56 protein-coding genes (2 of these 56 running past the window's edge) are annotated in these 54,978 nt (G+C 69.7%); 20 read left to right on the top strand and 36 right to left on the bottom strand.

Features of this window, described 5'->3' with window-relative positions; all coding sequences use genetic code 11:
- The 4 genes in view from thiL to WG922_RS16615 are tightly spaced (each overlapping or abutting the next) and all read left to right on the top strand, a layout consistent with a single transcriptional unit that may run on beyond the window.
- Positions 1–662, top strand: the 3' portion of a protein-coding gene (gene thiL / locus WG922_RS16630) for a thiamine-phosphate kinase (protein ID WP_340283885.1). Its footprint begins 292 nt before the window's first position; the window shows 662 of its 954 coding nt (coding positions 293–954); the start codon falls outside the window, past its left edge; its stop codon occupies positions 660–662.
- Positions 637–1,203, top strand: coding sequence for a thermonuclease family protein (locus WG922_RS16625; RefSeq protein WP_340283884.1), 567 nt, complete (start codon positions 637–639; stop codon positions 1,201–1,203). Before thiL ends, WG922_RS16625 begins: the two co-directional genes overlap by 26 nt.
- Complete coding sequence (locus WG922_RS16620) at positions 1,200–1,784, top strand: phosphatidylglycerophosphatase A family protein (RefSeq protein ID WP_340283883.1); 585 nt, start codon at positions 1,200–1,202, stop codon at positions 1,782–1,784. Before WG922_RS16625 ends, WG922_RS16620 begins: the two co-directional genes overlap by 4 nt.
- Positions 1,781–2,281 (top strand): CinA family protein, encoded by a 501-nt coding sequence (locus WG922_RS16615; protein ID WP_340283882.1) that lies wholly within the window; start codon positions 1,781–1,783, stop codon positions 2,279–2,281. Before WG922_RS16620 ends, WG922_RS16615 begins: the two co-directional genes overlap by 4 nt.
- Before the next feature lie 34 nt (positions 2,282–2,315).
- On the opposite strand, the gene WG922_RS16610 is transcribed toward WG922_RS16615, so the two are convergent.
- From WG922_RS16610 to WG922_RS16565, 10 genes are all read right to left on the bottom strand, one after another.
- Positions 2,316–3,089, bottom strand: a complete 774-nt coding sequence (locus WG922_RS16610; RefSeq protein WP_340283881.1) for a UPF0149 family protein — start codon at positions 3,087–3,089, stop codon at positions 2,316–2,318.
- A 57-nt stretch (positions 3,090–3,146) separates the two neighbouring features.
- Positions 3,147–3,719 (bottom strand): putative toxin-antitoxin system toxin component, PIN family, encoded by a 573-nt coding sequence (locus WG922_RS16605; protein WP_340283880.1) that lies wholly within the window; start codon positions 3,717–3,719, stop codon positions 3,147–3,149.
- Positions 3,716–4,930 carry a THUMP domain-containing class I SAM-dependent RNA methyltransferase gene (locus WG922_RS16600; RefSeq protein WP_340283879.1) on the bottom strand — a complete coding sequence of 405 codons (1,215 nt, stop codon included), beginning with the start codon at positions 4,928–4,930 and terminating at the stop codon, positions 3,716–3,718. Before WG922_RS16600 ends, WG922_RS16605 begins: the two co-directional genes overlap by 4 nt.
- Before the next feature lie 29 nt (positions 4,931–4,959).
- A complete protein-coding gene (rpoN, locus tag WG922_RS16595) occupies positions 4,960–6,480 on the bottom strand; it encodes an RNA polymerase factor sigma-54 (protein WP_340283877.1) in 1,521 nt (506 codons plus the stop codon).
- A gap of 3 nt (positions 6,481–6,483) precedes the next feature.
- Entirely contained in the window at positions 6,484–7,266 is a 783-nt protein-coding gene (gene lptB / locus WG922_RS16590) for an LPS export ABC transporter ATP-binding protein (protein ID WP_340283907.1), read from the bottom strand.
- Between the two features lie 26 nt (positions 7,267–7,292).
- Positions 7,293–7,928 (bottom strand): lipopolysaccharide transport periplasmic protein LptA, encoded by a 636-nt coding sequence (lptA, locus tag WG922_RS16585; RefSeq protein ID WP_340283876.1) that lies wholly within the window; start codon positions 7,926–7,928, stop codon positions 7,293–7,295.
- A gap of 106 nt (positions 7,929–8,034) precedes the next feature.
- Positions 8,035–8,676 carry a thiol:disulfide interchange protein DsbA/DsbL gene (locus WG922_RS16580; protein WP_340283875.1) on the bottom strand — a complete coding sequence of 214 codons (642 nt, stop codon included), beginning with the start codon at positions 8,674–8,676 and terminating at the stop codon, positions 8,035–8,037.
- Positions 8,677–8,714: 38 nt separating this feature from the next.
- On the bottom strand, positions 8,715–9,326 hold the full coding sequence (locus WG922_RS16575; protein ID WP_340283874.1) for an SPOR domain-containing protein: 612 nt from the start codon (positions 9,324–9,326) through the stop codon (positions 8,715–8,717).
- A gap of 17 nt (positions 9,327–9,343) precedes the next feature.
- Positions 9,344–11,017, bottom strand: coding sequence for an arginine--tRNA ligase (gene argS / locus WG922_RS16570; RefSeq protein WP_340283873.1), 1,674 nt, complete (start codon positions 11,015–11,017; stop codon positions 9,344–9,346).
- Between the two features lie 125 nt (positions 11,018–11,142).
- Entirely contained in the window at positions 11,143–12,126 is a 984-nt protein-coding gene (locus WG922_RS16565; RefSeq protein ID WP_340283872.1) for a LysR family transcriptional regulator, read from the bottom strand.
- Positions 12,127–12,217: 91 nt separating this feature from the next.
- Here WG922_RS16565 and WG922_RS16560 point away from each other — a divergent pair, with 91 nt between their 5' ends.
- The 5 genes from WG922_RS16560 to WG922_RS16540 all read left to right on the top strand — a co-directional run bounded on the left by WG922_RS16560 (position 12,218) and on the right by WG922_RS16540 (position 17,256).
- Positions 12,218–12,898 carry a haloacid dehalogenase type II gene (locus WG922_RS16560; protein ID WP_340283871.1) on the top strand — a complete coding sequence of 227 codons (681 nt, stop codon included), beginning with the start codon at positions 12,218–12,220 and terminating at the stop codon, positions 12,896–12,898.
- 22 nt (positions 12,899–12,920) lie between these two features.
- Complete coding sequence (locus WG922_RS16555; RefSeq protein WP_340283870.1) at positions 12,921–15,116, top strand: malate synthase G; 2,196 nt, start codon at positions 12,921–12,923, stop codon at positions 15,114–15,116.
- A gap of 91 nt (positions 15,117–15,207) precedes the next feature.
- Positions 15,208–16,020, top strand: coding sequence for a DUF1631 family protein (locus tag WG922_RS16550; protein WP_340283869.1), 813 nt, complete (start codon positions 15,208–15,210; stop codon positions 16,018–16,020).
- A gap of 178 nt (positions 16,021–16,198) precedes the next feature.
- Positions 16,199–16,462 carry a cysteine-rich CWC family protein gene (locus tag WG922_RS16545; RefSeq protein ID WP_340283868.1) on the top strand — a complete coding sequence of 88 codons (264 nt, stop codon included), beginning with the start codon at positions 16,199–16,201 and terminating at the stop codon, positions 16,460–16,462.
- 29 nt (positions 16,463–16,491) lie between these two features.
- Complete coding sequence (locus WG922_RS16540) at positions 16,492–17,256, top strand: class II glutamine amidotransferase (RefSeq protein WP_340283867.1); 765 nt, start codon at positions 16,492–16,494, stop codon at positions 17,254–17,256.
- 39 nt (positions 17,257–17,295) lie between these two features.
- Here the strand turns inward: WG922_RS16540 and gshB are convergent, their stop codons facing one another.
- The 12 genes from gshB to WG922_RS16480 all read right to left on the bottom strand — a co-directional run bounded on the left by gshB (position 17,296) and on the right by WG922_RS16480 (position 30,701).
- Positions 17,296–18,246: a glutathione synthase gene (gshB, locus tag WG922_RS16535; protein ID WP_340283865.1), complete on the bottom strand. Its 951-nt coding sequence runs from the start codon at positions 18,244–18,246 to the stop codon at positions 17,296–17,298.
- Positions 18,247–18,251: 5 nt separating this feature from the next.
- The gene (locus tag WG922_RS16530) at positions 18,252–20,120 is read right to left on the bottom strand and encodes a potassium transporter Kup (RefSeq protein WP_340283864.1); all 1,869 of its coding nucleotides are present in this window, start codon (positions 20,118–20,120) and stop codon (positions 18,252–18,254) included.
- A gap of 132 nt (positions 20,121–20,252) precedes the next feature.
- Positions 20,253–21,557 (bottom strand): glutamate--cysteine ligase, encoded by a 1,305-nt coding sequence (gene gshA / locus WG922_RS16525; RefSeq protein ID WP_340283863.1) that lies wholly within the window; start codon positions 21,555–21,557, stop codon positions 20,253–20,255.
- A gap of 54 nt (positions 21,558–21,611) precedes the next feature.
- Positions 21,612–22,625 carry a DUF6352 family protein gene (locus tag WG922_RS16520; protein WP_340283862.1) on the bottom strand — a complete coding sequence of 338 codons (1,014 nt, stop codon included), beginning with the start codon at positions 22,623–22,625 and terminating at the stop codon, positions 21,612–21,614.
- Positions 22,625–23,905, bottom strand: a complete 1,281-nt coding sequence (locus tag WG922_RS16515; protein ID WP_340283861.1) for a glutamate-5-semialdehyde dehydrogenase — start codon at positions 23,903–23,905, stop codon at positions 22,625–22,627. The genes WG922_RS16520 and WG922_RS16515 overlap by 1 nt, the downstream gene beginning before the upstream one ends.
- Positions 23,902–24,987 (bottom strand): DNA polymerase III subunit delta, encoded by a 1,086-nt coding sequence (gene holA, locus WG922_RS16510; RefSeq protein WP_340283860.1) that lies wholly within the window; start codon positions 24,985–24,987, stop codon positions 23,902–23,904. Before holA ends, WG922_RS16515 begins: the two co-directional genes overlap by 4 nt.
- Positions 24,987–25,496 (bottom strand): LPS-assembly lipoprotein LptE, encoded by a 510-nt coding sequence (locus WG922_RS16505; RefSeq protein WP_340283859.1) that lies wholly within the window; start codon positions 25,494–25,496, stop codon positions 24,987–24,989. The genes holA and WG922_RS16505 overlap by 1 nt, the downstream gene beginning before the upstream one ends.
- Positions 25,496–28,120, bottom strand: coding sequence for a leucine--tRNA ligase (gene leuS / locus WG922_RS16500; protein ID WP_340283858.1), 2,625 nt, complete (start codon positions 28,118–28,120; stop codon positions 25,496–25,498). The genes WG922_RS16505 and leuS overlap by 1 nt, the downstream gene beginning before the upstream one ends.
- Before the next feature lie 56 nt (positions 28,121–28,176).
- Complete coding sequence (locus WG922_RS16495) at positions 28,177–28,596, bottom strand: ExbD/TolR family protein (protein ID WP_340283857.1); 420 nt, start codon at positions 28,594–28,596, stop codon at positions 28,177–28,179.
- Complete coding sequence (locus WG922_RS16490; protein ID WP_340283856.1) at positions 28,593–29,309, bottom strand: MotA/TolQ/ExbB proton channel family protein; 717 nt, start codon at positions 29,307–29,309, stop codon at positions 28,593–28,595. Before WG922_RS16490 ends, WG922_RS16495 begins: the two co-directional genes overlap by 4 nt.
- Positions 29,309–30,139 (bottom strand): 4-hydroxy-tetrahydrodipicolinate reductase, encoded by an 831-nt coding sequence (gene dapB, locus WG922_RS16485; RefSeq protein ID WP_340283855.1) that lies wholly within the window; start codon positions 30,137–30,139, stop codon positions 29,309–29,311. The genes WG922_RS16490 and dapB overlap by 1 nt, the downstream gene beginning before the upstream one ends.
- Before the next feature lie 4 nt (positions 30,140–30,143).
- The gene (locus WG922_RS16480) at positions 30,144–30,701 is read right to left on the bottom strand and encodes an outer membrane protein assembly factor BamE (RefSeq protein WP_340283854.1); all 558 of its coding nucleotides are present in this window, start codon (positions 30,699–30,701) and stop codon (positions 30,144–30,146) included.
- 70 nt (positions 30,702–30,771) lie between these two features.
- Between WG922_RS16480 and fur the strand changes: the two genes are divergently transcribed.
- A complete protein-coding gene (gene fur, locus WG922_RS16475; protein ID WP_340283853.1) occupies positions 30,772–31,206 on the top strand; it encodes a ferric iron uptake transcriptional regulator in 435 nt (144 codons plus the stop codon).
- A gap of 37 nt (positions 31,207–31,243) precedes the next feature.
- On the opposite strand, the gene hprK is transcribed toward fur, so the two are convergent.
- The 5 genes from hprK to WG922_RS16450 form a co-directional block, all read right to left on the bottom strand.
- On the bottom strand, positions 31,244–32,194 hold the full coding sequence (hprK, locus tag WG922_RS16470; RefSeq protein ID WP_340283852.1) for an HPr(Ser) kinase/phosphatase: 951 nt from the start codon (positions 32,192–32,194) through the stop codon (positions 31,244–31,246).
- Positions 32,195–32,204: 10 nt separating this feature from the next.
- Complete coding sequence (locus WG922_RS16465) at positions 32,205–32,672, bottom strand: PTS sugar transporter subunit IIA (RefSeq protein WP_340283851.1); 468 nt, start codon at positions 32,670–32,672, stop codon at positions 32,205–32,207.
- A 102-nt stretch (positions 32,673–32,774) separates the two neighbouring features.
- A complete protein-coding gene (hpf, locus tag WG922_RS16460; protein WP_340283850.1) occupies positions 32,775–33,110 on the bottom strand; it encodes a ribosome hibernation-promoting factor, HPF/YfiA family in 336 nt (111 codons plus the stop codon).
- A gap of 272 nt (positions 33,111–33,382) precedes the next feature.
- Positions 33,383–33,583, bottom strand: a complete 201-nt coding sequence (locus tag WG922_RS16455) for a hypothetical protein (RefSeq protein WP_340283849.1) — start codon at positions 33,581–33,583, stop codon at positions 33,383–33,385.
- Between the two features lie 28 nt (positions 33,584–33,611).
- Positions 33,612–33,803 (bottom strand): hypothetical protein, encoded by a 192-nt coding sequence (locus tag WG922_RS16450; protein WP_340283848.1) that lies wholly within the window; start codon positions 33,801–33,803, stop codon positions 33,612–33,614.
- 153 nt (positions 33,804–33,956) lie between these two features.
- Here WG922_RS16450 and WG922_RS16445 point away from each other — a divergent pair, with 153 nt between their 5' ends.
- From WG922_RS16445 to WG922_RS16430, 4 genes are all read left to right on the top strand, one after another.
- The gene (locus WG922_RS16445) at positions 33,957–34,565 is read left to right on the top strand and encodes a cysteine hydrolase family protein (RefSeq protein ID WP_340283847.1); all 609 of its coding nucleotides are present in this window, start codon (positions 33,957–33,959) and stop codon (positions 34,563–34,565) included.
- 46 nt (positions 34,566–34,611) lie between these two features.
- Positions 34,612–35,796, top strand: coding sequence for a patatin-like phospholipase family protein (locus WG922_RS16440; protein WP_340283846.1), 1,185 nt, complete (start codon positions 34,612–34,614; stop codon positions 35,794–35,796).
- Between the two features lie 71 nt (positions 35,797–35,867).
- Positions 35,868–36,854, top strand: a complete 987-nt coding sequence (gene corA / locus WG922_RS16435) for a magnesium/cobalt transporter CorA (protein ID WP_340283845.1) — start codon at positions 35,868–35,870, stop codon at positions 36,852–36,854.
- Positions 36,855–36,889: 35 nt separating this feature from the next.
- Positions 36,890–37,594, top strand: a complete 705-nt coding sequence (locus WG922_RS16430; RefSeq protein WP_340283844.1) for a hypothetical protein — start codon at positions 36,890–36,892, stop codon at positions 37,592–37,594.
- 237 nt (positions 37,595–37,831) lie between these two features.
- Here the strand turns inward: WG922_RS16430 and WG922_RS16425 are convergent, their stop codons facing one another.
- The 5 genes from WG922_RS16425 to WG922_RS16405 form a co-directional block, all read right to left on the bottom strand.
- On the bottom strand, positions 37,832–38,503 hold the full coding sequence (locus WG922_RS16425; protein WP_445322846.1) for a 5'-methylthioadenosine/adenosylhomocysteine nucleosidase: 672 nt from the start codon (positions 38,501–38,503) through the stop codon (positions 37,832–37,834).
- A gap of 75 nt (positions 38,504–38,578) precedes the next feature.
- Positions 38,579–40,255 carry a long-chain-fatty-acid--CoA ligase gene (locus WG922_RS16420; protein WP_340283842.1) on the bottom strand — a complete coding sequence of 559 codons (1,677 nt, stop codon included), beginning with the start codon at positions 40,253–40,255 and terminating at the stop codon, positions 38,579–38,581.
- Between the two features lie 107 nt (positions 40,256–40,362).
- A complete protein-coding gene (locus WG922_RS16415; protein ID WP_340283841.1) occupies positions 40,363–41,787 on the bottom strand; it encodes an NAD(P)(+) transhydrogenase (Re/Si-specific) subunit beta in 1,425 nt (474 codons plus the stop codon).
- On the bottom strand, positions 41,784–42,107 hold the full coding sequence (locus tag WG922_RS16410) for an NAD(P) transhydrogenase subunit alpha (protein WP_340283840.1): 324 nt from the start codon (positions 42,105–42,107) through the stop codon (positions 41,784–41,786). Before WG922_RS16410 ends, WG922_RS16415 begins: the two co-directional genes overlap by 4 nt.
- A 3-nt stretch (positions 42,108–42,110) precedes the next feature.
- On the bottom strand, positions 42,111–43,223 hold the full coding sequence (locus tag WG922_RS16405; RefSeq protein ID WP_340283839.1) for a Re/Si-specific NAD(P)(+) transhydrogenase subunit alpha: 1,113 nt from the start codon (positions 43,221–43,223) through the stop codon (positions 42,111–42,113).
- A gap of 199 nt (positions 43,224–43,422) precedes the next feature.
- Between WG922_RS16405 and WG922_RS16400 the strand changes: the two genes are divergently transcribed.
- The 3 genes from WG922_RS16400 to mnmA all read left to right on the top strand — a co-directional run bounded on the left by WG922_RS16400 (position 43,423) and on the right by mnmA (position 45,899).
- Positions 43,423–44,145, top strand: coding sequence for a hypothetical protein (locus WG922_RS16400; RefSeq protein WP_340283838.1), 723 nt, complete (start codon positions 43,423–43,425; stop codon positions 44,143–44,145).
- Positions 44,146–44,215: 70 nt separating this feature from the next.
- Entirely contained in the window at positions 44,216–44,713 is a 498-nt protein-coding gene (locus WG922_RS16395) for an NUDIX hydrolase (protein ID WP_340283836.1), read from the top strand.
- 7 nt (positions 44,714–44,720) lie between these two features.
- Positions 44,721–45,899: a tRNA 2-thiouridine(34) synthase MnmA gene (gene mnmA, locus WG922_RS16390; RefSeq protein WP_340283835.1), complete on the top strand. Its 1,179-nt coding sequence runs from the start codon at positions 44,721–44,723 to the stop codon at positions 45,897–45,899.
- Positions 45,900–46,131: 232 nt separating this feature from the next.
- Here mnmA and ssb read toward each other — a convergent pair whose 3' ends face one another.
- Positions 46,132–46,653, bottom strand: coding sequence for a single-stranded DNA-binding protein (gene ssb / locus WG922_RS16385; protein WP_340283834.1), 522 nt, complete (start codon positions 46,651–46,653; stop codon positions 46,132–46,134).
- 31 nt (positions 46,654–46,684) lie between these two features.
- Positions 46,685–47,893, bottom strand: coding sequence for an MFS transporter (locus tag WG922_RS16380; RefSeq protein ID WP_340283833.1), 1,209 nt, complete (start codon positions 47,891–47,893; stop codon positions 46,685–46,687).
- 226 nt (positions 47,894–48,119) lie between these two features.
- Here WG922_RS16380 and uvrA point away from each other — a divergent pair, with 226 nt between their 5' ends.
- Complete coding sequence (gene uvrA, locus WG922_RS16375) at positions 48,120–51,026, top strand: excinuclease ABC subunit UvrA (RefSeq protein WP_340283832.1); 2,907 nt, start codon at positions 48,120–48,122, stop codon at positions 51,024–51,026.
- An 11-nt stretch (positions 51,027–51,037) separates the two neighbouring features.
- A complete protein-coding gene (locus WG922_RS16370; RefSeq protein ID WP_340283831.1) occupies positions 51,038–52,063 on the top strand; it encodes a metal-dependent hydrolase in 1,026 nt (341 codons plus the stop codon).
- Between the two features lie 59 nt (positions 52,064–52,122).
- On the opposite strand, the gene pyrF is transcribed toward WG922_RS16370, so the two are convergent.
- Positions 52,123–52,950: an orotidine-5'-phosphate decarboxylase gene (pyrF, locus tag WG922_RS16365; RefSeq protein ID WP_340283830.1), complete on the bottom strand. Its 828-nt coding sequence runs from the start codon at positions 52,948–52,950 to the stop codon at positions 52,123–52,125.
- Between the two features lie 44 nt (positions 52,951–52,994).
- Here pyrF and WG922_RS16360 point away from each other — a divergent pair, with 44 nt between their 5' ends.
- Positions 52,995–53,873: a DMT family transporter gene (locus WG922_RS16360; RefSeq protein ID WP_340283829.1), complete on the top strand. Its 879-nt coding sequence runs from the start codon at positions 52,995–52,997 to the stop codon at positions 53,871–53,873.
- A 207-nt stretch (positions 53,874–54,080) separates the two neighbouring features.
- Here the strand turns inward: WG922_RS16360 and WG922_RS16355 are convergent, their stop codons facing one another.
- A protein-coding gene (locus tag WG922_RS16355) for a hybrid sensor histidine kinase/response regulator (protein WP_340283828.1) crosses the window boundary here: on the bottom strand, positions 54,081–54,978 show its end. 1,667 nt of this gene lie beyond the right edge of the window; only the last 898 of its 2,565 coding nucleotides appear in the window; its start codon lies off the right edge, out of view; the stop codon is at positions 54,081–54,083.

Genomic DNA, 54,978 nt, shown 5'->3' with positions numbered 1-54,978 from the left:
TTTCCCGCGGGCTGCTGGGCCTGGCAGACGCCCACGGCTGCGAACTCGTCGGCGGGGACACGACCCGCGGCCCGCTGTCGATCTGCATCACCGTGTTCGGCGAGGTGCCGGCCGGGCAGGCACTGCTGCGCTCCGGCGCCCGCCCCGGCGACGACGTCTGGGTCAGTGGAAGCCTGGGCGACGCGCGGCTGGCGCTGGAGGTGTTCCGCGGCCGCGTGGGCCTGCCGTCCGCTGCCTTCGAGGCGGCGCGCAACCGGCTGGAGCAGCCCACGCCGCGCGTGGCCCTCGGGCTCGCGCTGCGCGGGCTGGCCAGCGCCGCCGCCGACGTGAGCGACGGTCTCGCGGGCGACCTCGGGCACATCCTTCGCCGCTCGGGCGTGGGCGCGTGCATCGAGGCCGAAGCCGTCCGGGCGCTGCTGGCGGTCCGCGACGGCGTGGGCGAGGCCGAGGCGCTCGCGCTGGCGCTGTCCGGCGGCGACGACTACGAACTGGTGTTCACCGCGGCGCCGCAGCACCGCGGTGCCGTGCAGGACGCCGCTGCACAGTGCGCAACCTCCGTGCGGCGCATCGGCCGCATCGAGGCCGATCCCGGCTTGCGCGTGCTGGATGCGCAGGGCCGGCCACTTTCCCTGAACCATGCCTCCTTCGACCATTTCGCCTGACTCCGGCCCGCGCCGCCGCGTCCTGCTGCGCCTGCACACGGCTGCCGGACTGCTGCCGCTGCTCCTGCTGCTGCTCGCGCTCAGCTTCGGCGCCGCCGGCGATGCCGCCGCCGCACAGCGCGTGCTGCGGGGTACGGTCAGCCACGTCACCGACGGCGACTCGATCTGGGTGCGGCCGGCCCGCGGCGGGGCCGCACGCCCGGTTCGGCTGCTGGGCATCGACGCACCCGAGCTGTGCCAGCGCGGCGGTGCGGCCGCACGCGAGGCGCTGGCACGCGGGGTGCTGGGCCGGCCGGTGCTGCTGCACACGCGCGGCCGCGACGCCTACCAGCGGGTGCTGGCGCAGGTAGGCACCGAAGGGCAGCCCGACGTCGGCGCATGGCTGGTGGCGCATGGCCATGCCTGGGCGGCTGCGCGGGGACCGGCAAGCCGCTACGCCGCGCAGGAGCGGCAGGCGCGCGCCGCGCGCCGTGGCGTGTGGGCCCGCCCCGGCGCGATCGAGCCACGCGCCTTCCGCGCCCGCTACGGGAGCTGCCGATGACGCTGACTCCGCTCGCACCGGCGGCCGAGGTGATCGACAGCGGCTTTGCATCGCCGTCACCAGCGGCTGCCGCACCAGCCACGCAGCGCCATGCCACGCTCGCATTCACGTTTGCGCATCCGGCGCACGCCATCGCGCTCGGCTTCGGCGCCGGGCTCGCGCCGGTCGCACCGGGTACCGCCGGCACCCTGTGGGGCTGGCTCAGCTTCGTGGCGCTGCAGGCCTGGCTGCCCGCCGCGGCCCTCGGATGGATCATCCTGGGCGCGCTCGGCATCGGCTGGTGGGCTTGCGCGGTGACGGCCCGCAACCTGGGCAGCTGCGACCCCGGAAACGTCGTGTGGGACGAAATCGTCGCCTTCTGGATCGTGCTCTGGCTGGTGATGCCCGCGGGCTTTGCGGCCCAGTGCGCCGCCTTCGCGCTGTTCCGCTTCTACGACGCCGTCAAGCCCGGGCCGGTCGCATGGGCCGACGGACTGTTCCACGGCTGGGGCTGGCGCGGCGGGCTCGGCGTGCTGTTCGACGACCTGGTCGCGGCCTTCTGCACCCTGCTGACCATCGCCGCCTGGCGGGCCCTCGCATGAACGCACCGTCGCTGCGGCCGCCCCCCATCGAACGCCTGGCCGAGCTCCTGACCGCGCGGGGCTGGATGCTGGCTACGGCCGAAAGCTGCACCGGCGGCCTGATCGCTGCGGCATGCACCGACCGCGCCGGATCGAGCGCCTGGTACGAGCGCGGCTTCGTCACGTACTCGAACGAGTCCAAGACGGAGTTGCTGGGCGTCGATGCCCGGTGGATCGACCAGCACGGCGCAGTCAGCGAGGTCGTGGCGCGCGCGATGGCGCACGGCGCGGTGCGGCACGCACGGGCGCAGGTGGGCGTTGCCGTGACCGGCATCGCCGGGCCCGGCGGTGGCAGTGCCGACAAGCCGGTGGGCACGGTCTGGTTCGGCTTCGTGGTCGATGGACGCCTGAGCAGCGAACGCTGCATCTTTGAAGGCGACCGCGCCGGCATCCGGGCCGCGACCGTGGCACACGCGCTCGCGCGGCTGGTGGAGTTGCTGGAGCGCAGCGCCGCCTAGACCTTTTCGGCAGCAACGAACGGGCCACCCTGCCTCAGGCGCCGTGGCACTTCTTGAACTTCTTGCCGCTGCCGCAGGGGCAGGGATCGTTGCGCCCCGGACCGGCCTCGCGGCGCAGCGCTTCGGTACGGGGTCCGAGGCTGCGCCACAGCATGCGCAGGTCGTAGGCGGACCACACCGCTTCGCCGAACTCGTCGAGACGGCGCTCGCTGACGCTGGGCGGGCCGTCTTCGGTGTGCATCGACACGGCCGGCGCGCCGGTGTCGGGTTCGGCCAGGCGGGCGATCGCCTCCAGGGCCTCCTGCAGCATCTGCGCCGCCTCCCGGTCGCGCGGCGCGGCCCACTCCTCGGGCCAGGATTGCACCGCGTGCAGAAAGCCCTGGGCCCAGTGCTCGGCGAAGGAGGGCAAGTCCTCGAGCCGGGCGTCGCCCCGCTCCTGCGGCGGCAGCGCCAGCACCGCGCCGCGCACGTCCAGCACTTCGGGCTGCAGGGTGCGCTCGTCTTCCAGCAGCTCCACCTCGGCGTCCAGCGCAGCCTCCACCTCCTGCCAGCGGCGCTTCCAGCGCCAGACGAACTCCATGTGCTCCATCGGCCGAAAGCTCTCACCGAGCAGCACCGGCCAGTACTCCTCGGGGGCGATCGGGCGGCGGCAACACACCAGCGCCGTGAGGAAGCCTTCGCAGAACTCCCAGTCGGGGGTGAACTCGTCGTGCTCGCGCAGCGCATCCAGCACCGCGTCCTGCGCATCGAAATCGTCGGGGCCGAGGACGGCAGGGGTGCTGGCCGTGGGGTCTGGCTGGGTAGTCATGATGGCGTGGCGACAAGCTGCGGGAGTGGTGCGGACGGTGGGGGCGGGTGCGGGCGGTTAGACCTGGGGGCCGTGTGCGGAGTGCGCAGGCTGCACGAATTTCGCGCGCTCCGCCCGGCCGTCGTGCTGGGTCGGCGCTGCGTGCTGCGTTGCTCCCGGGTAGTGCGCCGGCCCGGTGGAGGCTGCCGGCTCTGCGGCGCATGCGGGCAGCGCCGCGACGACGGTGACGCTCCACGGCGCCAGGCGGCGCCGCAGGGCCAGCACCGCGCGGTCCTTGCTCAGGAGGGTGGCGCCGAAGGCGACGGCCAGATCGACGAACTTCTGATCGTCGGGGTCGGCGCAGGTGGGCGCGGCTTTGGCGGGCGGGGGCACCAGTGTGGCCGCGGCATCGAAGCGGCGCAGCACCTCGGCTGCATCGCTTGCGCCGGCGTCGAGCCGCGCAGCGATGCACGCGTAGTCCAGCACGCGGACGAGTTCGCTGCGCATGGCCTCGGTCGCGAGCCAGCGCAGGCGCTGCTGGCGCAACCCCTCCAGCAGCGGCTGGGCCTGCGCGTCGCCGAACACGAAGGCATCGAGCACGACGTTGGTGTCGATCACCACGTTCGCGCGGGGCTCCACGCCTGTACTCACGGTTGTGCCTCGCGCGAGCGAGCGGAGCCGGCGACCATGTCGAAGCGGAACAGTCGGCATTCGATCGGGCCATTCCACAGGGGCACGCGGCGCGATTCCTTCAGCCGCATGCGCGAGGGCAGCTTGAGATCGGGCGTGAGCACCCAGGCGGTCCAGCCCGCGTAGTGCCTTTTCCAGTGCGCCGCCAGCTGCGCGAAGAAATCGCCGCCCTCGTCGGTCTGGGCCCGCTCGCGCCCGCCCTGCGTGCGGCCGGCGATGCCCGCCGTCTCGATGCGCTCGCCATAGGGCGGGTTGACCAGCATGACGCCCGGCTGCGCACTTGGCGGCATGCGCTGGAGCGCGTCGCCGCCACGGAACTGCACGGCGTCGGCGACGCCCGCGCGTTCCGCGTTGCGCTGCGCGAAATCGACCATGCGGAACGACACGTCGCTGCCGTGCACCGTCACGGTGGCGGGCCGACGCATCTGCATTGCCTCTTCCTTGAGTGCGGCCCAGGCCGCAGCGTCGTGCGGGAGCAGCCGTTCGAAGCCGAAGCGGCGCAGCAGGCCCGGCGCGATGTTGCAGGCGCGCTGCGCGGCTTCGATGGCGATCGTGCCGCTGCCGCAGCAGGGGTCGTAGAGCGGCACGCAGGCATCCCAGCCACTGGCCGCGATCATGGCGGCGGCCAGTGTCTCCTTCAGCGGCGCCTCGCCCTTGTCCTCGCGCCAGCCGCGCTTGAACAGCGGCTCGCCGGAGGTGTCCATGTAGAGGGTGCAGTCACTCGAGGTCAGGTGCACGTACAGCCGCACATCGGGGCGCTGCGTATCCACGTCCGGGCGCACGCCGGCGCGGTCGCGGAAGCGATCGGCCACGGCGTCCTTGATGCGCAGTGCGGCGAAGTTCAGGCTCTTGAGCGGGCTGTGCTGTGCGGTGATCTCGACCTTGAACCGCTGGCGCGCGGTGAACCACGCCTCCCAGGCGACCGCCGTCGCGGCCTCGTACAGGTCGTCCTCGGACCGGTACGGCGTCTGCGAGAGCTGCACCAGCACACGCTGCGCCAGCCGGCTGTGCAGGTTCAGCCGCATGGCGTCGCGCCACGCGGCACGCAGCACCACGCCGCCGCGCCCCACGAGCAGGTCGTCGCCGGACAGGCCGCACAGCGCGTGCACCTCGTCGGCCAGGGTGTCCTCGACGCCGGCGGCGCAGGGCAGGAAAAGCTGAAGGTCGTTCATGGAAATGGGGCGCGCAAGCGCTCGGTTTGCTAAAGCGCCTTGCGCAGGTTGGCCGGCGCGAGGCGCAGCGCCTCCCGGTATTTCGCCACCGTACGGCGCGCGCATTCGATGCCCTGCTCCTTGAGCATCTCGGACAGCTGGCTGTCGGACAGCGGCTTGCGCGTGTCCTCGCCGGCGATGAACTGCCGGATCAGCGCGCGCACCGCGGTGCTCGAGGCGTTGCCTCCGGTCTCCGTTCCCAGGGCCGAGCCGAAGAAGTACTTGAGCTCGAAGGTGCCGTAAGGCGTGGACATGTACTTCGCGGTGGTAACACGCGAGATCGTGGATTCGTGCAGCCCCAGCTCGTCGGCGATCTCGCGCAGCACCAGCGGCCGCATGGCCAACTCGCCGTGCACGAAGAAGTTCTTCTGGCGCTCGACGATGGCGTTGGACACACGCAGGATGGTGTCGAAGCGCTGCTGGATGTTCTTGATGAACCAGCGAGCCTCCTGCAGCCGCTGCTGCAGCCCCTGGTGGCGCTCGCCGCGCTGGGCCTTGAGCGCACCGGCATACAGCTCGTGCACGCGCAGCCGCGGCATCACGTCGGCATTGAGCTGCACGCGAAACCGGTGCTGCCCCGGACGACCCAGGCGCGTGACGATCACATCGGGCACCACGACGTTGCGCTCGACATCGACGAAGCGCCGGCCCGGCTTGGGCTCGAGGCGGGCGATCAGCGTCAGCGCAGAGCGCAGCCGCGCCTCGCTCTCGCCGGTGAGCTGGGCCAGGCGCTTGAAATCGCGCCGCGCCAGCAGCTCCATCGGGTGGCCGCAGGCGGCCAGGGCCGCCGCCACGGCACCGGGCTCGGCCGCATCGGGACCCAGGGCCGCCAGCTGAAGGCGCAGGCACTCGGCCAGGTCGCGCGCGCCGACGCCCACCGGCTCCAGGTGCTGCAGCAGCCGCAGGGCCACCGTGAAGTGATGGACCAGCTCCTCCTGCTGCGCCAGGTCGTCCGGCGCGAGCGATGCGGCAAGCGATTCCAGCGGTTCGTCGAGCAAGCCGTCGTCGTTGAGCGACTCGATCAGGAAGCGCAGGGCGGCGGCATCCTCGTCGCACAGGCGCAGCGACAGCGCCTGCCGGTGCAGGAACTGCTGCAAGGTCTCGCCGCCGCGCGCGAGCTCGGTGGCATCCGGCGTGTCGCCGTCGTTGTCGTGGCGCCGCGCGGGAGCCTCCATGCCCCACTCGCCATCGTCGGGGACCATCTCGGTGCTGCCATCGCCGTCCCAGTCGGTCGGGAGGGCCTCGGCGGCGGCATCGCCATCGCCCTCGCCCGCACCCGTGGGAACGTCGCCGTCCGCGTCGTCCTGCGCGGGCGCGTCGGCCCGCGCGATGCCGAACTCCTCGCGCGGGACCTCGTCCTGCGCCAGCTCGAGGAAGGGGTTGTCGTCGAGCATCTGCTCGACTTCCTGCGAGAGCTCCAGCGTGGACAGCTGCAGCAGGCGAATCGACTGCTGCAGCTGCGGCGTCAGCGCCAGGTGCTGCGACACCCGGAGGGAAAGGCCCTGCTTCATGGGCTACATCCGGAAGTGCTCGCCGAGGTAGACGCGCCGCACGTCGGCGTTGTTCACGATCTCGTCGGGCGTGCCCTGGGCGAGCACGCGCCCGTCGCTGATGATGTAGGCGTGATCGCAGATGCCGAGCGTCTCGCGCACGTTGTGGTCGGTGATCAGCACGCCAATGCCGCGCGACTTGAGGAAGCCGATGATCCGCTGGATCTCGATCACCGCAATGGGGTCGATGCCGGCGAAGGGCTCGTCCAGCAGGATGAAGCGCGGCTGCGTCGCCAGCGCGCGGGCGATCTCGACGCGGCGCCGCTCGCCACCGGACAGCGCCACGGACGGCGAGGCGCGCAGGTGCTCCACCCGCAGGTCCTGCAGCAGGTCAGTCAGGCGCAGCTCGATCTCGGCGCGCGTGAGCGAACGGCCATCGGCATCGCGCTGCAGTTCCAGCACCGCGCGCACGTTGTCCTCGACGTTCAGGCGCCGGAATATCGAGGCTTCCTGCGGCAGGTAGGACAAGCCCAGCCGCGAGCGCCGATGGATCGGCATGCCCTCGACCGCCCGGCCGTCGATGGTGATCTCTCCGCCATCGGCCCGGACCAGCCCCACGATCATGTAGAACGAGGTGGTCTTGCCCGCACCGTTGGGGCCGAGCAGGCCGACGACCTCGCCCTTGGCCACGGACAGGGTCACATCCTTGACCACCTTGCGGCTGCCGTAGCTTTTCTGCAGGTGGCGGGCCTCCAGGCGGCTGCCGCCGTCACCGGGCGCCGCGGCCCCGTACGACGCACCGGCCACCGGCGCGAAGGCGCTGGCCTCGTCGCTCACCGGCGCTCCTGGCGCAGCGTGCCACTCGGACGCAGCGGTGCAGCGGGTGTCGCCGGCGCGCCGGCCGGCGGCTTCGTCGATGCCTCCGACGAGCGAGGCGCCAGAACGGCGCGCACGCGCCCGCCCGGATTCGCGGGCGTGGCACCGGCGGCGGTCTTGCCCCCGTCCACGGTGAAGACGTCGGTGGTGTTGTCGTAGGTGATCAGGTTGCCGGAGGTCTCGTCTGCGAGCGTGGCACCCTGATAGCGCCGCATGACGGCACGCCCGATGAACTTGACGCGATCGGCGCGGCCGTCGTATTCGATGGATTCGCCCTCGCCTTCGATGAACTCGTCCACGCCCTCGCGCTTCTGGCGCCAGAAGGCGCGCTGGCCGGGCTCGGCCGTCACGAGCGCGTACTGATTGCCCTCCGGGTCCTGGCGCACCTCGATGCGATTGCCCCGGACCACGATGGTGCCCTTGGTGGCAACCACCCGACCGGTGAACACGCTGGTCTGGCGCAGGTCGTCATAGCGCAGCGCGTCGGCCTCGATGTTCATGGGCATGTCGCGGTCGGCGCGCTCGGCGACAGCCGATGACGCGCCGGTCGCCGCGGCCAGGGCCAGCACCAGGGTCAGGAAGTGTTGTTTCATAGGGCACGAATCTTGCGTGCGCATTGTAGCCACGGGTCTCGTGGCGCCCGAGGGCGCCCCGGCATACCCCGGGGCCCCACGGGGCTGGCTGGCGGCGGAGCAGTCTTCAGGCGGGCTTGCGTGCTTCGCCGATCAGGAAGTCGGCCACGTTCAGCGAACGGGTCAGCGTGCCAGCCATGCTGCCGTCGGTATAGAAGCGCCCGGCCACACCCAGAGCCGGAACACCCTCGACGCCATAGGCGTCCTGCAGCTGGACCGCCTGCTGGGCCTGGGCTGCGACGGCATCGGACTGGAAGATGTCCTGGAATCGTTTGGTATCGAGCCCCTGCTTCTCGGCCCAGGCGAGGATGGTCTCCGGCCGGTTGGTGGGCTGGCGCTCCATGTGGATCGCGTGGAACACCTTGCCGTGCATTTCCTCGAGCTTGCCCATCGCCTGCAGCGTGTAGAACAGCTTCTGCTGAGGAACGAAGTCGGCCCGGAACGCGACGGGCACGCGGCGCAACACCACGTCGGGCGGCAAGGCGGCGGCCCAGGTGACGAGCTGGGGCTCGAAGGCGTTGCAATGCGGACAGCTGTACCAGAAAAACTCGACCACCTCGATCTTGCCGGCCGGCGCTGCCGTCGGCACGCGCCGGCCGAGCCGGCGGTAATCCGCCCCCTCGCGGGGCACGCGCTGTGCCAAGGCGCCTAGAGGCAGGGTGGCCGCGCCGAACGCCAAGGCTGCAGCGGAGAAGTCACGTCGGTTCATGGGCAAATCCTGGGTGCGTGGAACAGGTGGTGTGCGCCTCAGCGCTGCACGCGCACGAGCGCGGATTCGAAGCCGCTGGCTTCCAGGCGCGCCTTGCTGCGGTCGGCGTCCTCCCTGCGCTCGAAGGGCCCCACGCGCACCCGGAACACCTGCCGGCCAGACTGCTCGCGCTCGGTCACACGGGCCTCCAACCCCATCAGCGAGAGTCGTGCCCGCTGTGTTTCGGCGTCCTCGGCGGTGCGGAACGCGCCGGCCTGCACGAAGTAGATGAACGGATCGACCGCCGCCGTGGCCGCCCGCGCGCTGGCGAGCTCGCCCAGCGGATCGCCCTGCGCCGGAACCCGCGCGGCGGCAGCAGCCGACGGCGCCGGCGCAACGGTGGCGGGCTGGACCGCGGAAGATGCCGGCGTCGCAGCCTGGGTCTGGGGGCGAGCGGGGTTCTTGCCGTACAAAGGCGCGTTCGGATCCCAGTTCTCGTTCTTGCGCGACTCGGCGGCGTCCTGCTCGGGCGTGCGGATCTGGCTCTTGTTCATGAAGGGCACCGGCACCTTGGTGACGTACACCGCCACGGCGAGCGCCGCGCCCAGTCCGAGCACCACGCCGATGATGATGCCGACAAAGGTGTTGCCGCGTTGCTGCTGCTTGTTCACTTGAAACGTCCTGCCGATCACATCTTCTGCGGGGCACTGACGCCCAGCATTGCCAGACCATTGTGCAATACCTGCGCGCACGCAGCCACCAGCGCGAGGCGTGCCCGCTTGACCGCTTCGTCATCGACCAGGATGCGCTCGCTGTCGTAGTAGCTGTGGTAGGCGGCGGCCAGTTCGCGCAGGTAGAAGGTCACGTCGTGCGGCGCGAAGTCGGCGGCGGCGGACGAGAGCATGGCCGGGTAGCGCGCGAGCACCAGCATCAGCGCCTGCGCGGGGGCGCTGTCCAGCGGTGCCAGGTCGGCCTCGCGCAGGCTCGCGGCCTCGCCGCCCCAAGCCGCCAGTACCGAGCAGATGCGGGCGTGCGCGTATTGCACGTAATAGACGGGGTTGTCGTTGTTCTGCGCCAGCGCCAGATCGACGTCGAACACGTACTCGGTGTCGGGCTTGCGCGAGAGCAGGAAGAAACGCACCGCGTCCTTGCTGGTCCAGTCGATCAGGTCGCGCAGCGTGACGTAGCTGCCGGCGCGCTTGGAGATCTTCACCTCCTCGCCGCCGCGCATCACGCGCACCATGGTGTGGAGCACGTAATCGGGGTAGCCGGGCGGGATGCCGACTCCGGCCGCCTGCAGGCCGGCGCGCACGCGCGCGATGGTGCCGTGGTGGTCGGTGCCCTGGATGTTCACCACCTTCTCGAAGCCACGCTCCCACTTGGTGATGTGGTAGGCGACGTCGGGCACGAAGTAGGTGTAGCCGCCGTCGGACTTGCGCATGACGCGGTCCTTGTCGTCGCCGTAGTCGGTCGAGCGCAGCCACAGCGCGCCGTCCTGCTCGTAGGTCTTGCCCGCCTCCTGGAGGCGGCGCACGGCGTCGGCCACCTTGCCGCTGGTGTAGAGGCTGGACTCGAGGTAGTAGTGGTCGAAGCGCACCGAGAAGGCCTGCAGGTCCAGGTCCTGCTCGTGGCGCAGGTAGGCCACGGCGAACTGGCGGATGCCCTCGAGGTCTTCGACGTCGCCGGACGCGGTGAACACCCGGTCGTCGGCGCGCACGGTCTTGCGCGCGAGGAAATCGGCCGCGATGTCGGCGATGTAGTCGCCGTTGTAGGCCGCCTCGGGCCAGCCGGCATCGCCCGGCTTCAGCCCCTTGGCGCGCAGCTGGGTCGAACGCGCCAGCGTCTCGATCTGCACGCCCGCGTCGTTGTAATAGAACTCGCGGTGCACCTGCCAACCCTGGCTCGCGTAGAGGTTGCAGATGGCATCACCGAGCGCCGCCTGGCGGCCGTGGCCGACGTGCAGCGGCCCCGTCGGGTTGGCCGAGACGAACTCGACCATCATGCGCCGCCCGCTGGCCGGCTGGCGCCCGTAGTCGGCACCGGCGGCGAGCACTTCGCGCACCACCTGCTGCTTGGCGGCCGGCGTGAGGCGGATGTTGATGAAACCCGGCCCCGCGATCTCGATGGCTTCCACCCAGCGGGCGAACGCCGGCCGCAGGCGCAGGTCTTCGCGCAGGGATTCGGCGAGCTGGCGGGGGTTCTGCTTGAGGCCTTTGGCCAGCTGCATCGCGGCGGTGCAGGCGAGGTCCCCGTGGGCCGCCGCCTTGGGCGATTCGAACGCTGCCCTGGTGCCCGCGCCGGGCTGCAGCCGTTCCAGCCCGGCGCTGAGATCGCCGAGCAGTTCTTGTGTGACGAGGAGCATCGCCGGATTTTACGGGCCGCTCATCGGGGCCGCCGCGAGCGCCGGACGTGCCTGCTGCGCGTTCTGGCGCGAAGCCGGAGCCGCCGGCCCGGGCCCTCGGCGGGTCGCGGCGCACCCCGGAACCCTTAGCGCGACGCGCCGCCACCGCCACCGCCACCGCTACCGCCACCGCTACCAGCGCCGGCCTCCGCCTCCGCCTCCGCCTCCGCACGCCAGAATGCCGGCTGGCTGTAGTGGTGCTTGAGAAAGTCGATCCACAGCCGCACCCGCAACGGAAGATGGCGGCGCTGCGGAAACACCGCATAGATGCCGTTGGGCGCGGCGGCATAGGGCGCCAGCACCTCCACCAGCCGGCCACTGGCGATGTCGCCCTGCACCTCCCAGGTGCTGCGCCAGGCGATGCCTTGCCCCTGCAGGCACCAGGCATGCAGGACCTGGCCGTCCGAGCAATCCAGCGGTCCGCCCGGGCGCAGGTGCAGCACCCGGCCGTCCTCCTGGAAGGCCCAGCCGCGGCTCTGGGATGCATCGCTGGACAGGCCGAGGCACCGGTGCCGGCCCAGGTCGGCCGGCGTGCGCGGCGTGCCGTGCACCCGCAGGTACTCGGGCGCGGCGACGCACAGCCGACGGTTCTCGGCCAGGCGCACGCTCACGAGCGAGGAGTCGGGGAAGTCGCCGACACGCACCGCGCAGTCGTAGCCCTCGGTTGCGAGGTCCACCACCCGGTCGCTGAGGTTCAGGGACACGCTGACCTCGGCGTGCAGTTGCCGGAACGCCGGCACCAGCGGCGCGACATGCCGACGCCCGAAACCCGCAGGCGCGGTGATGCGCAGGTGCCCGCTGGCCTTGACGCCGCCGGCGCTGACGCTCGCCTCCGCATTGGCCAGGTCGGCCAGCACCCGCTGGCAGTCCTCCAGGAATGCGCTGCCCTCGTGCGTCAGGGCCAGGCGCCGGGTGGTGCGCACCAGCAGCTTCACGCCCAGCCGCTCCTCCAGGGCGTCGATGCGGCGCCCGATCAGGGCCGGGGCAACGCCCTCGGCCCTGGCAGCCGCCGACAGGCTGCCGCGGGCGGCCACCGAGACGAAGGTCTGCAACTGCTTGAGCTGGTCCATGGGCGAATGCGATTAGCTATGTTTCTGTCACAGATACTTTGCCGGATTGACGGCTTCATTATCTCCAGGGGTTGCAATAGAGTCGCTCGCGATGATCCCTCCCCGCGCAGTCCTCTTCGACGCCTATGGCACGCTGTTCGACGTGTACAGCGTTGCCTCGCTCGCCGAGCAGCTGTTTCCTGGGCAGGGGCAGGCGCTGGCGGTGACGTGGCGCGACAAGCAGATCGAATACACCCACCTGGTCACCAGCAGCGACGACGGCGCGCACTACCGCCCGTTCTGGGAGCTCACGCAGGCCGCCCTGCGCCACGCATGCAAGCGGCTGCATCTGGAGCTCGCCCCGGCGACCGAGCAGCAGCTGATGAACCAGTACCGGCACCTGTCGGCCTTTCCCGAAAACCGCGCCGTCCTCCAGGCGCTGAAGGCGCGCGGCGTTCCGACCGGCATCCTGTCCAACGGCGACCCGCAGATGCTGGGCGTGGCGGTGCGCAGCGCGGGACTGGAAGACCTGCTCGACCACGTGCTGAGCGTCGATGCGGTGCGCCGCTACAAGACCCACCCGTCGGCGTACGCGCTCGGCACCCGCGCGACCGGGCTGGCGGCGCCGCAGGTGCTGTTCGTGAGCAGCAACGCCTGGGATGCGCTGGCCGCCACCTGGTTCGGCTACCGCACGCTGTGGGTGAACCGTAACGGGTTGCCCTTCGAGGAGCTCGGCACCGCGCCCACCCACGTCGGCAGCAGCCTGCGGGACGTGCTTACCCATTTCCACTGATTTTCAGATCGAGGACACCACCATGAACCAACGCATCACCCGCCACGGCCTGCAGATCGACGCCGCGCTGGCGCGCTTCATCGACGAGCAGGTGCTTCCCGGCACCGGCGTCGAGGCGGCCGCTTTCTGGAAGGGCTTCGACGCCCTGGTGCACGAGCTCGCACCGCAGAACGCGGCCCTGCTGGCCGAGCGCGAGCACCTGCAGCAGGCGCTGGACACCTGGCACCAGGCGCATCCCGGACCGGTGCGCGACCTGCCGGCCTACCGCGCATTCCTCGAAGGCATCGGCTATCTGGTGCCGCAGCCGGCCGGCACGCGCGCGACCACCGACAACGTGGACGCCGAACTCGCGCTGCAGGCCGGCCCGCAACTCGTGGTGCCGATCCTCAACGCCCGCTACGCGCTCAATGCCGCCAATGCCCGCTGGGGCTCGCTCTACGACGCGCTGTACGGCACCGATGCGATTCCCGAGTCGGACGGCGCCGACCGCGGGCCGGGCTACAACGAGCAGCGCGGCGCACGCGTGATCGCCTACGCTCGCCGTGTGCTCGACCGCGCGGCCCCGCTGGCGCAGGGCTCGCACGCCGACGCGACCGGCTATGCCATCGAGGGCGGCCAGCTGGCGGTGTCGCTGAAGGGGGGCACGCGCACCGGACTGCAGCACCCGGAGCGCTTTGTCGGCTTCCAGGGCGCGGCCGACGCGCCGAGCGCCGTCCTGCTGCGCCACCACGGCCTGCACCTGGAGCTGCGCATCGACCCTCAGCAGCCGATCGGCGCCGCCGACCCCGCCGGCGTGAGCGACCTGATCGTGGAGTCGGCGCTGTCCACCATCCTCGACCTGGAAGATTCCGTTGCGGCGGTCGATGCACAGGACAAGCTGCTGGCCTACCGCAACTGGCTGGGCATCCTGCTGGGAACGCTCACCGAGGAGGTCAGCAAAGGCGGTCGCAGCTTCACCCGCGGCCTCAATCCCGACCGCATCTACACCGCTCCCGACGGCGGGGGCGAGGTGCGGCTGCACGGGCGCTCGCTGCTGTTCCTGCGCAACGTCGGCCACCTGATGACCAATCCGGCCATCCTGTGGGGCGAGGGACGCGAGATCCCCGAGGGCATCATGGACGCGGTCATCACCACCGCCATCGCGCTGCACGACCTGCAGGGGCACGGCGCCCACGGCATCCGCAACTCGCGCACCGGCTCGGTCTACATCGTCAAGCCGAAGATGCACGGGCCGCGCGAAGTGGCTTTCGCCAACACCTTGTTCGCCCGCGTCGAGCAGCTGCTGGGGCTCGCACCCAACACGGTGAAGCTGGGCATCATGGACGAGGAACGCCGCACCAGCGTCAACCTGCAGGCGTGCATCGCCGAAGCCGCCGCACGCGTGGCTTTCATCAACACCGGCTTTCTCGACCGCACCGGCGACGAAATGCATACGGCCATGCTCGCCGGCCCCATGCTGCGCAAGGGCGACATGAAGTCGAGCGCCTGGATCGAGGCCTACGAGCGCAACAACGTGCTGGTCGGCCTCTCGTGCGGCCTGCGCGGTCGGGCGCAGATCGGCAAAGGCATGTGGGCCATGCCGGACAAGATGGCGGCGATGCTCGAGCAGAAGATCGCCCATCCCCGCGCCGGCGCCAACACGGCCTGGGTGCCTTCGCCGACGGCGGCGACGCTGCATGCCCTGCACTACCTCGAAGTCGATGTCTTCGCCGTGCAGCGCGAGATGGAGAAGACCTCCGCCGAAGCCGAGCGCGACACGCTGCTGGCGGGGCTGCTGCAGGTGCCGGTGGTGGCCGAGCCCCGATGGTCGCCCGAGGAGCGCCAGCAGGAGCTGGACAACAACGTGCAGGGCATCCTGGGCTACGTGGTGCGCTGGATCGACCAGGGCGTGGGCTGCTCCAAGGTGCCGGACATCCACAACGTCGGCCTGATGGAGGACCGTGCGACGCTGCGCATCTCCAGCCAGCACATCGCCAACTGGCTGCACCATGGGGTGGTCACGCCCGAGCAGGTGCACGAGAGCTTCCGCCGGATGGCGGCCGTGGTCGATCGGCAGAACGCAGGCGATCCGCTCTACAAACCCATGGCGGAACACTGGGAGACGTCGTACGCCTTCCGCGCCGCGCTCGACCTGGTGTTCAAGGGGCGCGAGCAGCCCTCGGGCTATACCGAGCCGCTGCTGCATGCCTGGCGGCTGCGCTACAAGGCCGGCACCTGAAGCAGACAATCGCGGACATTCCGCTGACGGCTTGTCAGATCTCCCAGGGTAGGCCGGGTGGCGCAACCGCCCGCGTTTCTACACTCGGCCGATGGCTGCGGTGCATCTCCTCTCCTTCGTTCGGTTTCCGGCGCGTGCCTGGCGCACGGCAGCCGCGGCGCCGGCAAGCGCGCCCGCAGCTCGCACCGCCGCGAACCGCGAGCGCTTTGCCAGCAGCCGCTCGGCCAACGACTCCCTGATTTCCGATGCGGCCGACTTCCTGCGGCAGCGGCAGGCACTCGCCGAACAGATCGCCATCGATCTGGTCCAGCGACCCGACCTGCGTTCGGCGCCCGAAGCCGTCCAGGATTTCCTGCTGCAGGTCTGGGCCATGGTGCTGGCCCACGCGCAGCTCTCGTCGTCGTCGGAGAAAACCTGCGCGACGCTCGATGCCACGGTGGACACGCTGCTGTGGAGCATCCGCCGCGACGCCACCCTGCGCCGGCCGGCGCGCCTCGTAGCCGCCATCCCGCAGCTGTTGCAGCAGCTGCGGCAGGGGTTGGCCCTCCTGGGCCGCGCACCCGAACAAGACACCGCCTTCTTCGCGCTGCTGGAGGACCTGCATCGCCCCGCGCTCGAGCTTTGCGCCACCCGGCGGCACGTCGGCGCCGGGCTCGAGGTGGTCGATGCCGGCACCGCCCTCGAGGGCCTGCGCGCCGGCACCTGGGTCGAGCTGTACTGCGATCACCAGTGGTTGCGTGCACGCCTGGACTGGGTGGACAGCAACCACCGCCAGTTCATGTTCTGCAGCGCCCATGGACATCCCCATGCGATGACGCGGCGCACCCTCGAACACATGGTGCGCACGGGCCTGCTGCGCGTCGATACGCCAGCCCCGCCAACGCACGCTGCGCAGTCCTCTTGAGGCGCTTGCACGAGGGCGTGCAGCCATGCACCCCGGCCTTGCATCGAGACGCCTTGCACCGGCGTCCGCTCCGGCCCCCCTCCACCCCTTCGCGATCGACCCGGAGCTCTGGCGTGGTGCCGCGGCGCCCTCGACCGGCAAATCGCAAGACCTGTGCGGTATCTGCTAGCGTGGCGTCATGCCACCCGTAGAACCCGCCCCCTCAGCTCCCGCACCGATTTCGCCGGAGCGCTGCCCGCTCTGCGGCGCGGACAATCTCTGCGCCATGGAGCGGGAGCGCCTCACCGGCGAGGCGCAGCCGCCCTGCTGGTGCACCGGGGTGACGTTCGGCGCCGCGCTGCTGGAGCGCGTGCCGGAGCCGGCCCGCCTGCGGGCCTGCATCTGCCCCACCTGTGCGCGTGGGGCCGACCGCAGCACCGAGGGCAGCACACCGAACGCCTGAACGCGCCCGGGGCGGCCACAATCGTGGCCATGTGCCAGCTGCTCGGAATGAACTGCAACACGCCCACGGACGTGACCTTCAGCTTCTCGGGCTTCGCCCAGCGTGGCGGACGCACCGATCACCACGCCGACGGCTGGGGCATCGCCTTTTTCGAGGGCAAGGGCGTCAGGCACTTCGTCGATCACCAGCCCGCATCGAACTCGCCGGTGGCCACGCTCATCCGCGAGTACCCGATCAAGAGCCGCACGGTGATCGCCCACATCCGCAACGCAACGCAGGGCGTGGTCGCGCTGGAGAACTGCCATCCTTTCGTGCGTGAGCTGTGGGGCAGGTACTGGGTCTTCGCGCACAACGGGGACCTGAAGGATTTCCATCCGCGGCTGCACGGCAACTTCCAGGCGGTGGGCGACACCGACAGCGAGCGCGCCTTCTGCTGGCTGATGCAGGAAATATGGAAGTCCCATGCCGGTGTGCCGAGCGTCGAGGAACTCACCCTGACGCTGCGCGAGCTGACGCCGCGCGTGGCACGCCACGGCACCTTCAACTTCCTGCTGTCCAACGGCAAGGCGCTGTGGGCGCACTGCTCCAGCAACCTCTTCTATCTCGAACGCCGGCACCCCTTCGCCCACGCCCAGCTCGCCGACGAGGACCTCGCGGTCGATTTCGCCCGCCACACGACGCCGCAGGACCGGGTGGCGGTGGTGGTGACGGCGCCGCTCACCACGAACGAGCCCTGGACGCAGTTCCAGCCGGGCGAGCTGCGGGTGTTCGCCGACGGCGTACGCGTCGGCTGAGGGCACCAACCCGCCGGCAGCGCGGCGCTCGCGAGCGGCTCAGCGCGTCGCGAGCGCCGCCTCCAGCGCATCCACGAACATGGCCGGCACGTCGAAGCCTGTCTGTTCGGTGATCTCCTGGAAGCAGGTCGGACTGGTGACGTTGATCTCGGTCAGCCAGTCGCCGATCACGTCGAGACCCACGAGCAGCAGGCCGCGCGCCGCCAGCACCGGCCCGAGCGCCTCGGCGATCTCGCCGTCCCGCGCGGACAGCGGCCGCGCCACGCCCTTGCCGCCCGCAGCGAGGTTGCCGCGCACCTCGCTGCCCTGCGGGATGCGCGCCAGACTGTGCGGAACCGGCTTGCCGCCGATCACCAGCACGCGCTTGTCGCCGTCGCTGATCTCGGGCACGAAGCGCTGCACCATCAGCGTGGTGGTGCCGTTGCCGTTGAGCGTCTCGGTGATCGAGCCGAGGTTGAGACCGTCGGCGCGCACCCGGAAGATGCCCGTGCCGCCCATGCCGTCCAGCGGCTTGAGGATGATGTCGCCGTGCTCGGCGTGGAAACGCCGCACCTCGGCCGGATCGCGCGTGACCAGGGTGGGGCTGACGAAGCGCGGGAACTCCATCACTGCCAGCTTCTCGGGGTGGTCGCGCAGCGCGGCCGGCCGGTTGAACACCCGCGCCCCTTCACGCTCGGCCTGCTCGAGAAGGTGCGTGGCGTAGAAGAACTCGCTGTCGAAAGGCGGGTCCTTGCGCATCAGCACGGCGTCGAAGGTACGTAGCGCGCGCCGCGGCCTGCCCGACTCCGTGAACCAGACCGGCGCGTCGCCGGTGAGCGTGATCTCCCGCACCTGCGCATCGACCTCGCCGCCGGAGCGCCAGTTCAGGTGGCGCGGCTCGCACACTGCGATGCGGTGTCCGCGCCGCTGCGCCTCGCGCATCATGGAGAAGGTGGTGTCCTTCGCAATCTTGAAGGACTCGAGCGGATCGGCGACAAAGAGGATGTTCATCGGCTTCAGAGGGAGATCTTGGAACCCAGCTCCACCACGGAGTTGTTCGGCAGCTTCAGGAAGTCGGCTGCGGCGCTGGCGTTGCGGTGCATCTGGGCGAACAGTTTCTCGCGCCACGGCGCCATGCCGCTGCCGATGGCGGGCACGACCACGTCACGCGACAGGAAATAGCTGGTGGTCATCGGATCGAGCCCGCAACCGCGCTTGCCCATGAGCTCGAGCGCACGGGGCACGTCGGGATCGTTCTTGAAGCCATAGTGCACGATCACCTGCCAGCAGTCGTGTCCCAGCGCCTCCACCTCGAGCCGGCGGCTCATGCCGATCCAGGGCACCTCGTGGCTGCGCACCGTGACGAACAGGTTCTGCTCGTGCAGCACCTTGTTGTGCTTGAGGTTGTGCAGCAGCGCGTTCGGCACCGCACCCTCTTCGGCAGTAAGGAACACGGCCGTGCCCTGCACCCGCGTGGGCGGGCTCACGAAGACCGAGTCGAGAAAGCCGCGCAGGTCGATGGCGTCTGCCTGCAGCGACTTGTTGAGCAGCGCGCGCCCGTTCTTCCAGGTCATCATCAGCACGAAGATGCCGCCGCCGATGGCGAGGGGGAACCAGCCGCCGTCCAGCAGCTTGAGCATGTTGGAGGCGAAAAAGGCGGCATCGATGGCGAAGAACAGGCCGGTGGAGGCGAGGCACAGCCACAAGGGCAGGTTCCAGCCGTAGCGGATCACGAAGAAGGTGAGCGTAGTCGTGATCAGCATGTCCAGCGTGACGGCAATGCCATAGGCCGCCGCCAGGTTGCTCGACGAGCGGAACAGCACCACCGCCAGCACGATGGCCACGAAGAGGCCCCAGTTCACGAAGGGAAGGTAGATCTGGCCGGCCTCGCGCACGCTGGTGTGCTGCACGTTCAGGCGCGGCAGATAGCCCAGCTGGATGACCTGCTTGGTGACGCTGAAAGCGCCGGTGATCAGGGCCTGCGAGGCGATCACCGTCGCGGCGGTGGCCAGCCCCACCAGCGGCAGCAGCGCCCATTCGGGCGCCATGAGGTAGAACGGGTTCTTCACCGCCTCCGGTCGCTCCAGCAGCAGGGCGCCCTGGCCGAAGTAGTTGAGCGTCAGCGCCGGCATGACCACCGAAAACCAGGCGAGCCGGATCGGTTTCTTGCCGAAATGGCCGAGGTCTGCATAGAGCGCCTCGGCGCCGGTGACGACCAGCACCACGGCGCCCAGGATGATGAAGGTGGTGCCCGGGTTCGCGAGCACGAAACCCAGCGCATGGTGCGGGCCGAGTGCCTGCAGGATTTCGGGGTGTCGCAGGATGTTGGCGACGCCGAGCACGGCCAGCACGCCGAACCACAGCAGGGTGATCGGGCCGAAAAAGCGCCCGATGCCGGCAGTTCCGCGCTTCTGGACTGCGAACAGGCACAGCAGGATCAGCAGCGTCAGCGGGATCACGAAGCCCGAAAAGCGCGGAGACACCACCTCCAGGCCCTCCACCGCCGAAAGCACCGAGATCGCCGGCGTGATGACGCCGTCCCCATAGAAGAGACAGGTGCCGAAGATGCCGATCGCCAGCAGCACGCCGCGCAGCTGCGGCCGGTCTTTCACGGCCTGCGAGGCCAGCGCCAGCATCGCGACCAGGCCGCCCTCGCCGTGGTTGTCGGCGCGCAGCACCAGCACCACGTACTTGAGCGAGACGATGAGGGTGAGCGTCCAGAACAGGATCGACAGGATCCCGTATACGTTGCCGGTCGTGAAGGGAACGTGTCCGGAGTTGAACACTTCCTTGAGGGCATACAGCACACTGGTGCCGATGTCGCCATATACGACGCCGATGGCGCCGAGAGTCAGGGCCGCGAGCGAGGACTTGTTGCGTTGCACGAAGGAAGCCCATGCGCCGATCGGGCGGGTGGGGCGGAATACGGAGGCGCTATTGTGCGCCTGCAACAAAAGCCGAGACGCCAGGAATGTTGCAACGCAGCAACCGCAGCGCGCTCCGACGGGATCGTCGCCTCAGTCGTAGATTTCCGCCTCCGGGTCGGTCGCTTCCAGCTCGTAGCTGGCCGCCAGCATGGCCAGGCGGCCGATCACCCCGTACATGTAGAAGCGGTTAGGTGCGCTGGCGCCCGGCTTCTGGCCCGGCTGCGGCAGGCGCGTGCTCTCGGCGAACGCGAGCGGCACATAGCTCGCGCCCGGCGCGTTCAGGTTCTCATCGACACCGCGCTCGGCGTGTACCCGATAGAAGCCGCCCACAACGTACCGATCCATCATGTAGACCACCGGCTCGGCAACGGCTTCGTGCATGCGCTCGTTGGTGAGCACGCCTTCCTGGATGATCACCTCGCGCATCCCGGTCGCGGCCGCCGGCGCCGACGCGTCCTTGCCGCGGCCCCTGCGCGCAGGCACCGGCTGGTCGAGGTCCTTGACGTCCCGCACGGTCATGATGCCCGCGCCTTCGGCGGCGTTGTCTGCCTTGACGATGACGAAGGGCTTCTCGTTGATGCCGTATTCCTTGTACTTCTTGCGGATCCGCCCGAGCAGCGCATCGACGTTGGTGCGCAGGCACTCCAGCCCCTCGTCGCTGGTGTGGTCCAGCTCGCCGCAGCGGTTGAACATCGGATTGATGAGCCAGGGATCGATCCCCAGCATCTTGCCGAAACGCTTGGCGACTTCGTCGTAGCTCTGGAAGTGCCGGCTTTTGCGACGTACCGTCCAGCCGGCATGCAAGGGCGGCAGCAGGTACTGCTCGTGCAGGTCTTCGAGGATGCCGGGCGCCCCCGCGGACAGATCGTTGTTGAGCAGGATCGTGCAGGGATCGAAGTCCTTCAGCCCCAAGCGGTACTTGCTGCGCACGACCGGCTCCAGGCACAGCGTCTCGCCGCCCGGAATGTCGATGCGCGTCGGCTCCTTGATGTCCGGATCGACCGAGCCCACGCGCACGTTCAGCCCCGCCATGTGGAAGATGCGCTGCAGCTGGGCGATGTTGCTCAGGTAGAAGGTGTTGCGGGTGTGGTTCTCGGGGATGACCAGCAGGTTCTTGGCTTCCGGGCAGATCTTCTCGATGGCCGCCATGGCAGCCTGCACCGCCAGCGGCAGCATGTCCTGGGTGAGGTGGTTCCAGCCGCGCGGGAACAGGCTGGTGTCGACCGGGGCCAGCTTGAAGCCCGCGTTGCGCACATCGACCGAGCTGTAGAAGGGTGGCGTGTGCTCCATCCACTCCAGCCGGAACCACCGCTCGATGGCCGGCATCGACTCGAGGATGCGCTGCTCGAGCTCGTTGATGGGGCCGCTCAGGGCCGTGATGAGGTGGGGAACCATGCCGCTCGTTGCCTTCCTGCGCTGACGGACGACGATTGTAGGAGCGCCCTCCGCTCAGGAGGGCTGGGCCAGGGGCAGGTTGAGCAGCAGGTTCTGCGGCTTCAGGCGCAGCCGCTTGCCCTCGTCCATGCCCATGGCGAGGTACACCGGCTGGCCGGCAATTTCCGCGCGCATGACCGAGGGTTCGTCGAAGCGCAGGCTGAACAGGCAGAGCATGCGCTCCATGCCGCCGGGCTCCACCTCCTGGCCCTGGTAGGCGGCGTTGAGCACCGCGCTGGCCTGGGCGTCCAGGCCGACATGCCAGACCCAGGCGGCCTCGTCGATCTCGCGCTCGACCTGGATGCGCACGCCGACACCGACCATGTGGGCGATCCAGCGCTCGAGCACCCGGCACAAGGCCTCCAGCCCGGGCTGGCCGTGGTGCAGCGCGAGCACCATGTCGTGCGCTTCGCTGCGCGGCCAGTACGCCTCGGCGTTGTCGGCGTGCAGCACGTCCATTTCGGTCGAGCGCAGGCTGGCGCCACCCTGGCGCAGCAGCTCGCCGAGCGTGCCGAAGGAAGTCGCCACCGCGAGCCTCTCCACGGCCTCGTCATCCGCGGCCATCACCTGGCCGTCCTCCTGCACGGCGATCTTCTGGGTGCGAAACAGCATCTCGGCCGCCCGCACCTGCAGGGCCGGCGCGGCATCTCCCAGCGCCTCGCGCAGCAGCACCTGCGTGAGCTGGTGCACCAGCAGAGGCGGCACATCGACCGCGCCACGGAAGATCTGAAGGTAGCTCGCCTCCAGGGTGGGGCGCTGCAGCAGGCGCTCGCGAAAGCGCAGCCAGACGGCGTAGTTCTCGCGAGCGTCGGCATCGGCCAGCTTCGCGAGTTCCGGTTCGGTGACCGCGCGGCGCGGCTGCTCGCACAGCGACGCGTGCAGAGCGAGCTCGGCTGCGCAGGACTCGGCTACCGGCGCCAGTTCGGGACGCCCTAGCAGGTGGCGCAGGAAATCGTCGGTGACCAGCAGATGCCCCTGGTCATTGCGGTCGAGCAGGCGCCAGCCGCAGGAAGGCCAGTAGTCGCGCATCAGCCGCGGACCTCGCCGTCCCCCAGCACGATCCACTTGAGCGATGTGAGCCCCTCGATACCCACCGGGCCGCGCGCATGGAATTTGTCGGTGCTGATGCCGATCTCGGCGCCCAGGCCGTACTCGAATCCGTCGGCGAAGCGCGTGCTGGCGTTGACCATCACGCTGGCGGAATCGACCTCGCGCAGGAAACGTTGCGCATGCACGTGGTCGCGCGTGAGGATGGCGTCGGTGTGATGGCTGCCGTAGTGGTTGACGTGCTCGATGGCTTCATCCAGCCCGGACACCACCTTGATGCTGATGATGGGCGCGAGGTACTCCTCGAACCAGTCCTGTTCGGTGGCATCGACCACCCGCGCACCGGCCACCGTGCGCAGCAGCGCGCCGGCTTCGGCGTCGCAGCGCATCTCGACGCCCTTGGCCGCGAAGACGGCGCCCAGGCGCGGCAGGAACTGCGCCGCGACACCGCGCGCCACCAGCAGGCCCTCGCTCGCATTGCAGGGGCTGTATTTCTGGGTCTTGGCGTTGTCGGTGACGCGCAGCGCCATGTCGAGGTCGCAGGGGTCATCGACATAGGTGTGGCAGTTGCCGTCCAGGTGCTTGATCACGGGCACCTTGGCGTCGCGGCTGATGCGCTCGATCAGGCCCTTGCCACCGCGCGGGATGATCACGTCCACGAATTGCGGCATGGCGATCAGGTGGCCCACGGCCTCGCGGTCGGTGGTCTGCACCAGCTGCACGGCGTCGGCGGGCAGGCCGGCATGCTCGAGCGCCTGGGCTACCAGGCGGGCCAGGGCCTTGTTCGATTCGATGGCTTCGGAGCCCCCACGCAGGATGCAGGCGTTGCCGCTCTTGATGGACAGGCTGGCGGCCTCGATGGTGACGTTGGGGCGGCTCTCGAACACCATGCCGAACACGCCGATCGGCACGCGCATCTGCCCGACGCGGATGCCGCTGGGCTGCTGCTTCATGCCGACGATCTCGCCGATGATGTCCGGCATGGCGGCGAGTTGCTCGCAGCCTTGCGCCACGGTGTCGAGGACCTGCGGCGTAAGCCGTAGCCGATCGATCATCGGCGCGGACAGCCCCGCGGCCGTGGCACGCTCGAGGTCCCGGGCGTTGTCGAGGGCGAGCGCGCTGCCGCTCTCGCGCAGCAGCACTGCCAGCCGCCTCAAGGCCTGGTTGCGCCGCGCCGCGGGCGAGCGCGCCATCCGGGCGGCGGCCTGGCGCGCCTGGGCGCCCAGCGCCTGCATGGTCTCGGCAAGGTTGACGGCGTTCATGGCGCGATTCTGGCACGCGGCGCAGGGGCCGACGGCACGGCGCAGGCCAGGCACAGCTGCATCGCGAGCCGGTGCAGCGCCTGCCACCCGTCGCCCGGCCAGCCCGGCGCCTTCAGGCCCTTGACGATGCCATCGACCGTGTGCGCCGCCTGCAGCAGTCCGTCGAGTGCGAGGGGCGACAGGCGCGGCAACACCCGCTCGAACAGCCGCTCCTTGAGCCCCCAGACACGCTGCTCGCGCAGGGCCAGCGGCAAGGGACGTCCTTCGGCCATCGCGTCCTTCACCCGCTTGAGCGCGCGGATGTCCTCGGACAGGGTGAAATGCACCAGCACGGCCGCTTCGCCTTCGGCCTGCAGGCCGTCCAGCATGCGCTGCACGCGCTGCGCCTGGCCACCCAGCACCGCCTCCGACAACTTGAACACGTCGTAGCGCGCCACGTTCAGCACCGCAGCCTCGACCTGCTCGAAGCTCAGCTCGCCCGCGGGGTGCAGCAGCGCGAGCTTCTGGATCTCCTGGTGGGCGGCCAGCAGGTTGCCCTCGACCCGGTCGGCGAAGAACTGCAGGGTGCGTTGTCCGCCCTCCCCCGACGGCACCCGCTGCCCCTGCCGCGCGAGCCGCTGCGCGATCCACTGCGGCAGTGCCGCGCGCTCGACCGGATCGACCTGGATGGTCACGCCGTAGCTGTCGAGTGCGCCGAACCACGCACCGGAGCGGGTGGCACGGTCCAGGCGCGGCAGCAGCACGAGCGTGAGCGTGCTGTCGCTGCCCTGGGCCTGCGCCGCGAGCTCCTGCAAGGCCGCGCCGCCCTCCTTGCCGGGCTTGCCGGACGGGATGCGCACTTCCACGATCTGGCGCTCGGCGAACAGGCTCAGCGAGCCTGCAGCGGCGAGAACCGCACTCCAGTCGAAATGGGCGCCGGCGACGGTGTGCACGCTGCGCTCGGCGTAGCCCTGGCGGCGCGCCGCGGCGCGGATCGTGTCGGCCGCCTCCTGCACCAGCAGCGGCTCGTCGCCGTGCAGGGTGTAGAGCGGCCGCAGTGTCTTGTTCAGGTGCGCCTCGAGCTGCGCCAACGCGAGCTGCATCAGGCCGCCTTCACGGCCGCGACGCGGCGAATCAGTTGCTGCACCAGGTCGGACTGCATGTCGCGGTACAAGAGGTTGTCCTCGGCTTCCTTGGCGAGCACGGCGGACTCGTTGAAGCTCACGTCGCGCTGCTGCTCCAGCGTCGTGGGGGCGATCAGCTGGCGCCCCGCAGGTGTGCGCAGGCTGAAGGTGACCGCGCTGCGCAGCTGGAATTCGCGCACCTGCCCGCTGGCGGTGAGGCCCACCACCACCTTCTGGCGCTGCTCGGCGCCGAGCTCGAGCACCACGTCGGCCGACGCGGGCGGCTGCTCGGGCGCCAGCAGGCGGACGGTGTCGATGGACGCAAAGTTGCGCCGCAGCTCATTGGCCAGCGGCGAACCGGTCGGCGCCGCGATGTAGATCGAGGCAAAGGCGAAATCCGGCGCCTTGCGCAGCTGGAACCCACAGCCGGCGACCAGCCCGAGCGGCACGAGCGCGGCAGCCCGCAGCACCTTGCGGCGATCGGCCATCAGAGCACCACGTTCACCAGACGCCCGGGCACCACGATCACCTTCTTCGGCACCGCATCACCGGCGAACTTGAGGAAGGCCTCGCTGCGCAGGGCAGCAAGCTCGACCTCTTCGCGGGACGCGCCGGCGGCGACGCTGATGGCCCCGCGCAGCTTGCCGTTGACCTGCAGCACCAGTTCCATCTCGTCCTGCACCAGCGCGGCCTCGTCGATGCGCGGCCACGGCGCATCGATCAGGTCGCCGCGGCCGGCCGCGAAGCCGAGCTGCTGCCAGAGCGCGTGGGCGATGTGCGGCGTGACCGGATAGAGCACCCGCAGCAGGATGCCGAAACCCTCGGCCAGCGCCGAAGCGGCGCCCGGCTCGTCGGCGCTCTTGAAGTCTTCCAGCGCGTTGAGCATCTTCATCGCGCCGGACACCACGGTGTTGTATTGCATGCGAACGTAGTCGTAATCGACCTGCCGCAGCACCGTGTGGATCTCGTGGCGCAGCGCCTTGACCTGCTTGCCGTAGCTCGACTGCGGTGCGGCAATCACGGCGGCGCCGGGGCCCAGGCGCTGGCCGAACTGCCAGACGCGGCGCAGGAAGCGATAGCTGCCCTCCAGCGCGGCGTCGTTCCATTCGAGCGTCGCTTCGGGCGGCGCGGTGAACATCGTGTAGAGGCGCGCGGTGTCGGCGCCGTATTTCTCGATCAGCTCCTGGGGATCGACGCCGTTGTTCTTGGACTTGGACATGGTGGTCCAGCCCTCATAGTCCACCGGCTTCCCGTCGATCCTGGCGGTCGCAGAAACCACCTTGTTGTGCTCGTCGCGCACGATGTCCAGCTCGTGCGCCCAGAAGTACTGCTTGCCGGTCGCGGTGCGCGAGAAGGCCTCGTTGAGCACCATGCCCTGCGTGAGCAGGCGGGTGAACGGCTCGTCGATCGAGACCAGTCCGAGGTCGCGCATCACCTTGGTCCAGAAGCGTGCATACAGCAGGTGCAGGATGGCGTGCTCGATGCCGCCGATGTACTGGTCCATCGGCATCCAGTAGCGGGTGCCCTCGCCCACCATGGCCTGGTCGTTGCGCGGGTCGCAGTAGCGCATGAAATACCAGGAGCTGTCCACGAACGTGTCCATGGTGTCGGTCTCGCGCCGTGCGTCCCGGCCGCAGACCGGGCAGGTGCAGCGCAGGAAGTCCTCGCGCCGGTTCAAGGGGTTGCCGCTGCCGTCGGGCACGCAGTCCTGCGGCAGCACCACCGGAAGGTCCTGCTCGGGCACGGGCACCGCGCCGTGTTCCTCGCAGTGGATGATGGGGATGGGGGTGCCCCAGTAGCGCTGGCGGCTGATGCCCCAGTCGCGCAGGCGCCAGGTGGTCTTCGTCTCGCCCAGCCCCTTGCGCTCGAGCGCATGCGCCACCGCAGCGACCGCCTCGCGGTATCCGAAGCCGCTGAAGTCGAACGAGTTGCAGGTGACGCCGCGCTCCTTGTCGGCGTACCAGTCGTGCCACTGCTGGTAGTCGTACGCCTCGCCATCCACCTGCACCACCTGCACGATCGGAATGCCGTACTTGCGCGCGAAGGCGAAGTCGCGCTCGTCGTGTCCGGGCACGCCCATCACGGCGCCGTCACCATAGCCCATGAGCACGTAGTTTCCGACCCAGACGTCGACCGGCTCCTGCGTGATCGGGTGGATCACCTGCAGGCCGGTGGGCATGCCTTCCTTGTCTCTGAGGGCGAGTTCGGCTTCGGTGGTGCCGCCGCGCTTGCATTCGTCGATGAAGGCGGCCAGCCGCTCGTTGCCGCGCGCGGCGTGGGTCGCGAGCGGATGCTCGGGAGCTACCGCGCAGAAGGTGACACCCATGATGGTGTCGGCTCGCGTGGTGAAGACGTACATGCGGCCGCCGCCGATCAGCGCGCCGTCGTCGCCGCGGATGTCGTGCGTGAAGGCAAAGCGCACGCCCTCGCTGCGGCCGATCCAGTTCTCCTGCATCAGCTTGACCCGCTCCGGCCAGCCCGGGAGCTTCTCCTGCACGTGCTGCAGCAGCTCCTGGGCGTAGTCGGTGATCTTGAGGTAGTAGCCCGGGATCTCGCGCTTTTCGACCACGGCGCCGGTGCGCCAGCCCTTGCCGTCGATCACCTGTTCGTTGGCCAGCACGGTCTGATCGACCGGGTCCCAGTTGACGACCTGGGTCTTGCGGTAGGCGATGCCCTTTTCGAGCATCTTGAGGAACAGCCACTGGTTCCACTTGTAGTAGCTGGGGTCGCAGGTGGCGACCTCGCGCGACCAGTCGATGGCCAGGCCCATCGACTGCATCTGCTTCTTCATGTAAGCGATGTTGTCGTAGGTCCACTTCGCCGGCGGCACGCCGTTCTTCAGTGCGGCGTTTTCGGCCGGAAGGCCGAAAGCATCCCACCCCATCGGCATCAGCACGTTGTAGCCGTTCATGCGCAGGTAGCGCGTGAGCATGTCGTTGATGGTGTAGTTGCGCACGTGCCCCATGTGCAGCTTGCCGCTCGGGTAGGGCAGCATGGAGCACGCGTAGAACTTCTTGCGCGTCGCATCCTCGACGACCCGGTAGGCATCGCGGGCGGTCCAGTGCGCCTGGGCGGCCTGCTCGACCTCGAGGTGGTTGTACTTGTCTTGCATGGTGCGCAAATTGTAGGGGTGCCCCCGCTTGCGCCCCGGCCCGCAGCCCGCGTGTGCTAGCGCGCTGGCGCCTCGGCAACGAAGCCGATGCGGTTGAGCCCCGCCTGCTGGGCAGCGCCCATGATCTCCACCACCCGGCCATAGGGGACGCTGCGGTCTGCCCGCAGCTGCACTTCGGTGTCGGGGCGCGCTGCGGCCGCCTCGGACAGGCGCGTGGCGAGCTGCGGGAGGTCCACCGGCTGGCCGTCGATAAAGAGCCCGCCCTGCGCGTCGAGCGCGACGGCCACCGAGGCTGCCGCTTCGGCGGGCCGGGCGGCTTCGCTCGAGGGGAGGTCCAGGCGGATCGAGCTGGCCAGCAGAGGCGCCGTAAGAATGAAGATCACCACCAGCACCAGCATCACATCGACCAGCGGCGTGACGTTGATGTCGCTGAAGGGCTTGGCTCCCTGCGCGCGCTCGAGCCTGCCGAAGCTCACGCGGGGCCGCCCACGCCGGCCAGCCCGGGACTGCGGACACCGTCCTGCGCTCCCTGCGCCGGGGTTGCCGGAGCCGCGGACGCGGCGAGCAGCTCGCGCAGGTCGAAAGCGAAGCCTTCGAGCTCGGCTTCGATGCGGGCGATGACGCGGCCGAAGATGTTGTAGCCGAGCACCGCGGGAATAGCCACCGCCAGGCCGGCGGCGGTCATGACCAGGGCCTCGCCCACGGGGCCCGCCACCTGGTCGATGGTGATCTGTCCGGCCGCGGCAATGCCGGTCAGCGCGAGATAGATTCCCCAGACGGTGCCGAGCAGGCCGACGAAGGGCGCCGTGGCGCCCACGGTGGCCAGCGCCACCTGGCCGAACTGCAGCTTGTGCAGCGCCCGGTGCAGCGCGTCGCGCAGCAGCCGGGTGAGCTGCTGGGTACGGTCCCCGGCGGCCGCCAGCACGCCCGCCGGCGGCGCCTGCGTAGCATCGACCAGCGCCGTCACCAGCGCTTCGCGGTCAAACGCCGGAAGCCGCCTGCGGGCCTCGTCGAGCGAGGGCGCCTGCCAGAACGCGGCGGTACCGCGCGCCACGTCGCGCGAGGCGCGCTGCAGCAGCCACGACTTCCAGAGGATCACGACCCAGCTGCACACCGACATCAGCAGCAGCAGCACGGCCAGCGACTGCGTCACCGCGTCACCCTGGCGCAGGAGCTGCCACACCACCACTAGCGCAGCCCCAGCACGTCGAACATGTCGAACAGGCCCCGTTCGCGGGAGGCGAGGAAACGCACCGCGCGCAGGCTGCCCTGGGCATACGTGGCGCGGCTGGCCGAGCGGTGGGTGATCTCGATGCGCTCGCCGGTGCCGGCGAACAGCACCGTGTGGTCGCCGACGATGTCGCCGCCGCGAATGGTGGAAAAACCGATCGAAGAGGGATCACGTTCGCCGGTCACGCCTTCGCGGGCGTACACGGCGCAGCTGCGCAGGTCGCGCCCGAGCGCCTCGGCGATGACTTCGCCCATCTTGAGCGCCGTGCCCGAAGGCGCATCGACCTTGTGCCGGTGGTGCGCCTCGATGATCTCGATGTCGTAGCCGGTGGAGAGCGCCCGCGCTGCCATCTCGAGCAGGCGCAGGGTAACGTTGACGCCGACGCTCATGTTCGGCGCCATCACGATGGCGATGTCCTGTGCGATCTCGGCGATGCGCGCCTTCTGCGCATCGCTGAAGCCGGTGGTGCCGACCACCGCTTTCACGCCGAGTTCCCGGCATACCTCGAGGTGCGCCAGCGTGCCTTCGGGCCGGGTGAAGTCGATCAGCACGGCGGCGTCGGCCAGGCCGACGCGAAGCTCGGCGGTGACGGGCACGCCGCTGGCGTGCCCGAGAAATGCCGAGGCATCGTTGCCGATGGTGGGGCTGCTGGGAAGGTCGAGCGCGCCGGCCAGCACGCAGTCGTCGGACGCGCGCAGCGCCTCGATCAGCATGTGGCCCATGCGGCCCGAGGCGCCGGCGACGGCGATGCGGTGGCGCGCGGCGGAAGGAGCGGAGACAACGGACATGCGGTCAGCGCTGGACGGGCTCGAGCGGCGGATAGTCGGCGCGCACCGGCGGCTGCTCGGGGACTGCGGGGACCGGCGCATCCGCGCGCGGCGCCGGCGACCCGAAACGCCGCAGCTGTTCTTCGGTGGCTTCCAGCACGGGGATGCGTGCGCCGCGGCGGCGGGTGTCGATCTGCTCGAGGAACTGCGCTTCGGTGGGCAACTGGTCGCCCTCCATGCGCTCGAGCACGTTGTCCTTGAAAAATAGGGTGAGCCGGTACGACTGGGGCTCGGCACCCGTGCGCCGCAGCGTGAACACGTAGTCCCAGCGGTTTTCGTGGAACACGCTCGCAACCAAGGGGGTGCCCAGGAGCTCGCGCACCTGCTGGCGGCTCACGCCGGGACGCAGCGCCTCGACCTGCTCGCGCGAGACGAAATTGCCTTGCACGACCGGCGCACGGTAGGGCGTCACGGCCGACGCGATCCGGGCACTGGCACTGTCGAAGCTGCCGCACCCGGCGGCAGCGGCGCAGGCCGCGAGTCCCACGGCGAGCCGGCCGAGGCGTAGGGAGAGGGCGGGCATCGATCGAGCGGTGGCGTATATGATGGAAAGATTGTAGCGGCCGGTCTTCTCCGGCCCAGGCGCGCGCAACATGGCGAACATCGACGAACTCAAGAGCACGGGGCTCAAGGCCACGCTGCCCCGGCTGAAGATCCTGGACGTGTTCCAGAAGGGTTCGCAGCGCCACATGACGGCCGAAGACGTGTTCCGGGTGCTGCTCGACGAGCGGTCCGACATCGGCCTGGCGACGGTCTACCGCGTTCTCACGCAGTTCGAACAGGCGGGCATCCTCTCGCGCAGCCACTTCGAAAGCGGCAAGGCCGTGTACGAGCTGAACGAAGGCCAGCACCACGACCACATGGTCTGCCTGGACTGCGGCCGGGTCGAGGAGTTCTACGACTCCGAGATCGAGCAGCGCCAGCACGCCGTGGCAGCGGCCAAGGGATTCAAGATCGCCGACCACGCGCTGAGCCTGTACGCGCATTGCCTCAAGGACGACTGCCCGCATCGCCCGCGCCGGCCGTGAGGGTGCGCGGCGCCGGCCCACCGGCGCCCGGAAGCCGTTAGCCTTCGCGCTCCATTGCGCGGCGGTGGCGCTCGACGAATTCCTGGTAGGTATCGACGCCCCGCAATTGCAAGATGGTGTTGCGCACCGCCGCTTCCACGAGCACGGCGATGTTGCGGCCGGCGACCACCTGGATCACCGCCTTGCGGATCGGCACACCGAGCACGTCCTGCGTGAGCGGCTCGTACGGCAGGCGCTCGTACTCGCGCTCGAGGGTTTCACGCCGCACCAGGTGCACGATCAGCTTGAGCCGCATCTTGCGGCGCACCGCGGTCTCTCCGAAGATCGCGCGGATGTCCAGCAGACCGATGCCGCGCACCTCGAGCAGGTTCTGCAGCAGCTCGGGACAGCGCCCCTCGATCGTGGTCTGGTTGATGCGATAGAGATCGACCGCGTCGTCCGCCACGAGCCCGTTGCCGCGCGAGATCAGTTCCAGACCGAGTTCGCTCTTGCCGAGGCCCGACTCGCCGGTGATGAGAACGCCCAGGCCCAGGATGTCCATGAACACGCCGTGCATCGAAGTGCGCTCGGCGAAGTGCTTGGACAGGTAGGCACGCAGCACATCGATCACGAAAGCCGAGGAGTCGGCCGTGGCGAACATCGGAATCTGGGCGCGCTCGCACATGGCGATGAGGGCGTCCGGAGCGACCTGCCCGTCGGCCAGCACCAGCACCGGCGGCTCGAGCGTCACGATGCGCGCGATGCGGCGTGCACAGTCTTCCTGGGTGGCGTTGGTGAGATAGGCGATCTCGCGCTCACCGAGGATCTGGACGCGATAGGGATGGATGTAGTTGAGATAGCCGACCAGGTCGGCACCGGAGCGGGCGGCGCGCACGGCGACTTCGTCGAAGCGCCGTTCGGAAGCGCCGAGCCCTGCCACCCACTCCCACTTCAGCTGCCCGCGGTGGTCCTCGAAGAGGACATCGGCGCTGACGACCGTCGGCTTCACGGGGGCGGGTTCAGGCGGACTGGGCCGACTGCCAGTTGGCGATCAGCGCGTGGAGTTCCTCGGCGCTGTGGCTGGACTTGATGCGCTCGCGCAGAGGCGCATCGCTGAGCAGCTCGGCAATTTCGGAGAGGATCTCGAGATGCTTCTGCGTGGCCGCTTCGGGAACCAGCAGGAAGATCAGCAGGCCCACCGGCTGTTCGTCGGGCGCGTCGAAGCCGATCGGCTGGGCCAGCTGGAACAGCGCCGCCATCGGGGCCTTGAGGCCCTTGATGCGGCCGTGGGGAATGGCAACGCCGTGGCCCAGCCCCGTAGACCCCAGCCGTTCGCGCGCGAACAGGCTGTCGGTGATGAGCGCGCGCGAAAGGCCGTGCAGGTTCTCGAACAGCAGCCCGGCTTCCTCGAAGGCCCTCTTCTTGCTGGTGGCATCGACGCTCACGAGCACTTGAGCGACGGGCAGGATGGACGCGAGGCGGTTCATTGGGGAGTGGATTATGCACCCGCCCCGGTCCGGCACGCGGGGCGCGCGAGCCCCTGTTCCTGCACGGCAACGGCGCGGCGCTCTCGGGCGCCGCGGCCGGGCTCAGACCGCAACCAGGCGCTTGGGCGATGCGTGGTGGTGGTCCTGGACCCGCGACTTGTGGCGCACGACAAGGCGGTCGAGCTTGTCGGCGAGCTGGTCCAGCGCAGCGTACAGATCTTCGTGCGCGCTCTCGGCGAAGAGATCGCCCCCCTTGACGTGGATGAGGCACTCGGCCCGTTGGCGCCGGTCCTTCTCCGTTTCGTTCTCGATGATCAGGCGAACCCTGATGTCCTCGATCTGGTCGAAATGACGAGTGATGCGTTCCAGCTTGGCATTCACGTAATTGCGAAGCGCCTGCGTGACTTCCAGGTGGTGGCCGCTGATCGTCAAATTCATGGGGAGATCTCCTGTGGTGATGGCACGGTGGTGCAAAGGCAGGTGCGCACCGGCGCAGCCGGGGCACCCGAGGATCACAAGGGCTGGGATCACTATGCGCAAACCGGGACGGAAGATCAAATGCATTGCGCCAACCTTGCCGGGATTGGCGCGCCAACGTGATCTGACGCACGCGGGCGGCACTGGCGGGCATGAAAAACCCCGGCAGTGCCGGGGTCTAAGGGGGAGGAAAGAAATCGACCGACGTGGGTCGGGCACGGGGCCGCAGCGGCTCAGCGCCAGCCGTCGCCCTGCCGGCGCACCCGTTCCCAGCCCGTGGATCGGGCCAGTGCGGCGCTCCAGCCGCCTGCCGCGCGGGGGTGCAGCACGGCACCGGGGCGATCGAGGTTGGCATGCTCGATCCGATCGACCTGCGGCTTGTCGCGCGGAACGTCGATGGGGCGGGGCGTGGGTTTGAGGGTTTCGAGAGACATCATGGAACTCCGGGGGCACCAGCTTCGGTCAGCTGCCGCTTTCGTTGCGAGGGTTCTTGCCGGTATCGACCCCCCGCGGCCGCTCGACATGGCGGCTCAGGAAGGGCCAGGCGTGGCCGGCGCGCCCGCGCTGGAGGCCGGCGGCCGTGGTCTTCACGGACTGGCTTTCGACGCGCCAGGCGGCGCGGCTGGCGTTCGGATCGTTCGCTCGCTCGATCATGGGGACGACCTCCTGGTGACTACCGGGCCACTGTAGGGAGGGCGGCTCAGCTGATCTGTCGGACGGGTCGGCCCAGGTGTGTAGGAACCCTCCTGCTACCGAAGTTGCGGTCTGCCGGCCTGCGCATGCGGCGCCACTGGGGCAGCATGCGCCATGCCATCGAAAGTACGCGGCAACCGCCGGCACACCGACCAGGCGCCACACAGCCCTCGCGTGCTGCTGCTGGTCGATTTCATCAACCCGCTCGACTTTCCCGGCGCCGACCAGCTGGCGCCGGCGGCCCTGGCCGCGGCAAAGGCCACGGCCCGGCTGAAGCAGCGGCTGGCGGCCGAGGGCGTGGCCACCATCTATGCCAACGACAACTACGGGTTCTGGCGATCGGACTTCCGGCGGCTGATCGAGATCTGCGGCAGTCGCCCGGGCGCCTGCGGCGAGCTCACCCGGGCGCTGGCGCCCTCGCCAGACGACATCACCATCCTCAAGCCCCGCCACTCTGCCTTCTACGGCTCGCCCCTGGAGCTTCTGCTGGCCGAGATGGGCGCGCACGAGTTGGTGATCTGCGGGCTGGCCACCGACATGTGCGTGCAGATGACGGCGGCCGATGCCTTCCTGCGCGAGTTCCGCTGCTGGGTGCCGTCCGACTGCACCGCGGCCGAAAGCGAGGAGGCCAAGGAGACGAGCCTGCGCTACCTGTCCTCGGTGCTCAAGTGCGAGGTTCACCCCTCCTTCGAGGCCCCGGCCGGCACCTCCACCTCGGACTGAACGGCTGGGCTGCGGCCCTGTTCTGCTCTACCATGGCCGCGCGGCCATGACCCTGGACACGACCATCAACTCCGCCCTGGTGCGGCCCCTGCATCAGACGCGGGCCCTGGTCCTCATGGGCGGTGGCGCGCGCACCGCCTATCAGGTCGGGGTGCTGCGCGCGCTGGCCGCACTGCTGCGCCTGCAGCCGGGTGCATCGATGCGGTTTCCCTTCCAGGTGCTCGTGGGCACCTCGGCCGGGGCGATCAATGCGGCCTTTCTGGCGAGCGCCGCCACCCACGGGCTGGACGCACTGGACCGGTTGGCCGGCTTCTGGAGCCGCCTGGATAGCCGCCACGTCTACCGGCTCGAGCTCGCGCGCTGGGCCCGCTGGTCGCGGATCACCGCGGCAATGCAGCTGTGGGCCACGGCACGACGCCAGGGAGCGGTGCTGGACAGCATGCCGCTGATCGACACCTTGCACCGGCGCATCTCGCTCGCCGGCATCGACGAGGCGCTCCTCAGCGGCGCCGTGCAGGCGCTGGCCGTCACCGCGTCGAGCTATTCGACCGGCGTGCACTGGACTTTCTGCCACACCGCCCGCGACCTCGCGCACCCGGGCTGGAGCCGGCCCGGACGGCGGGCCGCGTTCCAGCACATCGGCATCGAACACCTACTGGCCTCCAGCGCCATTCCCTTTCTCTTCCCGGCAATGCCGCTGTGGGTCGACGAGCGCCGCGAATACTTCGGTGACGGCGCCATGCGCCAGATTTCGCCGCTTTCGCCCGCGATGCACCTGGGCGCGCACCAGATCCTGGTGATCGGCGTCGGCCAGCCCCAGCGCACCGTCGTCGGTGGCCCCAACGCGCGCGAGCCCGGCTTCGGCGACATCGCCGGCCATGCGCTGGCGAGCGTGTTTCACGACACGCTGCAGGCCGACGTCGAGCAGGCCCAGCGCGTCACACGGACGCTGCAGCAGCTGCCGCGGGAGGTGGCGGCCGTGCTGCCGTACCGTCCGCTGGAGGTGCTGGCGCTGCAGCCGTCGCAGTCGCTGGACGCGCTCGCGCTCAAGCAGCTGCCGCACCTGGGCGCGCCGCTGCGGCGGGCGCTCGCCGGACTGGGCGCCCTGGCCAACGGCGCGCCCCTGGCGAGCTATCTGCTGTTCGAGCCCGAATTCGTGCAGACGCTCGTGGCCCTCGGCGAGCGTGACGCCTATGCGCGCAAGCACGAGTTGCTGGCCTTTTTCACCTGAGCCGCGCACACCCCGCGGGCATAATCACGCCGCCCGCCCAGCAGGGCCCGAGACCTCCCAGGCACGCAGCAATGCTCAACATCTTCACGCTCGTCAACGGACGCCTGTTCCAGGAGGAGATCGAGTCGTTGGAGGAGCTGTCCCGCTTCCAGCCGATCTGGGTCGATATGGAGGCGCCCACGCCCGACGAAAAGCGCTGGGTATCGCAGTACTACGGCTTGTCGATTCCGCAGGATGCGATGGACGAGGACATCGAGGAGTCCGCGCGGTTCTACGAAGAGGACAACGGCGACTTGCACATTCGCAGCGACTTCCTGATCGCCGGCGACGACGAGCCCCGCACCGTGCGGGTTGCCTTCATCCTCAACCTGTTGAATGACGCCCACAAGAGCAAGGGCGTGCTCTTCTCCATCCACGACGAGGACCTGCCCGTCTTTCGCCTGGTGCGCATGCGCGCGCGCCGCGCCCCCGGCCTCATAGAGGACGCCAAGGAAGTCCTGCTGAACCTGTTCGATACCGACGCCGAATACTCCGCCGACACGCTCGAGCGCATCTACGACGAGCTCGAGCAGGTCAGCAAGCAGGTGCTGGCCTCCGAGGTGACCGACGAGAGCGCGGGCGAGGTCCTCGGGCGCATCGCGCGCCAGGAAGACCTGAACGGACGCATCCGCCGCAATGTGATGGACACGCGCCGCGCGGTGAGCTTCATGATGCGCAGCCGCATGCTCTCGGCCGGCCAGTTCGACGATGCGCGCCAGATCCTGCGCGACATCGAATCGCTGGACAGCCACACCGCGTTCCTCTTCGACAAGATCAACTTCCTGATGGACGCCACCGTCGGCTTCATCAACATCAACCAGAACAAGATCATCAAGATCTTCTCGGTCGCCAGCGTCGCCCTGCTGCCGCCCACCCTGATCGCCAGCATCTACGGCATGAACTTCCGCTTCATGCCCGAGCTCGACTGGGCGGCCGGCTATCCCTTCGCGCTGGCGCTGATGGTCGCGAGCGCCGTCGGACCCATGTGGTACTTCCGCAAGCGTGGCTGGTTGAAGTAGCGGGAATGGCTGAAACGGCCTCATCGAGTGCGCCGATGGCACAGGCTGCCGCGCCCACGATCCTGCCGCGCGCCCGCCGCGCAGCCGTGCTGTGCGCCCTGCTCGCGGCCAGCGCCCAGGCGCAGGCGACGGGCGGGCACTTCGCAGTGACCGATGCGCTCCTGCTCGACCCCGGCGCATGCAAGCTGGACGGATGGTCCAGCCGCTCGCCGGGGCGCGTGCGCTTGCTGCATGCCGGCGGCGCGTGCCGCGTCGGCCCGATCGAGATCGGCGCCGTCGGCGACTACGAACGCGAGGACGCGAACGGCTCCACGACCGAATGGGGGCTGGGCATCACATGGGCTGCCGACCTGGGCGAGCGCCTGGCCATCGGTGCGTCGCTCGCCCCGACCTGGCAGGCCGGCGCGCGGCCACGCCTGCAGGGCACCACGGCTGCGGCCTTGCTGTCGTGGACGGTGGACGAGCGGCTGAGCCTGCACGCCAATATCGGACGAGACCTCGTCCACCGCGGCCCCGACCAGCTGCGTGCCGGCGTGGCGGGCGCGTGGAAGCTGCGCCGACACTGGACCGCGCTGCTCGAACGCTATCGGGCAGAAGACAGCCATTTCGTGCGGGGCGGCGTGCGCTGGGAGCCTGCTCCCGGCTGGACCGTCGATCTGAGCCGGGCCCACCGCATCGCGGGCCCTGGCAGCGCCTCCTGGACGCTGGGCCTCACGCGCGAATTCGACCGCGGCCGCTGAGCGCTGGGCACCCTACCGCACGGCCTGTACCGTACAGGGCCGCGCCGGCGCGCCTACCCCGCCCCGGCCCTTTGAACCTGCGGCGTTGGGCGTGCTGCACAGGCAACGACTGCTGCTGACTGGGGTGGGTGACCACTAGCCCTGCTCCCCGGGCTGGTCACCCTCGTCGCGTGCAGGCGGCTTCCTGACCTGCTCCGACGCCCTTTCCTGCATGGCGCCGCGAGGCTGCGAGCGCAGTCAGCCCGCCAGCAGCGCCTGCACGATCGCCGCCGTGTGGCGGCTGGCGACCTGGTCGATGAAGCTCACGAAGTCGCCGTGCGCCGCATCGTCGGCGCGGTCGGAAACGGTGCGCACCGCGGCATAGGAGATGCCGTAGTCGTGGCAGACCTGTGCAATCGCGGCGCCCTCCATCTCGACCGCCAGCGCATCGGGGACGGCAGCCTGCAGCGCCAGCGATTCGGCCCCGGTATGCACGAAGCGGTCGCCGCTGACGACCAGGCCCTCGTGCACCCCGGCGTCGGGCAACGCCCGGCGCGCCGCGCAGACCAGCCGGTCGGTGAGCTCGGGATCGGTGGCGAAGCGGTCGGTGCCGTAGAGCGGCACCTCGTAGCGCGGGAACAGCGGGGAGGCGTCGAGGTCGTGCTGCAGGAAGGCCCGAGCCACCACCACGTCGCCCCGCGCGACCTGCGGCGCTAGCCCGCCCGCGACCCCGGTGAAGACGATCTGGCGCACCTCGAAATGCTCGGCCAGCACCGTTGCGGTGGTTGCCGCCGCGACCTTGCCGATGCGCGAGAGCACCGCCACCACCTCCTGGCCGTGCAGGTGGCCGCACCAGAAGCTGCGCCCCGCCACGGTCTTGCGCTGCTCGTCCGGCATCAGGGCCAGCACCGCCGAGAGCTCCTCGTGCATGGCGGACACGATGGCGAGCTTCACGCGCGGACCTCCTCTGTGCGTCGGTCGATTGGTGCCGCCAGGGTGCGCGCGCTATCCCTGCGCGCGCAGCTCGCGGCGCAGCACCTTGCCCACGTTGGTCTTGGGCAACTCGTCGCGGAACTCGATCGCCTGCGGCCGTTTGTAGCCCGTGAGGTTGCCGCGGCAGTACGCACGCACCTGCTCCTCGGTGAGCGCCGGGTCCTTGCGCACCACGACCAGCTTCACGCCCTCGCCCGTTTTTTCGTCGGGCACGCCCACCACGGCGCACTCCAGCACGCCCGGCATGGCCGCCACGACGTCTTCGACCTCGTTGGGGTACACGTTGAAGCCGGAGACGACGATCATGTCCTTCTTGCGATCGATCACGCGGAAAAAGCCGCGCTCGTCCATCACACCGATGTCGCCGGTCTTGAACCAGCCGTCGGACGAAAGCACCTTGGCCGTCTCGTCGGGCCGCTGCCAGTAGCCCGGCATGACCTGCGGCCCCTTGATCGCGATTTCCCCGGGCTCGCCCGCGGGAACTTCGTTGCCGGCGTCATCGACACAGCGCATCCAGGTGGAGGGCAGCGGCACGCCGATGGTGCCGGTGAACTCGGTGCTGGTCACCGGGTTGCAGCTGGCCGAGGGCGAGGTCTCGGACAGGCCGTAGCCCTCGCACACGGGGCATCCCGTCTTCTCCAGCCAGCGCTGCGCCACCGCCCGCTGCACGGCCATGCCGCCGCCCACGGAGACCTTCAGGTGCGACCAGTCCACCTTGCCGAAATCGGGGTGATTGACCAGTCCGTTGAACAGCGTGCTGACTGCGGGGAAGCTGTGGAACGTGTGGCGCGAGAGCTCCTTCAGCGTGGCGGGCAGGTCGCGCGGGTTGGGGATGAGGATCAGGCGCCCGCCGGTGCGCATGGACAGCATCATGCCGACCGTGAACGCGAAGATATGGTAGAGCGGCAAGGCGCAGACGGCGGTCGGCTGTTCGCTTTGCGGCACCTTCTGCATCACCGGCGCGTTCCAGGCTTCGGACTGCAGCACGTTGGCGATCAGGTTCCGGTGCAGGAGCATGGCGCCCTTGGATACGCCGGTGGTGCCGCCCGTGTACTGAAGCACCGCCACGTCGTCTGCCTTGATGGTCGGGCGCTTGAAAGCCGCCTTGCGCCCGCGTGCCAGGACCTCGTTGAAGCGCAGCGCACCCGCCAGCTCGAAGGGCGGCACCAGCTTCTTGACCCGACGGACCACGAGGTTGACCACCGCGCCCTTGAGCGTGCCCAGGCGATCGCCCATGGCGGTGAGCACCACGTGCCGCACCTGCGTGCGGGCGATGCACTGCTGCAGCGTGGCCGCGAAGTTCTCGATGATGAAGATGGCCTTGGCGCCCGAGTCCTTGAGCTGGTGCTCGAGCTCGCGCGGCGTGTAGAGCGGGTTGACGTTCACCACCACGTAGCCGGCACGCAGGATCGCCGCGACCGTGATCGGGTACTGCGGCACGTTGGGCATCATGATCGCCACCCGGTCGCCCTGCTGCAGGCCCAGGCCCTGCAGCCACGCCGCCAGCGCCTGGCTCAGCGCATCGGTTTCGCCGAAGCTCGTTTCCTTGCCCATGAAGGAATACGCCGGACGATCTGCGTTCTTGCGGAAGCTCTCCTCCAGCAGCTCGACCAGCGACGCGTACTGGTTGGGATCGATGTCGGCAGGAACGCCGGGCGGATAGGCACTGAGCCAGGGGCGGTCGGTCATTTGTCTCGTCTGTTTGTGCTTGTTCGTGATGATCCTGCCGGGCCAGGAGCGGCGGTCCATGGGCCCTGCGCCCGCCATTCTCGCCTTACTGGCGGGCGCCGCGTGTCCTATTGCACGGCCTTGACCATGTCCTCGACCACCTTCTTGGCGTCGCCGAACACCATCATGGTCTTGTCCATGTAGAAGAGTTCGTTGTCCAGGCCTGCGTAGCCGGCGGCCATCGAGCGCTTGTTCACGATCACCGTCTTGGCCTTGTAGGCTTCCAGGATCGGCATGCCGTAGATCGCGCTGCCCTTTTGCAGCGCCGCCGGGTTCACCACGTCGTTGGCGCCCAGCACGATGGCGACGTCCACCTGCCCGAACTCGCCGTTGATGTCCTCCATCTCGAAGACCTGGTCGTAGGGGACCTCGGCCTCCGCCAGCAACACGTTCATGTGCCCCGGCATGCGGCCGGCCACGGGGTGGATGGCGTACTTCACCGTAATGCCCTTGTGCGTGAGCTGCTCGGCGAGCTCCTTGACCGCATGCTGCGCCCGCGCCACCGCGAGGCCATACCCCGGCACGATCACCACGGTCTCGGCGTTGCCGAGCACGAAGGCGGCGTCGTCGGCGCTGCCGCTCTTGACGGCCCGCTGGACCGCCGTGCCCCCGGCGGCGGCCGCGGTGTCGCCGCCGAAGCCGCCCAGGATCACGTTGAAGAACGAGCGGTTCATGGCCTTGCACATGATGTAGCTCAGGATCGCGCCCGAGCTGCCCACCAGCGAGCCGGCGATGATCAGCATGCTGTTGTTCAGCGAAAAACCGATACCCGCGGCCGCCCAGCCCGAGTAGGAGTTGAGCATCGAGACCACCACCGGCATGTCGGCCCCGCCGATGGGGATGATGATCAGCACGCCCAGCGCGAAGGACAGCGCCAGCATCAGGTAGAAGGCGGTCCAGCTCTCGCTGGCCATGTACAGCAGTCCCAGCCCCAGCGTCGCCAGGCCCAGGGCGAGGTTCAGCAGGTGCTGGCCGCCGAACACGACGGGCGCGCCCTGGAACAGACGGAACTTGTATTTCCCCGAGAGCTTGCCGAAGGCGATGACCGATCCCGAGAAGGTGATGGCGCCGATCGCCGCGCCCAGGAACAGCTCGAGCCGGTTGCCCGCCGGGATCTCGCCCGGCGCCCGGGCGATGCCGAAGGCCTGCGGCTCGGTGACCGCGGAGATCGCGATGAACACCGCCGCCAGGCCGATCATGCTGTGCATGAAGGCCACCAGCTCGGGCATCTTGGTCATCTCGACCCGGTAGGCCATCAAGGCGCCGGCGCTGCCGCCGACCAGCAGGGCCACCAGCACCCAGGTCATGCCCGCACCCGCAGCGGCGGAGAGCTCCACGATCAGCGCCGCGGTGGTGAGGATGGCGATCGCCATGCCCGCCATGCCGAACAGGTTGCCCCGGATGGAGGTGGTGGGGTGCGAGAGGCCCTTGAGCGCCTGGATGAAGCACACGGAAGCTGCCAGGTACAGCAGCGTGACCACGTTCATGCTCATTGCGCGCCCTCCTTGGCGGTCGGGGGCGCCTTGCGCTCCTTCTTGCGGAACATCTCCAGCATGCGCCGGGTCACCAGGAACCCGCCGAACACGTTGACGGCGGCCAGCGCCACCGCCAGCACGCCCATGGTCTTGGCCCAGCCGCCCTCGGTGAGCGCAGCCGCCAGCATGGCGCCCACGATCACGATGGCGGAGATTGCGTTGGTCACGGCCATCAGCGGCGTGTGCAGGGCCGGGGTGACGGTCCAGACGACGTGGTAGCCGACGTAGATGGCCAGCACGAAGATGATCAGGTTGACGACGGTGTGTGAGACTTCCATGGCTTACTTCCTCCGCAGTTCGCCGGCGTGCGCCACCAGGCAGGCCGCGACGATGTCGTCTTCCAGATCGACGTGCAACTGTCCGTCCTTCAAGACGAGCTTGAGGAAGTCGAGCACGTTGCGCGCATAGAGCGCCGAGGCGTCTGCGGCCACCAGCGCGGGCAGGTTGGTCTCGCCGACCAGCGTGACGCCGTGGCGCACCACCGTCTGGCCGGCCACCGTGAGCGGGCAGTTGCCGCCCTGCGCCGCCGCCAGATCGACGATGACCGAGCCCGGCTTCATCGCCGCCACCATCTCCTCGGTCACCAGCACGGGCGCGGTGCGGCCGGGGATCAGCGCGGTGGTGATCACCACGTCGGCCTGCGCTATCCGCTTGGCGACGGCGACCTTCTGCCGCTCGAGCCAGCTCGCAGGCATGGGCCGTGCATAGCCGCCCACGCCTTCGGCCGCATCCTTTTCCTCGGCGGTTTCATAGGGGACGTCGATGAACTTGGCACCGAGCGACTCGACCTGCTCCCTGACACTGGGCCGCACGTCGGATGCCTCGATCACGGCGCCCAGGCGCTTGGCCGTGGCGATCGCCTGCAGGCCGGCCACGCCGACCCCGAGGATCACCACCCGCGCCGCCTTCACCGTGCCGGCGGCCGTCATGAGCATGGGAAAGAAGCGCTGGTAGGCGTTGGCCGCGATCATCACGGCCTTGTAGCCGGCGATGTTGGCCTGGGAAGACAGCACGTCCATGCTCTGCGCCCGGGTGGTCCGCGGCGCCGCCTCCAGCGCGAACGCGGTGAGTCCGGCGGATGCCAGGCGCTGCAGGCCCGGCACGTCGAAAGGATTGAGCATGCCGACCACCGCTGCTTGCGGGCGCATCGCCGGCAGCTCCTGCTCCTGGGGCGGGCGCACCTTCAGCACCAGCTCGCAGCCCAGGGCGCCGAGCTGGTCCGACACTTCGGCTCCGGCCGCCTGGTACGCCGCATCGGGCACGCTGGCGGCCAGCCCGGCGCCCGAGGCGACGCGTACGACATGGCCCTGTGCGACCAGCTTCCTGGCCGTCTCGGGCGTGACGGCGACACGGGTTTCGCCCGCCGCGGTTTCGGCGGGTACGCCAATGAGCATGAGCCTTCCTCCTCGGATCTGGAATGCAGGGGGCTGGGTGGCCACCGCGGCCGCGCTGTTGCAGTCGCAACATGAGCTTACATGAAGGCGCGCGTTGCCCGGCCGCGGCCTGCGCCGTCGTGCTCAAGCCGGGCTTCCTACAAGCAGCCGGGGTCGCGTCTGACATTGCTGAGCAAGGCCGCCGCCAAAAACTGCCCCGATGGCACGACCGGCATACCTCTCCCCCAGCACTGGCGGCGCGCGCGCCAACAACGTGAGCTACCTTGGTGCGGCACGTTGCCGGCGCAAGTTCGAGCTCTATTACCCCGACGGATTCGGCGACGAGGCCTACCTGATCGCCGAGCGCTCGCACAAGGAACGTGCCCACCTGGAGTGGGACGCCGAACTGGGGCCGCACACCCTGCGCAAGCTGCTGGCACGGGGCGAGTACCGGCAGATCGCCGATGCTGCGCTGCGGGTCGAATCGCGTACCAACCTGCTCTTTTCGTTCGAGAAAATGGCGCTTCGCGACGCCTTGCGCCCGCCCGCCGGGGCGCGCCTGTTCGCGCACGAGCTCTATGCCTTCCTCTGGGGCCGCGGCTCACCGCAGCGGCGCTTCGAGGACTGGGTCCAGGCGCTGTCGGAACTGCCGCGCGCCCGTGGCCGCGTGCTGACCTGGCCGGTGGCGACCGCCTTCGGCTTCATCGCCCGCCCCGACCGCCACCTGTTCCTCAAGCCGCGGGTCACGCGCACTGCGGCGCGCGCCTACGGCTTCGACCTGCCCTACGACCCGACGCCTTCCTGGCGCGTGTACGAGGGTCTGATGACGTTCGGCGCCATCATCCGGCGCGACCTCGACCGGCGCCTCGGGCTGCGCGCGCGCGACATGATCGATGTCCAGTCTTTCATCTGGGTGCAGGGTGCGCAGGAGTACGCCGCCTGAAGCGAGACCCAGCGGCTTCGCGACACCGCCCCACCCGACCGCGTCCGCGACGCCCCGATAATCGCGCCGCATGACGCAACGGTGGAAACCCAATGCCACGGTGGCCGCCATCATCGAGCGCGAGGGCCGCTACCTCCTGGTGGAAGAACAGACCGCACAGGGGCTGAAGCTCAACAACCCCGCAGGCCACCTGGAGCCCGGCGAGTCGCCGATGGCCGCCTGCAGCCGCGAGGCACTCGAGGAAACCGGCCACGAGTTCATGCCGCACGCGCTGGTCGGCATCTACCTCGCGCGCGAGCGCCGCGGCGATGCAGGGGAGGACGTCACCTACCTGCGCTTCGCGTTCCGCGGCGCCCTCGGCCGCCACGACCCCGGCCGCGCCCTGGACGCGGGCATCGTGCGCACGGTGTGGCTCACGGCCCAGGAGGTGCGCGACAGCGTGGCGCGGCACCGCAGCCCGCTGGTGCTGCGCTGCGTCGAAGACCACCTGGCAGGGGTCAGCCATCCGCTGACGCTGCTGCACGTCGATGCCTCCGTCACCGCGAAGGCCGCAGACCGGCTGGGATAATCGGCCGATGGCATTGAGCAGACAGCGCGTGGTGGTGGGCCTGAGCGGCGGGGTCGATTCGGCCGTGTCGGCCTGGCTGCTCAAAGCGCAGGGACACGAGGTGGTCGGCATCTTCATGAAGAACTGGGAAGACGACGACGACAGCGAGTACTGCTCGTCCAACGCCGACTTCGTCGATGCGGCCAGCGTCGCCGACGTGATCGGCATCGAGATCGAACACGTCAACTTCGCCGCCGACTACAAGGACCGGGTCTTCGCCGAATTCCTGCGTGAATACCAGGCCGGGCGCACGCCCAACCCCGACGTGCTGTGCAATGCCGAGATCAAGTTCAAGGCCTTCCTCGACCACGCGATGCGGCTCGGGGCCGAAAAGATCGCCACCGGCCACTACGCCCGGGTGCGCGAACGCGGCGGCGCCTTCGAGCTGCTCAAGGGGCTCGACCCCTCCAAGGACCAGAGCTACTTCCTGCACCGGCTGAACCAGGCGCAGTTGTCGCGCACCCTGTTTCCCGTGGGCGAGATGCACAAGAGCGAGGTGCGCCGGCTGGCCGCCGAGATCGGGCTGCCCAACGCCCGCAAGAAAGACTCCACCGGCATCTGCTTCATTGGCGAGCGTCCGTTCCGCGAGTTCCTGGGCAAATACCTGAGCAAGGCGCCCGGCCCGATCAAGGACGAGCGCGGGCGCACCCTGGGCGAACACCAGGGACTGAGCTTCTACACGCTCGGCCAGCGTCAGGGCCTGGGCATCGGCGGCGTCAAGGCCCGGGGTGCCGCCCGGGGCGGCGGCGAGCACGCGCCCTGGTTCGTCGCGCGCAAGGACGTCGAACGCAACGTGCTGTGGGTGGTGCAGGGCCATGACCATCCGTGGCTGCTGTCGCAGCGCCTGGATGCGGCCGACGCGAGCTGGGTCGCGGGCCAGCCGCCGGCGCCGGGGCCGTATGCCGCCAAGACCCGCTACCGGCAGCAGGACGCCCCCTGCCGGTGTGTGCCGCGGGCCGAGGGCGGCTTCGCGCTCGCGTTCGCCGAGCCCCAGTGGGCGGTGACACCCGGACAGTCTGCCGTCCTGTACGACGGCGAGGTGTGCCTGGGCGGCGGCGTGATCGCCGCTCCGGCCCAAGGGGAAACAGTGCCCGCCGGACGCGACACTTCCATGCGCGGAATCAGCACCGCCGCTCCCCAGGGGTAGGTTTCGCGTCCCTGACGCAGGCGCGGGACGGTGGCGGGGGGCGGAGCCTGCCGGCGTTGCGCTGCGGCAGGGCGCGGCTGCGGTGTTGCTGCGAAGGTGGATTCCATCGACGGCGTGGAAGCCCCGTGCGATGCCTGTCTTGCACGGAGCGACGGACACGCCCCTGCGGCACAGGAGCATCGAGCGCATCGACCGCCGAGGCGCCTGGTGCGGGCAGACCCGCGGAGCTCCGTCAGAACGGAATGTCGTCGTCCATGTCGCTGAAGTCCTGCGCCGGCTGGCGCGGGGCGGCGGCGGGGCGCTGCGGGGCGCCACCAGGACGCTGCTGCGCCGGCGCCGCGGCCCGGCGTTGCGGCGCGCCGCCGCCGCCAAACTCGTCGTCACCCCCACCGCCGGCTCCGCCCGGACCGCCCATGCCTTCGCGCCCGCCGAGCAGCTGCAGCTCGGTGGCGATGATGTCCACCGTATTGCGCTCCACGCCGTCCTGCCCGGTGTACTTGCCGTACTTCAGGCGCCCCTCAACGTAGATCGGACGGCCCTTCTTCACGTACTCGCCGGCGATCTCGGCCAGGCGGTCGTAGAAGGTGACGCGGTGCCACTGGGTGTCCTCGACCGTTTCGCCGCTGCTCTTGTCCTTGCGCCGGCTGGAGGTGGCGACGCTCACGTTGGCCACGGCCTGGCCGGACGGCAGGTACCGGATTTCGGGATCGCGGCCGCAGTTGCCGACGAGGATGACTTTGTTGACGGATGCCATGGCGGGAGTTCCTCCGGAATGATCGCTTGGATTATGTCGCCTGCGCCTCGTCGGCCAGCGTCTCCTCGGGCGTCTTGGCCCGCTGCGGGGCACGCATCGGCCAGGCCACGACGAGCCACAGCACCACCAGCGCCGCGCAGGCGCCGAAGACGCCGTGCGGGCCGGCGTACTTGACCAGCCAGCCGCCGAGCACGCCACCGGCGAAAAAGCCGAGCGACTGCAGCGTGTTGTAGACGCCCAGGGCCGCGCCGCGGGCGTGGGGCGGCGCCACGCGCGATGCCATGCTCGGCTGGCTGGCCTCCAGCACGTTGAACGCGCAGAAAAACAGGAACAGCAGCACCGCGAGCTCCGTCACGCCGGGGCGGCTGGTCACCAGCAGCAGCCCGAGCTGCACCATGCCGATGAGGCCGACCGACCAGAGGAAGACCGCCCGCAGATAGCCGCGGCGCTCCATCGGGAACAGCAGCGCGGCCATCACGACGAAGGACGCCAGGACCGTCGGCAGGTACACCTTCCACTGGTCCTCGGCAGCGAGGCCGGCGGCCACCAGCAGGCCCGGAACGGCCACCCACATCGCCAGCTGCACCGCATGCAGCACGAACACGCCCACGTTGAGCCGCAGCAGCGGCCCGTGGTTCAGCACCTCGGACATCCGCCCGCGCGGCGCGTTCTTGTGCTGCTCGGGCTCGGGCGGAGTCCACCAGAGCACGATGGCGATACAGCCCAGCGCCAGCACGCCCGTGATCGCGAAGAGCCCGCCCAGACCCACCGCGGCGGCGAGCACCGGCGCGGCCACCAGCGACAACGCGAACATCATTCCGATGCTGGCGCCCACCAGCGCCATCGCCTTGGTGCGCACCTCGTCGCGGGTCTGGTCGGCCAGCAGGGCCGTGACCGCTGCCGATACGGCACCCGCGCCCTGCAGCGAGCGCCCCACCACCAGCCAGCCGAGGTTGGTGGCGCCCGCCGCGACGAAGCTGCCGATGGCGAACAGCAGCAGTCCGAGCACGATGGTGCGCTTGCGCCCGAAGCGGTCGGAAGCGAGCCCGAAGGGAATCTGCAGCACGCCCTGGGTCAGGCCGTAGATGCCCATGGCCAGGCCGACCAGCGCCGGATCGTCGCCGCCGGGGTAGCGCGCAGCCTCCAGCGCGAACACGGGCAGGACCAGGAAGAGCCCGAGCATGCGGGCGGCGAAGATGCTGGCAAGCGAGCCGCTCGCGCGCAGCTCGAGCGGCGTCATGCGGGTCGAAGCGGGGCGGGACGGGGAAGGAGGGGAAGCGGAGGGTCTCACGAACGGGGCGGCAGGCTGAGGCGTCACGGGCGGGCCGCGAGGCCCGACTAGCCAGCTATTGTGAGCGATGGCGGCAACCCCTTCGGGGGCGGCGCAGGCGGTCCACCGGCGCGCCGCGGCTGGCCGGCGCCACCTCCGGCCCTATCATGTCGGGTTTACCTTTCGAAGCCCGAGCTTGAACTCCTCCGCCGACGGCGCCTACCTCGGCGATGCACTGCAGCAGCAGCGCATCGCCATCCGCGGCGCGCGCACGCACAACCTGAAGAACGTCGATCTCGACATTCCGCGCAACCGGCTGGTGGTGATCACCGGCCTGTCGGGCTCCGGCAAGTCCTCCCTGGCGTTCGACACGCTGTACGCCGAGGGCCAGCGCCGTTATGTGGAAAGCCTGTCCGCGTACGCCCGGCAGTTCCTGCAGCTGATGGACAAGCCCGACGTGGACGTCATCGAAGGGCTCTCGCCGGCCATCGCCATCGAGCAGAAGGCCACCAGCCACAACCCGCGCTCCACCGTGGGCACGGTCACCGAGATCCACGACTACCTGCGGCTGCTGTTCGCCCGCGCCGGGACACCGCACTGCCCCACCCACGAGCTGCCGCTCGCAGCGCAGACCGTCTCGCAGATGGTCGATGCGGCGCTGGCGCTGCCTCCCGAGACCCGGCTGATGGTCCTGGCGCCGGTCGCACGCGAGCGCAAGGGCGAATTCGGCGAGCTGTTCGCGCAGATGCAGGCGCAAGGCTATGTGCGCTTCCGCGTCGATGGCGAGATGGTCGAGGCCGAGCAGCTGCCCGCGCTCAAGAAGACCGGCAAGCACGACATCGACGTGGTGATCGACCGGCTCAAGGTGCGTCCCGAGGTGCAGCAGCGCATGGCCGAGAGCCTGGAGGCCGCGTTGCGACTGGCCGAGGGCCGTGCCGTCGCGCTCGAAATGGACAGCGGCCGCGAGCACCTGTTCAACGCGAAGTTCGCCTGCCCGGTGTGCCACACCTCCATCGGCGAGCTGGAGCCGCGGCTGTTCTCGTTCAACTCCCCTGTCGGCGCCTGCCCGCACTGCGAAGGGCTGGGACACATGGAGTACTTCGATCCGCAGCGCGTGGTGGCCTTTCCCTCGCTGTCGCTCGCCTCCGGCGCGATCAAGGGCTGGGACCGGCGCAATGCCCACTATTTCAGCCTGCTCGAAAGCCTGGCTCGGCACTACGGCTTCGACGTGGAAGCGCCCTTCGAATCGCTGCCGGCTGCGGTGCAGCACGCCATCCTGCACGGCTCCGGCGACGAGGCGATCAAGTTCAGCTATGTGCTGGAGTCCGGCGGTTCGGCGGGCCGCAAGGTGAGCAAGAAGCACCCGTTCGAGGGGGTGATTCCCAACCTGGCGCGGCGCCTGCGCGAAACCGATTCGCCGGCCGTGCGCGAGGAGCTCGGGCGCATGCGCAGCCTGCAGCCCTGCCCCGAATGCCACGGCACCCGGCTGCGCGCCGAGGCGCGGCACGTGCGCCTGGGCACGGGCGCCACGGCGCGCACCATCCATGAGGTCAGCCGCGCCACCCTGCGCGAGAGCCATGCGTATTTCGCGGGCCTGCACCTGCCCGGCTCGAAAGGCGAGATCGCCGACAAGGTGGTGCGCGAGATCGCCGCGCGCCTGCGCTTCCTGAACGACGTGGGTCTGAACTACCTCAGCCTCGATCGCAGCGCCGAGACCCTGTCCGGGGGCGAGGCCCAGCGCATCCGCCTGGCCAGCCAGATCGGCTCGGGCCTCACGGGGGTCATGTACGTGCTGGACGAACCGAGCATCGGCTTGCACCAGCGCGACAACGATCGCCTGATCGAAACGCTCAAGCACCTGCGCGACCTCGGCAACAGCGTGCTGGTGGTCGAGCACGACGAAGACATGATCCGCGCCGCCGACCACGTGATCGACATGGGGCCGGGCGCGGGCATCCACGGCGGCCGCATCATGGCGCAGGGCACGCCCGAGCAGGTGGAGGCCACCAGCGAATCGCTCACCGGCCGCTACCTCGCCGGCAGCCTGGCCATCGCCGTACCCGCTCGGCGGCGGCCCTGGGCGCCCGTGGCGGGCGGCAAGCCGGGCGAGCTCCAGCGCCTGGCCATCCGGGGCGCACGCGGCAACAACCTGCGCGGCGTGGACATCGACATCCCGGTGGGGCTGCTCACCTGCGTCACCGGCGTGTCCGGCTCGGGCAAATCGACGCTGGTGAACGACACCCTGTATGCCGCCGTGGCACGCACCCTCTACCGCTCGCACGAGGAGCCGGCCGCGTACGACGACATGGAAGGCCTCGAGCATTTCGACAAGGTCATCAACGTCGATCAGTCTCCCATCGGCCGCACGCCGCGCAGCAACCCGGCCACCTACACGGGCCTGTTCACACCCATTCGCGAACTGATGGCCGACACCAACACGGCCAAGGAACGCGGCTACGGGCCCGGCCGCTTCTCCTTCAACGTGCCGGGCGGGCGCTGCGAGGCCTGCGAGGGCGACGGCGTGGTGAAGGTCGAGATGCACTTCCTGCCCGACGTCTACGTGGCCTGCGACGTCTGCCGGGGCGCCCGCTACAACCGCGAGACCCTGGAGGTGCAGTGGAAGGGCCGCAACATCGCGCAGCTGCTCGACATGACGGTGGAGGACGCACTCGCGTTCCTCAAGCCGGTGCCGACGATCGCGCGCAAGCTGCAGACGCTGATGGACGTGGGCCTGAGCTACCTGAAGCTCGGCCAGGCAGCCACCACCCTGTCGGGCGGCGAGGCACAGCGCGTGAAGCTGGCGCTGGAGCTGTCCAAGCGCGACACCGGCCGCACGCTCTACATCCTGGACGAGCCCACCACGGGCCTGCATTTCGCCGACATCGACCTGCTGCTGCGCGTGGTGCACCAGCTGCGCGACGCCGGCAACACCATCGTCGTGATCGAGCACAACCTGGACGTCATCAAGACCGCCGACTGGGTCATCGACATGGGCCCTGAAGGCGGATCGGGCGGTGGGCGCGTGGTGGTCGCCGGTACCCCCGAGCAGGTGGCCGCGCACCCGGACAGCCACACCGGCCGCTACCTGCAGCGCTTGCTGTAGCGTTCGCAGCCATGGATTCCGTCTCGCAGTTCGCCCTGGGTGCCGCAGTGGGCGCCGCCGTCATGGGGCGGCGCACCGCCCTCTGGAAAGCCGCGCTGTGGGGCGGCATCGCCGGCACCCTGCCGGACCTCGACTCCTTCCTCGACTACGGCGACGCGGTGCGCAACATGACCTTCCACCGCAGCCACAGCCATGGGCTGTTCTGGCTCACGCTGGGCGCTCCGGCGCTGGGATGGCTGGCCAGCCGCGCCGGCGGCCCGCGCGACGCGTTCCGACGCTGGTGGCTGGCGATGTGGCTCGCCCTGGTCACGCACCCGCTGCTCGACACGATGACCGTCTACGGGACCCAGCTGCTGCAGCCGTTTTCCGACCATCCTTTCGCGATCGGCAGCATCTTCATCATCGATCCGCTCTACACGCTACCCCTGCTGGTGGGGCTCGCGGCGGCGCTGGCAAGCCGCCGGCCATCGGGGCGGCGCTGGAACCACCTGGGGCTGGGCCTGGCGACGCTGTACCTGGCGTGGAGCATGGCGGCGCAGTGGCAGGTGCGCCAGGTGGCGCAGGACAGCCTGGCGGGCACGGCAGCTTCGGGCGCGCCCATGCTGGTGACCCCGGCCCCCTTGAACACCCTGCTGTGGCGCGTGGTCGTGATGCAGGACGACCACTTCCTCGAAGGCTTTCATTCGCTGCTCGATCCGCAGCGCCGCGTGGTCTTCCGGCGCTTCGAGCGCGACGCCGCGCTGCGCGAGCAACTGCGCGAGTTCGAGCCGGTGCGGCGGATGGCCGCGTTCACGCACGGCTTCTACAAGGTGCACGCCGAGGGCGACCTGGCCTACGTGACCGACCTGCGCATGGGACAGGAGCCGGGTTACGTGTTCTCGTTCTGGGTGGCGCGCCACGACACGCGCTGGGTGCCGGTCGTGCCGATCAACGCCGGCTGGCGCGGCGACGTGCGCGAGGGACTGGCGTGGACCTGGGAGCGCATGCTGGGCCGTCACGACCGACCCTGGGACGGCGCGGGGCGCTGGAGCCACTGACGCGCGGGCCCGCCGGTCATGACAGGACGCCGGAGGTGCGTGCGAACCGGCGGGGGCTCTCAGGTGCCCCGCGCAGCCTGCAGCAACTCGCGCGTTCTGAGGGCCTCGCGGCGCGCGGCTTGCGCGAAGTCCTCGCCCGAGGATGCATAGAGGATGGCGCGCGACGAGTTCACCGCGATCGGCGCGTCCGGGCGCCAGCCGGCGCGCACGGTTGCCACCGCGTCGCCGCCCTGTGCCCCGACGCCGGGAATCAGCAGCGGCAGGCGGGGCGCAACCTCGCGCACGCGCTCGATTTCGGCCGGATAGGTGGCGCCCACCACCAGCCCCAGCTGTCCGTTGAGGTTCCAGGGGCCCTGGGCCAGGCGTGCGACGTGTTCGTACAGCAGCGGCTCGCCGGCAACGGAAGCCAGCCGCTGGTTCTGCAGGTCGTCGCCACCGGGGTTGCTGGTGCGGCACAGCAGGAACGCGCCCTTGCCGGCGTGCTCGAGGTAGGGCTGGACCGAGTCGAATCCCATGAACGGTGACAGGGTCACGGCGTCGGCGCCGTAGCGCTCGAAGGCTTCGCGGGCGTACTGCTCGGCGGTGGATCCGATGTCACCGCGCTTGGCGTCCAGGATGACAGGCACGTGCGGAGCGTTGCGCCGCAGGTGCTCCATGAGCTGCTCCAGCTGCGCTTCCGCGCGGTGCGCGGCGAAGTAGGCGATCTGCGGCTTGAAGGCGATGGCGAGATCGGCCGTGGCGTCGGTGATGCGGGCGCAGAACTCGTAGATGCGGCTCGCGTCGCCCTTCAGGCGGGCCGGGAAGCGCGCGGGCTCGGGGTCCAGCCCCACGCACAGCATGGAGCCGTTGCGCTGCTGCGCGCCCAGCAGCATCTCGATGAAGGTCATGGCCGGCGATTGTAGGAGCGGCCCCGGGCGCACAATGCCTTGCCATGCCGCTGCTGAGCCGTCAACAACTCGTCCTGCTGGTCCTGCTCACGCTCACCTGGGGCCTCAACTGGCCGGTGATGAAGCTGGGCGTGACCGACTTCCCACCGCTCGGGTTCCGGGCCCTGTCGATGTGGCTGGGCCTGCCGGTGCTGGCCTGCGCGCTGCTGGTGCTCAAGGTGCCGTTTCGCATCGCCAGGCCGCACTGGCCGGCGCTGCTCTGGCTCACCGTCACCAACATGCTCGTGTGGCACGTGTGCATCATCCTCGCGCTGCGCCACCTCTCCAGCGGGCGTGCCGCGATCCTGGGCTACACCATGCCCATCTTCTCGGCCCTGATCGGCGCCTGGCTCTACTCGGCGCGGCTCACGCCCCGCGGCTGGACCGGCGTCGGTGCGGCGGCCCTGGGCGTGTTGCTGCTGCTGTGGCACGAAGCCGTGCAACTTGCCGGCCGTCCGCTGGGCGTGGGGCTGGCCCTGGTCGCCGCCTGCGTGTGGGCGCTGGGCACGCAGCAGTTGCGGCGCAGCCGCATCGAAGCGCCCACGCTCACGCTGTCGTTCTGGATGACCGTGCTGACCACACTGTGCATGTCGGCCCTGACCTTCGGTTTCGAGCGCGCCGACTGGCACCACCCGAGCGATGCCACCTGGGGTGCCATCGCCTTCAACGCCGTGCTGATCTTCGGCTTCGCGCAGGCAGCCTGGTTCTCGCTGGCGCGCGGTTTGCCGCCGCTGGCCTCGACGCTGAGCATCATGCTGATCCCGGTGCTCGGCGTGTTCAGCGGAGCCGTCTGGCTGGGCGAGGTGCTGCACTGGCAGGACTGGGCGGCCGTGGGCCTCATGACCGTGGCGATCGGCTCGGTGCTGTGGCCGGCGCGATCCTGAACGCAGGCGCTTCGCTCCGGCGTGACTTCTCGCGTCGCCCTGCCTCGCCTCGCCTCGCCTCGCCTCACCTCACCTCACCTCGACCCGCCTCGCGTATCGCAGTCGCAGTCACTCGTTCGCGCACCGATCAACGCCCGGTGAGGACCGACCACCAGCACCGGACCGCCAGCGGGAGCTCGCCTCCCGGATCGTGTGGTCCGCACGGGCCTAGAGGCTCGCCAGCGTCCGCTCGAGGATGTGGATGTCCGCCGGCTTGGGCAGGTGCACGTCGAACCCCGCGGCGCTGGAGCGCCGGCGGGCCTGTTCGTTGGCATACCCCGACAGCGCGATCAGGTAGGTCGCACGCAACTCGGGCGCCGCCCGCAACGCCTGGGCCACACCGTAGCCGTCGATCTCGCCGGGCAGGCCGATGTCCGAGATGACGACATCGGGGCGGAAGGCGTGCGCCGCGGCGACGCCCGACTCGCCGTCGTAGGCCAGCCGCACGGTGTGGCCGCCCATCTCCAGCAGCTCGCCGAGCGAGCGTGCGGCATCCTCGTTGTCTTCGATCACCAGCACCCGCAGGCCCTTGCAGTCCGTGAGCACGCGCTCGGAGGTGCCGCCGCTCGCCTGCTGGCTGGCCGACAGGGGAAGGCGCAGGGTGAAGGTCGAGCCGTGGCCCACGCCGTCGCTGTCGGCGGCGACGCCGCCGCCATGCAGCTCGACCAGGCCCTTGGTGAGCGCCAGGCCCAGGCCGAGCCCGCCCTTGGAGCGCGCGAGGTCCTGCCGCGCCTGGCTGAAAGGATCGAACAGCCGCTGCATGAGCTCGGGCTCCATGCCCACGCCCGTGTCCACCACCCGCACGATGGCCATGCGCCGGGTGGAGTCGGCCTCGACATGCACCTCGACCTGGCCGCCGCGTTCGGTGAAGCGCGCCGCGTTGTTCAGGAGGTTGCCGATCATCTGCGCGAGCCGCACCGGATCGCCATCAACCCAGATCGGGTGCGGCGCGCTGCGCACGTGCAGGCGCAGGCCGGCGGTCTCCAGGCTGCTGCGGTAGTCCTCGGCGGTCTGGCGCGCGACGGCGGCAAGGTCGCAGCGCTCCCTTTGCAGCGCGAGCTTGCCG

The sequence above is a fragment of the Ramlibacter sp. AN1015 genome, assembly GCF_037726105.1.
In the GTDB taxonomy this organism is placed as follows: Bacteria; Pseudomonadota; Gammaproteobacteria; order Burkholderiales; family Burkholderiaceae_C; genus Ramlibacter.
The sequence above is the reverse complement of the archived record's forward strand: the minus strand, read 5'-3'. Positions and strand labels throughout refer to the sequence as shown.

What these genes read in the sequence shown, in the direction of transcription:
- gshA (WP_340283863.1), bottom strand. Translation starts at nt 21,557, where the DNA reads ATGGTTCCCCACCTCATCACGGCCCTGAGCGGCCCCATCAACGAGCTC.
- WG922_RS16445 (WP_340283847.1), top strand. Translation starts at nt 33,957, where the DNA reads ATGCCATCGAAAGTACGCGGCAACCGCCGGCACACCGACCAGGCGCCA.
- WG922_RS16455 (WP_340283849.1), bottom strand. Translation starts at nt 33,583, where the DNA reads ATGTCTCTCGAAACCCTCAAACCCACGCCCCGCCCCATCGACGTTCCG.
- WG922_RS16425 (WP_445322846.1), bottom strand. Translation starts at nt 38,503, where the DNA reads ATGCACGAGGAGCTCTCGGCGGTGCTGGCCCTGATGCCGGACGAGCAG.
- gshB (WP_340283865.1), bottom strand. Translation starts at nt 18,246, where the DNA reads ATGAACATCCTCTTTGTCGCCGATCCGCTCGAGTCCTTCAAGATTGCG.
- WG922_RS16520 (WP_340283862.1), bottom strand. Translation starts at nt 22,625, where the DNA reads ATGCGCGACTACTGGCCTTCCTGCGGCTGGCGCCTGCTCGACCGCAAT.
- WG922_RS16600 (WP_340283879.1), bottom strand. Translation starts at nt 4,930, where the DNA reads ATGAACGACCTTCAGCTTTTCCTGCCCTGCGCCGCCGGCGTCGAGGAC.
- argS (WP_340283873.1), bottom strand. Translation starts at nt 11,017, where the DNA reads ATGCTCCTCGTCACACAAGAACTGCTCGGCGATCTCAGCGCCGGGCTG.
- WG922_RS16420 (WP_340283842.1), bottom strand. Translation starts at nt 40,255, where the DNA reads ATGACCGACCGCCCCTGGCTCAGTGCCTATCCGCCCGGCGTTCCTGCC.
- WG922_RS16440 (WP_340283846.1), top strand. Translation starts at nt 34,612, where the DNA reads ATGACCCTGGACACGACCATCAACTCCGCCCTGGTGCGGCCCCTGCAT.
- WG922_RS16620 (WP_340283883.1), top strand. Translation starts at nt 1,200, where the DNA reads ATGACGCTGACTCCGCTCGCACCGGCGGCCGAGGTGATCGACAGCGGC.
- dapB (WP_340283855.1), bottom strand. Translation starts at nt 30,139, where the DNA reads ATGTCCGTTGTCTCCGCTCCTTCCGCCGCGCGCCACCGCATCGCCGTC.
- holA (WP_340283860.1), bottom strand. Translation starts at nt 24,987, where the DNA reads ATGCAGCTCGCGTTGGCGCAGCTCGAGGCGCACCTGAACAAGACACTG.
- WG922_RS16545 (WP_340283868.1), top strand. Translation starts at nt 16,199, where the DNA reads ATGCCACCCGTAGAACCCGCCCCCTCAGCTCCCGCACCGATTTCGCCG.
- WG922_RS16505 (WP_340283859.1), bottom strand. Translation starts at nt 25,496, where the DNA reads ATGGCCGATCGCCGCAAGGTGCTGCGGGCTGCCGCGCTCGTGCCGCTC.
- hpf (WP_340283850.1), bottom strand. Translation starts at nt 33,110, where the DNA reads ATGAATTTGACGATCAGCGGCCACCACCTGGAAGTCACGCAGGCGCTT.
- pyrF (WP_340283830.1), bottom strand. Translation starts at nt 52,950, where the DNA reads ATGACCTTCATCGAGATGCTGCTGGGCGCGCAGCAGCGCAACGGCTCC.
- mnmA (WP_340283835.1), top strand. Translation starts at nt 44,721, where the DNA reads ATGGCATTGAGCAGACAGCGCGTGGTGGTGGGCCTGAGCGGCGGGGTC.
- WG922_RS16380 (WP_340283833.1), bottom strand. Translation starts at nt 47,893, where the DNA reads ATGACGCCGCTCGAGCTGCGCGCGAGCGGCTCGCTTGCCAGCATCTTC.
- WG922_RS16430 (WP_340283844.1), top strand. Translation starts at nt 36,890, where the DNA reads ATGGCACAGGCTGCCGCGCCCACGATCCTGCCGCGCGCCCGCCGCGCA.
- WG922_RS16480 (WP_340283854.1), bottom strand. Translation starts at nt 30,701, where the DNA reads ATGCCCGCCCTCTCCCTACGCCTCGGCCGGCTCGCCGTGGGACTCGCG.
- leuS (WP_340283858.1), bottom strand. Translation starts at nt 28,120, where the DNA reads ATGCAAGACAAGTACAACCACCTCGAGGTCGAGCAGGCCGCCCAGGCG.
- WG922_RS16615 (WP_340283882.1), top strand. Translation starts at nt 1,781, where the DNA reads ATGAACGCACCGTCGCTGCGGCCGCCCCCCATCGAACGCCTGGCCGAG.
- WG922_RS16610 (WP_340283881.1), bottom strand. Translation starts at nt 3,089, where the DNA reads ATGACTACCCAGCCAGACCCCACGGCCAGCACCCCTGCCGTCCTCGGC.
- WG922_RS16415 (WP_340283841.1), bottom strand. Translation starts at nt 41,787, where the DNA reads ATGAGCATGAACGTGGTCACGCTGCTGTACCTGGCAGCTTCCGTGTGC.
- WG922_RS16405 (WP_340283839.1), bottom strand. Translation starts at nt 43,223, where the DNA reads ATGCTCATTGGCGTACCCGCCGAAACCGCGGCGGGCGAAACCCGTGTC.
- ssb (WP_340283834.1), bottom strand. Translation starts at nt 46,653, where the DNA reads ATGGCATCCGTCAACAAAGTCATCCTCGTCGGCAACTGCGGCCGCGAT.
- lptA (WP_340283876.1), bottom strand. Translation starts at nt 7,928, where the DNA reads ATGAAACAACACTTCCTGACCCTGGTGCTGGCCCTGGCCGCGGCGACC.
- WG922_RS16625 (WP_340283884.1), top strand. Translation starts at nt 637, where the DNA reads ATGCCTCCTTCGACCATTTCGCCTGACTCCGGCCCGCGCCGCCGCGTC.
- WG922_RS16550 (WP_340283869.1), top strand. Translation starts at nt 15,208, where the DNA reads ATGGCTGCGGTGCATCTCCTCTCCTTCGTTCGGTTTCCGGCGCGTGCC.
- WG922_RS16515 (WP_340283861.1), bottom strand. Translation starts at nt 23,905, where the DNA reads ATGAACGCCGTCAACCTTGCCGAGACCATGCAGGCGCTGGGCGCCCAG.
- WG922_RS16450 (WP_340283848.1), bottom strand. Translation starts at nt 33,803, where the DNA reads ATGATCGAGCGAGCGAACGATCCGAACGCCAGCCGCGCCGCCTGGCGC.
- corA (WP_340283845.1), top strand. Translation starts at nt 35,868, where the DNA reads ATGCTCAACATCTTCACGCTCGTCAACGGACGCCTGTTCCAGGAGGAG.
- WG922_RS16580 (WP_340283875.1), bottom strand. Translation starts at nt 8,676, where the DNA reads ATGAACCGACGTGACTTCTCCGCTGCAGCCTTGGCGTTCGGCGCGGCC.
- WG922_RS16400 (WP_340283838.1), top strand. Translation starts at nt 43,423, where the DNA reads ATGGCACGACCGGCATACCTCTCCCCCAGCACTGGCGGCGCGCGCGCC.
- WG922_RS16465 (WP_340283851.1), bottom strand. Translation starts at nt 32,672, where the DNA reads ATGAACCGCCTCGCGTCCATCCTGCCCGTCGCTCAAGTGCTCGTGAGC.
- WG922_RS16565 (WP_340283872.1), bottom strand. Translation starts at nt 12,126, where the DNA reads ATGGACCAGCTCAAGCAGTTGCAGACCTTCGTCTCGGTGGCCGCCCGC.
- fur (WP_340283853.1), top strand. Translation starts at nt 30,772, where the DNA reads ATGGCGAACATCGACGAACTCAAGAGCACGGGGCTCAAGGCCACGCTG.
- WG922_RS16555 (WP_340283870.1), top strand. Translation starts at nt 12,921, where the DNA reads ATGAACCAACGCATCACCCGCCACGGCCTGCAGATCGACGCCGCGCTG.
- WG922_RS16560 (WP_340283871.1), top strand. Translation starts at nt 12,218, where the DNA reads ATGATCCCTCCCCGCGCAGTCCTCTTCGACGCCTATGGCACGCTGTTC.
- WG922_RS16370 (WP_340283831.1), top strand. Translation starts at nt 51,038, where the DNA reads ATGGATTCCGTCTCGCAGTTCGCCCTGGGTGCCGCAGTGGGCGCCGCC.
- WG922_RS16540 (WP_340283867.1), top strand. Translation starts at nt 16,492, where the DNA reads ATGTGCCAGCTGCTCGGAATGAACTGCAACACGCCCACGGACGTGACC.
- WG922_RS16410 (WP_340283840.1), bottom strand. Translation starts at nt 42,107, where the DNA reads ATGGAAGTCTCACACACCGTCGTCAACCTGATCATCTTCGTGCTGGCC.
- rpoN (WP_340283877.1), bottom strand. Translation starts at nt 6,480, where the DNA reads ATGAAGCAGGGCCTTTCCCTCCGGGTGTCGCAGCACCTGGCGCTGACG.
- WG922_RS16395 (WP_340283836.1), top strand. Translation starts at nt 44,216, where the DNA reads ATGACGCAACGGTGGAAACCCAATGCCACGGTGGCCGCCATCATCGAG.
- WG922_RS16360 (WP_340283829.1), top strand. Translation starts at nt 52,995, where the DNA reads ATGCCGCTGCTGAGCCGTCAACAACTCGTCCTGCTGGTCCTGCTCACG.